The sequence below is a fragment of the Corallococcus carmarthensis genome, from assembly GCF_003611695.1.
GTDB lineage: Bacteria > Myxococcota > Myxococcia > Myxococcales > Myxococcaceae > Corallococcus > Corallococcus carmarthensis.
Map to the genome: position 1 here is coordinate 1 of NZ_RAWE01000045.1, position 56,747 is coordinate 56,747.

A 56,747-nucleotide genomic window follows, 5' to 3' on the forward strand; every position below is an offset into this window, starting at 1 on the left:
GGCGGGGCTTGATGCGTCACGTAATAGAGGCGCCCGAACGCCAGCAGCGCTACTAGCATCAAGAGAAGCGTGTGGAGCGGGAAGCGACGCACGAGCAAACTCCTTGATTCCAACCGGGACCGGGGGTTATCAGCGCCCGCGAGTTCCATCCGCAAAAATGACCGGAGGCGTGTGTGGCTGAGACTTTCGACGTGGTGATCATCGGCTCGGGTCCTGGCGGCTATGTGGGCGCCATCCGCGCGGCCCAGCTAGGGCTGAAGACGGCCATCATCGAGAAGGACAAGCGCCTGGGTGGCACGTGTCTGCACCGCGGCTGCATCCCCACCAAGTCGCTGCTGTGGACGGCGTCGCTCTTCCACCACATCAAGGAGTCGTCCGACTTCGGCATCGACGTGGCGAACCCCACCGTGAACTGGGCCAACGCCCAGAAGCACAAGGACAAGGTCGTCACCAAGGGTGCCAACGGCATCGACTTCCTGATGAAGAAGAACAAGATCACCGTGGTGAAGGGCCACGGGCGGATCACGGGCAAGGGCAAGGTGGAGGTGACGGCGGAGGACGGCTCCAAGCAGACCCTGGACACGAAGAACATCATCATCGCCACGGGCTCCGTGCCCAAGTCCCTGCCGAACGTGGCGGTGGACCACAAGCGGGTGATGAACAGTGACTCCATCCTGACCATCGACCGCATCCCCAAGAGCATCATCGTCCTGGGCGCGGGCGCGGTGGGCTGCGAGTTCGCCTCCGTGTTCAACCACGTGGGCAGCAAGACGGCCATCGTGGAGTACATGCCCGCGCTGCTCCCCATCGAGGACGCGGACGTCTCCAAGGAGCTGGACAAGATCTTCCGCCGCCGCGGCATCGACGTGCACACGGGCGCCAAGGTGGAGAAGGTGGAGCACACGGCGGACGGCGTGCGCGTCACCATGACGGTGGGCACGGAGACCAAGACGCTGGAGGCCGAAATCCTCCTGTCGGCGGTGGGCCGCGCGCCCGTCACCGAGGACGTGGGCCTCAACAAGACGTCCGTCCAGGTGGACCGCGGCTTCATCAAGGTCGACACGCTGTGCCGCACCAGCGAGCCCAACGTCTACGCCATTGGCGACGTCATCCCCACGCCGATGCTGGCGCACATGGCCAGCGCCGAGTGCGTGATGGTGGTGGAGCACATCGCCGGGAAGAACCCCGCGCCCATCAACTACGACCTGACCCCGTCGGCCACGTACTGCTACCCCGAGGTGGCGTCCGTGGGCCTCACGGAGAAGAAGGCCAAGGAGCGCGGCTACGACGTGAAGGTGGGCATCGCCCCCTTCGGCGCCGTCACCAAGTCGGCCATCTCCAACGAGTCGATCGGCATGATCAAGATCGTCTCCGACCGGAAGTACGACGAGGTGCTGGGCATCCACATCATCGGGCCGCACGCCACGGAGCTGCTCGCCGAGGCCTGCGTCGCGATGAAGCTGGAGATCACCACCGAGGAGCTGGCCCACACCATCCACGCGCACCCGACGCTCTCCGAGATCATGCACGAGGGCGCCGAGGCCACGCTGGGTCACCCGCTGCACTTCTAGCGGGTACGGCGGCCCGGCCTCTTCTGGCCGGGCCCTCCGTAGAGCGCCTGCAGTGAGGCCGCCAGCGCGGCCAACCGTTGGCGCAGGGGTTCCGGGGCGAGCACCTCCACGCCCGCCCCCACTTCGCACAGCTGGGAGACCGCGATGGACTCCCGCTCGAAGTCCAGCGTCACCTTCCGCTTCCCACCGCGTGCCGCGGGTGCCTTGTCCAGGCGCTCACCGTCGGCCGGGGGACGCATCCTCCGCAGCGCCGCTTCCCCTTCCTGCGTGCAGGCGAGCGTGACGTCGTAGTGGGCGCGCTCCACCGCGAACTTCACGCACCAGTCCTTCCAGAACGCGGGCAGGTCGAAGCCGTGGGGGCGGGTGAAGCCCTGGGGGCGCAGCCGCACGTCGCCAATGCGTCCGCCCCGGAAGACGCGGGGGCCCTTGTCCGTGCCGGCGACGAGGTACCAGCGGTCCGCCTTGATGACGAGCCCGTAGGGGTCCACCGTCCGGCGGGAGCGGGCGCCGTCGAAGTCCTGGTAGCTCAACGACACGCGGCGGTCCTGCCAGGCGGCGTCGCGCAGCTTGCCCAGGTGCGGCAGGGGCTCGCGGCCGGTGAACCAGCCGGAGGCGTCCACGTGGAGCCGCTGGCGGGCGTGCTCCAGCGCGGGTTGCTGGAGCGCGGGGAGGGCCGCGGCCAGCTTCACCAGGCCCGTGCGCAGCGGCGTGGACAGGCCCAGGTCGTCCAGGGCTCCGGGGGCTCCCACCGTGGCCAGCGCCTGGAGCTCCGGGCGGGTGAGGCCGGTGAGCTGCGTGCGCCAGCCCTCCATCAGCGCCACACCGCCCGTGGCTCCGCGCGTGGCGTACACGGGGACGCCCGCGGTGGAGAGCGCGTCCAGGTCCCGGTGCACGGTCCGGCTGGAGACCTGGAGCTCGCGCGCCAGCTCGCCCACGGTGCTGCGGGGCCGGGACTGGAGGCGCATCAACAGGTGGACGAGGCGATCCGCGCGCATGGGCACTCCGGCCGTGGGGAGACGTGCAGCCTGGACCGGGAATCATGACAGGGGTTGTCAGGATTGGGCGTGCAGGGTGGCACGTGAAAGGGGAGCACGGACATGAAGCCACTCGAAGGACAGGTGGCCCTGGTCGCGGGAGCGACGCGGGGCGCGGGCCGGGGAATCGCGACGATGCTGGGAGCCGCGGGGGCCACGGTGTACTGCACCGGCCGCAGCGTGCGGGGGCGGCTGGCGAGCGGGGACTCGCGGCCGGAGACGATTGAAGAGACGGCGGAGCAGGTGACCGCGCTGGGCGGGAAGGGCATCGCGGTGCGGGTGGACCACACCGTGGAGGAGGAGGTGGAGGCGCTCTGCCAGCGCATCCGCGCGGAGGCCGGGAAGCTGGATGTGCTGGTCAATGACATCTGGGGCGGGGAGTCGCTGCACGAGCTGGGGCTGCCGTTCTGGAAGCAGTCGCCCGCGAAGGCGCGGCTGATGTTCGACCGCGCCGTGGGCACGCACATCGTCACGAGCCGCTACGCGGTGCCGTTGATGCTGGAACGCGACCGGGGGCTCATCGTGGAGGTGACGGATGGGGATTCGTTCGGCTACCGGGGCGGCGTCGCGTACGACGTGACGAAGATGGCGGTCATCCGGCTGGCCTTCGCGATGTCGAGGGACCTGCGCCGCACGAACATCACGGCGCTGGCGGTGACGCCGGGGTTCCTGCGCTCGGAGGAGATGCTGGATGGCTTCGGGGTGAAGGAGGCGAACTGGCGCGACGCGGTGAAGAACGTTCCGGACTTCGTCGCGTCGGAGACGCCGTCTTACGTGGGCCGCGCGGTGGCGGCGCTGGCGGCGGATCCGGACGTCCACCGCAAGGCGGGGCGCGTGGTCGCGTCGTGGACGCTGGCGCGCGAGTACGGCTTCACGGACCTGGATGGCTCGCGGCCGCACTGGGCCGAGCACTTCGAGCGGGCCTATGGGAAGGCGTACACCGTCGCGGACGACGCGGCCTATGCGTCGTGGCTCGGGGGCTCCATCGAAATCGTGTGTCCGGACTGGCCGCGCTACTGAGGCACACGGCCCATCCCCCGACGCCGGGTGACGCGGTATGGTCTGACGCGAGAGGTCGCGCACATGGCCAAGGGGCACCGCAGGAACGACGAGCCGGAGCGGGTCGACGAGACCCGGGTCGCACCGCTCGACAACGACCTGGACGAGACGGAAGAGGTCCGCACCGAGCAGACCCAGGTGCCCACCCCCGCGCAACGGGACGCCGCGGAGGCGGCCCGTTCGTCCGCGGGCGGCTCCGGCCGGAAGTCCTGGGGCAACCAGACGCGGGTCGCGCCCACCACGGGCGCGGCCCTGCGCGCCGCCGAACTCACCGGGCCCGAGACTCGGATGACGCCGCCCCCGGTTCCCGACGAGGACCTCGTCGAGGAGACCCGCGTGGATGGCTTCAAGCCTCCTCCCCCGCCGCCACCCCGCGCGCGCGACGGCCGGGGCGTTGCTGGCGAGGACGACGACGAGGGGTTCGCCGCTCCGGAGACCGCCTTTCGCCCCTCGCGTGGCGGCGCCCGCGAGGAAGGGCAGGGCCTTCCGGAGATCGCTCGTCCGGGACGCGGCGGCGCACGCGAGGAAGGGCAGGGCCTCCCGGAGATCGCCCGTCCGGGGCGCGCGGTGACTCGCGAAGAGGGGCAGGACCTTCCAGAAATCGTCCGCCCGAGTCGAGGCGGCACTCGGGACGAGGCCCGTCTGGAGGGCGCCCGGCCGGGACGCGCGGCGGCGCGCGAAGAGGGGCAGGGCCTTCCGGAGATCATCCGTCCAGGTCGCGGTGGTGCTCGCGAGGAAGGTCAGGACCTCCCGGAGATCATCCGTCCTTCCCGGAGCGGTGTTTCCCCGCGCGGTGGCGCGAAGGACGAGGACTTCGCGCTGCCAGAGATCATCCGCGCGGGCCGTGGCGCGGAGCTGGACGGAAGCTCCTCCGAACCTCCTCGCACGGCACGCAGCGACAGTCCCGGAAAGGCCAGCCGGCCGGAGCCGATGATCTTCGCGCCGCTGCCCTCCGCGCAGGCAGCAAGCCAGGCGGAAGCGCCGTCCGAACTGCGCACGATGTTCGCCACCCACTCCGCGCTGCTCGCGGAGCGCCTCAAGGCCGAGCTCCAGCACAAGATCTACGGCCGCTCCCCGCACCGCATCCTGCGCGTGGACGAACCCGAAGGCCCCAGCACCGCGGGCGGCAAGCAGGCCCGTCAGGCCATCTCGCTCGTGGACCGCAAGGGGAGCGCCCCCGCGCTCATCGCGGGCTGGGTGGACGTGGCCAAGGGACAGGCCTCGCTGCGCAACCACGAGGCCGTGGCCAAGCGCTACGAGTTCCAGCACGGCACTCCGCTGGAGCTCGCCCCGGAGGAGTACGAGAAGTTCCTCACCGACGTGGACGAGGTGCTGCGCACCGCCGCCATCCAGGTCCGCATCCTCGTGCCGGACGAATCCACGCCCACTCGCGCCACCGTGGGACAGCAGGCACCTCGCGCCACCGGGGTCGCCGTGCGGTGGGTGATGCTGCTCGTCGTCGTCGCCTTCCTGCTGGGACTCGCCGCCGGGAGCCTGCTGCTTCCTCACGAGTAGCGCGCGACCCGCGTCTCCTCCTCGCGGAAGACGCGACCAGGAATAATTCGTCAGGTCGTATTCCGCGCAAGTCTCCGGACACGCCACGTCGTTGAGGGGATCTCGCGCCGCCTCCGCGGACGGCGAGGTCGCGCCGCGCGTCCGGATGACCCGTCACCACGCCCCGCCATGGACGTGTTCGCGCAGTGCCGCGAACGCGAGGGCCGGGGTCTGTCGCGAGAGGGGAATGTCGATGAAGCAATACGGACGAAGAGCATGGTGGGCCCTGGTGGCCACCGTGGGCCTGATGGCCTGCGGCCCCGAGCCCGAACCTGAAACAACGGCGGTGGAGGCCATGGCCGCGCAGGAACAGGCCCTGGATGGCACCTCCTGCCGGCCCACCTCCGAGCCGGTCGTGGGCAGTGGCCTGTCCCAGAAGTGTACGGGACCGTGGGAGTACCGCGACCTGTGTTTCAAGTCCGGCAGCTCGTCCGCGTGCGGCGGCATCATCGGTTATCAGCCGGCCACCTGCACCTCCACGTGCAACCACCCCACCGGCTACGAGCGACAGACGTTCGGCGGGACCGCGAGCGGCGTGTACCGGACGACGCGCTCGTGCGACTACTCGGAGAAGCCGCCGTGCACGACGACCAACAAGTCGACTTACTCCAAGACGTGCAGCCAGGTGGCCAGTGACGTCGTCGCCACGCTGCGCGCCCAGGGCAAGGAGTTCACGGGCCATCCGCTGACCGTCGTCAGCGCGACGCCGGGCTCCCGCACGTACAGCAACTTCCGCGTCCTCTCCAACACGGCCGAGCTCTACATCACCGAGGAGAACTTCGCCGAGGCGTGCACCATCGTCATCGACAACGTGGGCGTGAACTGGGTGAACAGCCAGGACCCGGTCTGCGGCACGTACGCCTGCAACGGCGCGCCCATCTACCCGACCTGTCGTGACGCGTCCTTCGGCACGGAGCCCAACCCGGCCACGTGCGACGGGCTGGCGGGCGGCGGCGTGAAGTACTCGCAGCCTGGAAAGATGCTGTCGGAGCTCGGCGGCGCGGCGGACACCCGGCAGGAGCCGGCGCTGCCCAACCGGCCCCTCTGCCTCACGGCGGATGACGTGCCGTTCTCCAGCGCCCAGACGAAGTATGGCCGGCTGCAGGCCACGTGGGACCGCGTGGCGTCCCTGCCGTCCTCGTCGGTGGACCAGCCGCTGCTCCAGCGCAACCTGGTGGACGCCTTCAAGACGCTCTTCGAGCTCCAGGGGCAGCTGCTCACCCCCGCGCAGCAGGACTTCATCCTCCAGCGCTACGCGGACTTCCCGGACTTCAACCGCGTGACGCGCGTCGACCCCACCGTCGACTTCAGCTGGGGCCGGGGCTCGCCGTCGGGCGCCATCGCTCCGGAGACGTTCTCCGCCCGCTGGACGGGCGAGGTGCAGGCGCCCGTCACCGGCACCTATACCTTCGAGATCACCACCGACGACGGCATGCGGCTGTGGGTGGACAACACGCTGCGCATCGACGCGTGGTTCTCCCAGGCGCCGACGGCGTACACCACCACCGTCAACCTCCAGGCCGGCCAGCGTTACGCGCTGCGCGTGGAGTACTTCGACAACGGTGACAGCGCCACGGCCCGCCTGCGCTGGACGCCCCCGGGCTCCAGCGGCCTGGTGGTCATCCCCCCGGAGCAGCTCTACCTGACCGCGTCCTCCACGCACGGCCTGCGCGCGGAGTACTTCGACGAGATGGACCTCACGTCCAACAACTGCAACGCCTGGACGCCCCCGGCCGCCGCCGAGGCGTGCGCGTCCACCGGCGCCGTGGACGCCACCCTGGCCATGTGCCACCGGATGGCCCAGTCCCACGTCCCCGCGGACCGCGTCGCCACCGTCTGGCAGCGCTGCATGGACGCGGCCGCCAGCGCCGCCGCGGTGTCCTGCTCCGGCCCGTCGCCCTACAAGCAGGCCTGGTACGACATCAGCCAGGCGCTGCTGCGCAAGGACGTCCTCGCGCTGAAGCGCGACAGCCAGGGGCAGCTCATCCAGGCGGACCTCCAGGCGCGCATGGCGCGGCTGGACCAGTGGTACGGCCTGGCGCGCACCCAGGTGTACGGCGGCGCCGCGTTGCCGGAGGCCCTGTGGAAGGACCTGGACCTGACCTTCAGCGACTTCTGGAAGCAGGCCTACGCGGGCGGACTGCTCAGCCAGGACGGCACGCAGCTCATCGCCGGGGACCCGTTCAACACCGGCCTCTCCACGGACCGCGCGATGCTGACGGCGGCCCTCACGCCGGTGGGCGGCTCCACGTCGCTGCCCCTGAGCAACGCGCCCCTCCTGCTGCTCCTGGGCGACGGCCTGCACGGCCTGCATGACCGCCTGGCGGACGTCAGCCAGATGCACGACCTGGGCTGCCGCTTCATGGTGTGCGCGGGCCCGCCGCCCGTGCAGACCGAGGTGTCCGAGCTGTGGCGGCTGTACGGCGCCATGGCGGACGAGACGACCCTGAACGCCGCGGTGCAGGGAGCCTCCAACCTGGCCCTGGCCCCCGCGGAGCGCAACGCCTGGCGCAACCTCTTCGACCTGCTGCGCCAGCGCCACGCGGCCCTGCGGACCGCCGTGACGGAGGTCTACGGCGCGACGGACTACTCGCCGTCGCTGCTGATGGGCACGTCCCCCACCACCACGCCGGCCGCCGCGCTGATGCTGTCGCGCGCCATCCAGGACGGCAGCACGCGCACCGCCAGCTACCTGCGCACGGGCACCTTCCTGCCCAGCGCGCGCAACTCGCTGCGCGCCGGCATCCAGGAGGCCAAGCGCGCCCAGCTGGACAACCTCATCACCCAGCGCACCCAGAAGCTGACGACGGACAAGGCGGACTTCGTCCAGCACCGCACGGACTACGTGAACGCGCGGCTGGCGGAGATGGGCAACGTCCAGCAGCGCACCAGCGTGAAGGACCAGCTCAAGCTGCGGCTCACCCAGTTCGACCAGCTGGCCGTGGACCTGACGGGGCTGCGCGCCAACGCGGCCCTGGAGGACGCCGCCTTCGGTGACTTCGCCGCCGCGTTCAACGTGGCGAGCGAGGCGGAGTCCGCGGACCTGGCCCGCCTGGCCATCACCCGCGGCACTCCGGACACGCTGGTCATCTCCGCCCAGGAGGCTCGCTTCGAGCCGGGCATGAGTCAGGGCAACTTCACCAGCTACGCCGTGCGCAAGAACGGCGCGGTTTGGACGCAGGCCGCGAGCGCGGGCGACATCTTCAACATCTCCGCGCGCAACCAGTGGGCCCCCGCGTGCGTGCTGTCCAAGGCGCAGCTGCAGAAGCCGATGCAGACCCAGGGCACCCTGGGTGGGGTGAACGTGTCCAACGCGCTCACCGGCACCGAGGGCTACCTGGTGTCCTTCAGCGACAGCGCCTTCAGCGCGCAGTCCAACGCCACGTCCAACTACTCAGGCGCGTCCAGCTCCGTCCGGGGTTGCGCGGGGACCCGGGTGGAGGCCGGCACCAGCTGGGACCTCTTCGTCACGGTCGAGGCCTCCGTCTACGCCTACGCGGAGGCGTGCCTGGCCAGCGAGAAGGGCCACCGCACCACCAACGACAGCACCAACGGCGGTGACCAGCGCGTCAGCGCCACGTACAACACCGGCATCCGCCTGCCGGGCACGCCGTTCCCGGACCTGCCCGTGGGCTCGCTCCTGCTGGTGCAGGTGGAGAAGAACACCCAGGTCGTGCGCGACGTGCAGGTGGTGCAGCCGGCCATGTCCGTCATCATCGGACGCAAGCCGGGGCTCGCGGACACGCAGACGGATCCGGGCGTGGACCTGTACCTGGTGGCCAACGACGCCGCGAAGGTGGCGCTGCCCGGCTCCACGTTCACGTGCTCGCCGGACACGACGCACTCGCTGACGGTGGACTTGCAGAAGCTGGTGCCCGCGGGCTCCGCCGTGCGCCAGATGGCGCCGGCCATGGCCCGGGTGCTGACGGACATGCGCACCGCCACCGAGGCCCTGGTCAACCAGGGCCGGGTGCTCTCCCAGGACATGGCGGCCCGCCGCCAGGGGGCCACGAGCGCGCTCAACACGGCCTGCCGCGAGGAGACCCAGTGCAACGTCACCGGCACCTGCAACACGGTGTGCGACGTGAGCCAGTTCCCCGCGTCGCTCATGTCCCTCTACGACACCTTCGTGTCCAAGGAGCTGGCGCGGCTGGAGCGCAAGGTGGAGATCCGCGCCGTCGAGCGGCAGATGGAGCTTCTGTCGCTGGAGATGAAGGCGCTGTCGCGCGACGAGGACGCCCTGGAGGAGCAGAGCCGCCTGCTGCGGCTGGTGCCCGCCTGGAGCCTTCGCAACCTGGACGGTGAGAAGCTGCGCCAGAGCACCCAGGCCCTGTCCGTGCTGGTGACGGACCACCTGTTCCCGGTGCTGGACCTGCGCTACCCGTCGGTGCTCGCCGGCCTGAAGACGAGGACGGCCTTCACCAACCTGGTGCGCGCCGACTGGTCGCAGGCGTACGTGAACCTGGCCGACCTGGAGCTCACCGCCGTGAACGAGGTGACGAGCGCCCTGGCCGACGGCCGCTTCGCGGACAAGGACCCCAACTACACGCTCGTGGCCCTGAGCTTCCCGAAGCCGGGCGTCCCCGCGACCACGTCGCCGTGGCTGAAGGCCAGCCCGGAGCGCTCCAAGGCGGTGTGGGACTCGCTGCTGAACACCGCGAGCCCCAAGGCGGCCTTCTCCGTGCAGCTGGTGCCTTCGGACTTCTACGCCGCCGACGGCGCGGTGTCCGGGGCGCTGCAGTGCACGGAGGCCACGCCCATCCTCCACCGCATGGGGCTGTACCTCGTGCGCGCCGGCGGTTCGACGTCCGCGGAGAACACCACGCTCAACGGGCAGTTCCTGCGCTCGGCGACCACGTTCGAGCAGGAGCTGACCTTCACCGGATCGCAGGGCCTGAAGAAGTACTTCATCGAGGACGACCTGCTGGAGGGCGCCCGGTGGCGGCTGGGCCAGAACCGCGTGCTGTTCGGTCTGACCGCGGACGCCATCAGCACCTTCCAGACGAAGGAGCTGGCGATGCCGGAGAACGAGCAGTTCACCGGCGGCGATGGCCTGTCGCCCTTCAGCACCGTGCGCTTCGACGTGACGGGCCTGCGCACCAACCCCATCCACCCGCTGGATGCGGCCACGGAGCTGGTGCTCGTGTACCAGGTGGACCGCCGCACCGTGGGCTCCATGCCGGAGCCGCTGGTGTGCCAGTAGGCCGGCGGCCCGTCACGGGCCGCGCGTGAGCCGTTCCCAGGGGAGCGCCGGCAACGGCGCTCCCCGCTTTTCTTCCCATCCCACTTCCCGCAGGAGTCACCATGTCACCGCTACGGAAGCTGTCCGTGGCCTTGTTGTGCCTTGTCGCGCCCGGGGCCCAGGCCCAGGGCACGCCGTTCGCGGATTCACGCGTCCAGGCGCCGGAGCTCGCCGCTCCGCAGCGAGGCTCGCTCGTGGGGCAGTACGCCCACACCACCTTCGGTCCCGCCGACGTGAGCCGGGGCGGCTTCAGCCTGCCGTCCCCATTCCAGGTGCCGCAGGACCGGGGGCCGCTGCTCGTACAGCCCTTCCCGACGTACTCGCCCGACGGCGGCCTGAATGAATGGGGCATGGGCTGGGGCACCAGCCTCACCGTCCAGCGCATCCGCGCGCGCGGCGAGGTGGACTACGCCACCGACGACCTGAGCGGGCCCTGGGGCCGCATGGTGAAGGGCACGGATGGAGCGTGGTACCCGGTGGACTTCACCGCGGGCGTGCGCGTGGTGGAGACGGGCGCGTCGCTGGTGGCGTTCCTGCCGGACGGCAGCCGGTGGACCTTCGGCGCGCAGGTGCGGGTGGACACGCCGCGCGGCACGCACACGTGGTTCCTGGAGGAGGCGCGGGACGCCACCGGCCAGGGCACGAGGCTGGACTGGACGGTGAACCCCTCCGGCCGGCCCTTCCTGGACCGCGTGCGCTACGGCGGACGGGGCGAGGACTTCCACTACGAGGTGGCCTTCGCCTACGCGCCCCGGGCGCTCGCCACGGTGGACTACCGCAGCGGCGCGCCCCTGACGCTGGACCGCCGCGTCCAGGAGGTGGCGCTGCGCGTGCGCACGGCGGCCACTGGCACGCCCGTGGAGCGCTTCCACTACGCGCTGACGTACCAGGACGAAGCCCTGGGCCCCGCCTTCCGCCTCACCGGGGTGCGGCAGGTGTTCGCCTCCGGCGCGACGCCGCCCGCCACGCAGTACACCTACTCGGAGTCGGACGAGGCGCTGCAGGCGGCCCGGTTCCAGGCCGCGCCCGGACTGGACGGCCTGCTGTCCGCGTTCGGCGGCGACGCGTTCCAGCCGGAGCACGCGGCCCTGGTGGACGTGGATCAGGACGGACGGCTGGACGTGGAGCATCACCAGCGCCAGACGCTCTTCGTGCAGGAGGGCACCGGCTTCCGCGTGGAGGAGCTGCCGGCGCCCGGCTCGGGCACCGTGCCCGAGTGCCGCCCGCCGGAGTCCGTCTACAACGAGCCCCGGCACCTGGTGCAGCTGGGCCCGGACACGGACGCGCACCAGGTGGTGGACCTGCGCGCGGATGGCGCCTGGCAGGCGACGGAGCTGACGGTGTGCTCGCGCGACGGCCAGCTCGTGAACCGCCAGTCGCTCCAGGGCAACTGGGAGCTGGGCCCGCAGACGCGCCTGGTGGACCTGAACCGCGACCGGCGTCCGGACCTGCTGCGCGTGTACGAGGGCGGCTATGACGTCCTGCCCAACGTGGGCACGGATCCGGTGGCGCCCGCGTTCGGCCCCAGGGTGAGCGGCGGCCTGATGCCGTACTTCACCCCGCACACCAGCTGGGTGCAGGACCTCAACGGCGACGGGCAGTCGGACCTCGTCGCGCGCCACGAGGGCGGGCTCGTCGTGTGGTACGGGCAGGGCCAGTACCGCTTCGACGGCGCGGGCCAGGGCATGCCGGTGCGCCTGTGGTACGGCGGCGAGCTGAGCGGGTTCCTGGACTACCAGCTCGCGTTCGTGGACCTGAACAAGGACGGCCTGTCGGACCTGGTGCTGTGGCAGCAGGGCTACGCGCTCTTCTTCGTGAACACCGGCGAGGAGTTCGCGGAGGTGCGCGCCCCCCTGGGTGACTTCTTCGACGGGCTGCCCGGCCCGGTGGTGGTGGGCGACCTCACGGGCACCGGCGGCACGCAGCTCAACACGGTCCGGCTGGGGCAGGCGTACGCCGTCACCCTGGATGCACCGGGCTCGGGGCTCATGCGCTCCGCGGACGACGGCAAGGGCACGCGCCTGGCGTTCCAGTACGCGTGGAGCCCCGCGGTCCCCGGCATCCACCAGCGCGAGGCGGTCCTCTCCGCGCTGGACGTGACGTCCTCCGGCCGTGCCCCCGAGCACATCACCTACGACTACGCGAAGCCCGTCATGCACCCGGTCAGCCGCTCGCTGCTGGGCTACCAGGACGTGTCACGCGTCACGCCGGTGGTCACGGACACGTCCACCTTCGCGCACGACGAGCGGCAGACCGGCCTGCTCGTCTCCAGCACGTCCACGGACACGCGCACCCCGGGCGTGGAGCGTTTCGAGTGGCGCGTGTACGAGGCGACGAGCTCCTTCGGCCTGCCGTGGAAGCGGCTGCACGAGCAGCACACCGGGTGGCGCTCCGGCTTGCGCCAGGTGGAGGAGTGGACGGAGGTGCAGGCCTACACCGCGGAGCTGTGCCCGGCCCGCAGCGTGCTGCACACCGCGAACGGCACGCTCACCACCGAGCGCACCCGCGCGACCCTGTCCGGGCTCGCGGGACACCTTCACTGCCTGGACGCGAACGTGGTGCTGACGGGCCAGCACGCGGACGCGACGCTGGACTTCCGCCACGAGTCGCGCACGACGCGCAACGCGGTGGGCATGGTCCAGAAGCTGGAGAGCCTGGCGCCCACCGGCGCGCTGACGCTCCAGGACGTCTTCTACCGGCCGGACTTTTCCGTGGAGCACGTCGCCGTGCCGGGGCAGGGCTCGACCTGGTTCGACTTCGAGCCGGGCGGCACCCTCCTGCGCAAGGTGACGTCCCCGGACGGCACCACCGTGGAGGTGGCCGGCCGCGACCCGCTGACAGACGCCGCCCGCGCCCTGCGCTACGGCCGGGGCACGGCGAGCTACACGGAGTCCTTCCGCTACGACGGCCTGGAGCGGCTGTCGCGGCAGTGGGATGACCAGGGGCTCGCGACGGAGACGAACCCCGCCACGAAGCTGTCCTACCAGTACGCCACCGCGCTCACGCCCGCGCTGGTGCAGGTGGAGTCGCTGGTGGACACGCAAGGCGGCGCGCGGCGCCAGGCGGCCGAGTGGAGCACCGCGGCCGGTGAGCCCGTGGCGACGGCGCAGCGCATCCCCGGAGGCTGGTCCTTCCAGCCCGTCACCACCTACGACCCGGCCCAGCTGGAGACGCGGCGGTACGCGCGCCCCCACGCGCCGGGCACGCTCCAGCCGGAGCAGGTGACCTATGGCGACCTGCTGACGGGGGCCGCGTCGCTGGGCTTCAGCCGGGGCGCCGGCTTCGGCCACGTGGCGGAGTCCTCCGCCTTCCTCCAGACGGGCGTCCAGCGCCAGGAGCGCGCGACGCTGACGGTGGAGGCGGCGGGGCTGCGGCGGGACGTGGTGGAGAACGGCACCTTCACCACTTCGCGCTGGACCGACGGCAGCGACCGCGTGCGCGCCTTCCAGGACGCGGACGGCACGCGCTACGAGTACACCTACGACGTGCTGGGCCGCGTGCGCGACGTGAAGCTGCCGGACGGCAAGCACCACCAACTGGCCCTGGACGCGCACGGGCGCGTGACGCGCGTGGCGCGCGAGGCCGTCGCCACGGTGGAGTACGCCTACGACCCCGTCTCCAGCCTGCCCACGCAGCGCCGGCTGCTGAGCCCGGCGGGCGCGGCCCGCGGCACGGAGGCCTGGACGTATGACGGCCTGGGCCGCAAGACGGAAGCCCTGCACACCGACCTTGGCACCGGCTCCACGCAGCGCTACCGCTTCTACTACGACGGCGCCACGCCCCAGTCCCCGCTCACGCGCACGCACCTGGGCGAGCTCACCGGCGTGGAGGGGCAGGGCTTCCAGAAGACCTTCCAGTACCGCGCGGACGGCAAGGTGTCGCGCCGGGTGGTGACCCTCACGGGCTGGCGCACGGTGGACACGCAGTTCGTCTACTCCGACGGCGGCGACGTCGCGCGCGAGACGACGCTCGTGAGCGACGCGACCGGCGCGCTCCTGTCCTCGCACACGCAGGAGGACCGCTGGGACGCGCACGGCCGCCTGGCGGAGACGCGGCTGGACGGCGCGCTCCTGGCCCTCTACGGCTACGACGCGGAAGGGCAGCCGGTGACGGCGGACTTCGCCAACGGCACGCGGGTGACGCTGGGCCGCGACCCGCTCACCCGCCGGCAGCTCACCAAGGCGCAGCAGGGCCCGGGGTGGACCGCCACCGTGGCGCAGCGGCTGGACAGCCGTGGCAACGTGGCCGCGGAGTCCTACGGCTCCAACGGCGGATCGCTGGAGCGCGACTACGCGTACTCGCCACGCGGCTTCCTCACCACGTCGCAGGACAGCGGACATGCGTATGCCTATGAGTACGACGGCCAGGGCCTGCCCTCCGCCATCGAACAGGACGGCGTGCGCCAGACGCTGACGCGGCAGGGCAACACCCTGACCGTGGGCGGCGTGACGTACACCTTCGACGACCTGGGCCGCACCGTGTCGCGCGGGGACCTGGTGTTCGAGTACGGCCCCAACGGCCAGGTGGCTCGCGCCCATCGCCCCGGCCAGGAGGAGTGGCGCTTCCTCTACGACGAGGCCGGACAGCGGCTGCTCAAGCTCGCCGGCACGGTGCCGCAAGCGGCCTACCTGGACGGCGGCGCGCTGCTGACGAAGGGGGGCCTGACGAAGCCGCTCCGGTTCGCCCGCCAGGTGATGGGGCTGGTGAACGACGGCGTCTTCCAGCTCGTGGGCACCGACAACCGGGGCACGGTGATGGCGGACGCGCTGGGGCAGCTGCTGGTCGCCTCGCCGTTCGGCGCGCGGAGCTTCCGCCCGGTGAGCGCGGAGGTGCTCGACTACGTGGAGAAGGGCTTCGACGTGGACCTGGGGCTCGCGCGCATGGGCGCCCGTGACTACGACCCGGCCATCAACCGCTTCCTCACGCCGGACCCGCTCTTCCTGGAGCAGCCGTCGCTCTGCGTGGACAGCCCCGTGGAGTGCAACCTCTACGCGTACGCGCGCAACGCGCCCACGCGCTTCGTGGACCCGAGCGGCTTCAAGGCCAAGGCGGCCGCCGCTCCGGCCGTGAAGGAGGACCCGGAGGTCCTGGTCACGCCCTATGTCGTGGAGATGAACCGCTTCAAGACGCTGGAGGGCGGGAACCTCAAGAATGTGAACGCCATCGTGTTGCACCGCACGAGCGCGTCCACCGCGGCCAGCACGCTGCATGCCTACAAGGACGGCCAGAAGACCGGCGCCCACTTCCTGGTGACCGAGGACGGACGCATCATCCAGACGATGAAGCTGGACCAGGTGGCCTCGCACGTGGGGCAGATCCGCGCGCGCTGCGAGGAGGAGAACACCTGCTCGGCCGCGGAGAAGGCGGTGCTCAAGAACCTGTGGGACGCGAAGCGCGTCGCCAGTTATTCCGACCGCAAGAAGGACGTCTACAAGCACGAGCTGACCAAGAGCTACCCGGACCGCTATCCCCTCAACGAGGATTCCATTGGCATCGAGGTGGTGGGCGTCAAGGATGCCAAGGGCGCGTTCAATGAGCCCACGGCGGCCCAGGTCTCCGCGGTCCAGCAGTTGGTGGGCGTGCTGCAGGACCGTTACAAACTCAAGGACACGGACGTCTTCGTGCACGGGGTCATCGCCTACAAGGACACCCCGCGCGGCGAAGGAAAGGGCTTCGGGTACTGACCATGCGACGCAACCCTCAAGGAATGAAGCTCCGGCGCTGGACCGGGATGGCGGTGCTCGCCGGCCTCGCGGCCACGCTCGCGCAGGCCGAGCCACCCCGGTGGACCGTCCCGGCGAACGCTCGCATCGAGCACCTGACCGCCGGCATTGAGGACGGCTCGCACAGCACCGACAAGGAGCATTGCGGCTACTTCAAGCTCTCCGCGGAGGAGGCGCTCACGTACCTGCGCTCGGCGACGCCCATCCCGGAGGAGGAGGTGCATGACCGGGTGGAGTGGGCGGGCTGCGTCGTGCAGGGCACGCTGGTGTCCGGCAAGGGCAAGCAGCGCAAGGAGGTCACCTTCGTGATCTCCGCGACGCTCGCGGCCCGCCTCCACGACCCCGTCAGCGGCCTGCGCTACCTCGTCTGCGAGGGCGCCTGCGCGGCGAAGATGAACGCCATCATCGAGAAGTACATCCGGCAGGAGCCGAAGTAGGCGCTGTCCGCTGGAGGATGGGGGGCGGCTCACCGGTGCGATGGCCGGTGCGCGGCCCCCCTTCCACCTTGGTGTCTCCCCCATCCGGGCCGGAGGCATCCATGGCGTCCCCCCCTCGCCGTCCGAAGTCCCACCTGCGCAAGCTGGTGGGCGGCTGCGTCGTGTCCGTCGCCCGGGCCTTCGCGCCCACGTCCGTCCTCGCGGATGGCCCACCGGTGATGGATGGCCGTCCGCGTTACGGTCGTGTTCCGGGCCCGCCCCGGGACTCTCAATCACTCGGAATCCGAGGCGCGGATCCACGCGTCATCGGATGACGGCGGGATGACTCGGGAGTGAAAGCGGGGCGGGGGGCCCCGTGGTACGGTGCTCGCGTCATTTTTCAGGGGGGACATCCACGAGTGCCCGCCCTGGAACTTCGTGAGCCCCACCATGCGCAGACTTTCTCTGCTGGCCCTCTGCCTCGTTGTCGCCACCGCGTGTTCTCGCGGCGACAAGGACGCGAAGGGCGGCCCCTCGGAGACCGGCACCGCGCCGGCTTCGTCCTCGAAGTCCCCTGGCCTCGCCGTTGAACCGCTGCCCGAGCCTCCCGCGCTGAAGATCGACGCCGAGGACGCCGCGGCGCAGGGCCCGCTCTCCATCGCGGCCGTGCGGCCCGAGGGCCAGGTCTACGGCAACGCCCGGCCGACCATCACCTTCACCAAGCCGATGATCGCCCTGGGCTCCGTCGCCGCGGAGCGCGGCCTGGCGGCGCCCGCGAAGATCGACCCCGCGCTGGATGGCGAGTGGCGCTGGCTGGGCTCCGCGAGCGTGGAGTTCGTGCCGAGCTCGCCCGCGAAGCTGGGGACGAAGTACACGGTGACGGTGCCCGCGGGCCTCAAGGCCATGGACGGCACCGCGCTGGCGGCGCCGTACACCTTCACGTTCGAGACGCCGCGCCCGTCCATCCAATCCGCGCAGCCGGAGGCGGACTTCCGCTGGCTGCAGCCGGAGCAGGCCTTCACGCTGACCTTCAACCAGGCGGTGAAGGACCTGGCGCAGCACGCGCGCCTGGAGCCCGCGACCGGCGCCCCCGTGCCGCTCACGCTGGTGAAGGCGACGGCGTACGCGGACATGAAGGAGACGCAGGTGGGCAGCGGCCCGGAGCGCAAGTCCCAGGACCGCCGCGTGAAGTACGAGCTGAAGGCCGCGCAGAAGCTGCCCGCGGGAACGCAGTTCACCCTGGTGGTGGACGGCGAGCTGACCGGCACGGACGGCCCGCTGCCCATGGGCGAGGCGGTGCGCTACGCGTACGCCACCTACGGCGCGCTCAAGGTGGAGTCCGCGGGCGCGTGCGTGTTCACCTGGGGCGAGGAGAAGTGCTCCTACGGCCCGCTCATCCTCTTCACGTCCAACGAGCTGGATGTCGCATCGCTCAAGGGCAAGGTGACGCTGGAGCCGAAGGCGGAGATCGACTGGGAGCGCGTGCAGACGCAGATGCCCTGGTCGGGCGGCGAGCTGAAGAACCCGTATGTGTCGCTGCCCGGCCGCTACCGTCCCGGCACCACGTACAAGATCAAGGTCGCCGCGGGCTACAAGGACCTCTTCGGCCAGACGGGCCCCGCCTTCCAGGGCGAGGTGAAGCTGTCGGACGTGGAGCCCTCCTTCGACTCCGGCTCGCGCGAGGCGCTGGTGGAGGCGTCCGGTGACGGCTCCATCCCGCTGGTGACGACCAACATCCCGGAGGTGCAGGCGGAGGTGTGGTCGCTGTCCCCCGCGCAGCTCGCGCAGCTCATCGACACCAACGAGTGGCCGTCCACGGAGCCCTACCGGACGACGGTGGACACGAAGGCCCCGCGCAACGTGGAGCGCACGTCGCCGCTCAACCTGCGCCCGGCGTTCAACGAGGCGAAGACGGGCCTGTTCCTCACGCGGCTCGTGGCGCCGTCGCTGAAGGACCGCAACCCGCGCCGCGTCATCGGGCAGGTGACGGACCTGGCGGTGCACGCGAAGCTGGGTGCCGCCTCTGGCGTGGTGTGGGTGACGTCGCTGGCGACGGGCGCCCCGGTGCCGGAAGCGCAGCTGACGCTCTGGGACAAGGCGGGCACGGAGCACTGGACGGGCACGACGGACGCCAACGGCCTGGCGAAGGTGCCCGGCCTGTCGGAGCTGCTCAAGCCCAAGAACGAGTCCTCCTGGGACACGCCGTGGGCCATGGTGTCCGCGGTGAAGGACACGGACATCGGCGTGACGCTGTCCACGTGGGAGGGCGGCATGTCGCCCGGCGCGTTCTCGCTGCAGAGCGCGTGGGAGGGCCGCGTTCCGGACAGCCTGGGCTTCGTGTTCGCCGACCGCGGCATCTACCGCCCCGGTGACGACGTGATGCTCAAGGGCGTGGCGCGCTACCGCCGCCTGGGCGTGCTCAAGTCGCCGCCCGCGAACGCGAAGGCGCAGGTCACGGTGACCAGCTCGCGCGGCGAGAAGGTCTTCCAGACGGAGGCCACCGTCACGAAGTACGGCACCTTCCGCGCGGACCTCAAGCTGGGCAAGGACATGCCCCTGGGCTACTACGACGTGGCCGCGAAGCTGAAGGTCGGCGGCGAGTCGCTGAGCTACGGCGGCACCTTCCGCGTGGAGGAGTACCGCGCGCCGCAGTTCCGCGTGGACGTGGCGGTGCCGAAGAAGGACGCCGCCGCGGGTGATCCGCTCACCGCCCGCGTGGACGCGCGCTACCTGTTCGGCGGCGCCATGGGCGACGCACAGGTGCGCTGGAACGTGCAGCGTGCCAGCTCCTTCTTCACGCCCCCGGGCAACGAGGCCTTCACCTTCGGAGTGAATACCTGGTGGTGGGACGACGAGGCGCCGGAGCACAGCAGCGACTCGTTCGCCACGGGGGATGGCCGCACGGACGCGCAGGGACAGCTGGCGTTGGCGCTGGGCACCGCGGACGCGCCCGGTGGCAAGACGTGGGAGTACACGCTGGAGGCGGAGGTGGAGGACGTCAACCGCCAGCGCGTCGCCAACCGCAACCTCATCACCGTGCACCCCGCGGACGTCTACGCGGGCCTGCGCATGCTCTCCACCGGCTTCGCGGAAGCGGGCAAGGAGGTGGGCCTGGAAGTGGTCGCCGTGTCGCCGGAGGGCAAGCGCCAGGACGGCGTCGCGGTGGACGTGAACATCAAGCGCCGCGAGTGGAAGTCGATCCGCAAGAAGGGCGACGGCGGCCAGTGGTTCACCGTCACGGAGCCCGTGGAGACGGAAGCGGCGAAGTGCTCGGTGAAGAGCGCGGCGACGCCGCAGGCCTGCAAGTTCACCCCCGCGGAGCCCGGCCTGTACGTGATGGAGGCGGTGGCCACGGACGCGAAGGGCCGCAAGGCGACGACGCGCGACTCGCTCTACGTCACCGGCAGCGGCTGGGTGTCCTGGCAGCGCAACGACACGGACCGCATCGACCTGGTGGCGGACAAGCAGCTGTACGACGTGGGTGACACCGCGAAGGTGCTGGTGAAGAGCCCGTACCCGCAGGCGGACGCGCTCGTCACGGTGGAGCGCGAGGGCGTGCTCAGCGTGCGCCGCGTGAAGCTCAAGGGCAGCGCCACCGCGCTGGACATCCCGCTGGGCGAAGGCGCCATCCCCAACGTCTACGTGGGCGTGGTGCTGGTGCGTGGCCGCGTGGAGGCGGCCAAGGGCATCGAGTCCGGCGACGACCCGGGCCGCCCCGCGGTGCGCGTGGGCTACACGCAGCTCCGGGTGGAGAAGAAGTCCAAGCGCCTGTCGGTAGCGCTGACGCCGGACGCGCCGGAGAAGCGCCCGCGCGACAAGGTGACGGTGAACGTCGCGGTGAAGGACTCGGCGGGCCAGGGCACGAAGGCGGAGGTGACGCTCTGGGCCGTGGATGAAGGCGTGCTGCGGCTGACGGGCTACAAGACGCCGGATCCGGTGGACGCGATGTTCCAGGAGCGCGGCCTGTCGGTGCGCATCGGCGAGCCGCTCATCCACCTGGTGCTGCGCAAGCTGTACGGCGAGAAGGGCTCGCGTCCGGGCGGCTCCGGCGGCTCCGACACGACGGGCTCCGGCATCCGGTCCAACTTCAAGACGACGGCGGTCTTCCAGTCGGTGGAGACGGACGACCAGGGCCAGGCGAAGGTGGAGTTCACGCTGCCCGACAACCTGACCACCTTCCGCATCATGGCGGTGGCCGTGACGGACGCGGACCGCTTCGGAGTGGGTGAGAGCAAGGTGCAGGTGGCCAAGCCGCTCCTGGCGCTGCCGGCGCTGCCCCGGTTGGTGCGCGTGGGCGACAAGGCGGAAGCGGGCGTGGTCATCCACACCACGAACCCGGCCATCAAGGAGGCCAAGGTCACCGCGCAGCTCACGGGCGTGCGCGTGGAGGGGCCGGCGGAGAAGACGGTGCAGCTGGATGGCAAGGCCCGCGAGGTGCGCTTCACCTTCGTGGCCGAGCAGCCGGGCACCGCGGTGCTGCGCTTCGCCGTCGCGGGCGGCGGGGAGACGGACGCGGTGGAGCAGCAGATCCCCGTGCAGCTGCCCGTGGGCATGGAGGCGGTGGCGGTCTACGGCGACACGACGAACGAGCGCGTGGAAGGGCTCAAGCCGCCGGGCGGCGTGCGTCCGGGCATGGGCGGCCTCACCCTGACGATGTCGTCCACGGTGATGGGCGGGTTCGACGAGTCGATGAACCAGCTCGTGGACTACCCCTACGGCTGCCTGGAGCAGATGTCGTCGCGGCTGGTGCCGTTCGTCGCGCTGCGCGAGCTGTCCGGCAAGTTCGGCGTCGCGTGGACCGGCGGTTCGGACGAGCAGAAGCAGGCGTTCATCCGCGGCTTCCTCAGCGATGACGCGATGAAGACGCAGGGCACGCTGGATCCGGACGCGGTGGTGACGGCGACGGTGCGCAAGATCGAAGCGCTCCAGAACCACGACGGCGGCTTCCGCTTCTGGGCCTCCAGTGACTGCTCGTCGCCGTATGCGTCCGCGTACGCGACGCTGGCGTTGGGGCGCGCGAAGGAGGTGGGCTACCCGGTGACCGCGAGCGTGCTCGACAAGGCGAAGAAGTACCTGGCGGACAAGGTGGCGGCGGGCGTGTGCACGCAGTGCGCCTTCGGCTGCACCGCGCCAGGTCTGGAGACGCGGGTCTTCGCGCTCTACACGCTGTCGCGCATGGGGGCGCCGCGGCCGTCGTACTACAACGAGCTGTTCGAGCAGCGGCAGAAGCTGCCGCTCTTCGCGCAGGCGATGCTGACGGACGCCATCTTCGTGGGGAAGGGCAACCGCGCGCAGGGCCAGAAGCTGCTCCAGGAGCTGCTCAACAAGGCCCAGGAGTCCGCGGCGGGCGTGCACTTCCAGGAGACGGACGCGAAGACGTACGCGCCGCTCTGGTCGTCCGACACGCGCACCACGGCGCTGGTGCTCCAGACGCTGGTGGACGTGCAGCCGGAGCACCCCTACGTGTCGAAGATGGGGCGCTACCTGGCGTCCGCGCGCGAGGGTGACGGGCGCTTCCGCAACACGCAGGAGGCGGCCTTCACGCTGATGGCCCTGTCGGAGGTGGTGCGCCGCAAGGAGACGGCCGTGCCGTCGTTCGAGGCGGTGGTGAAGCTGGGCGGGCAGGTGATTGCCTCCGCCGACTTCAAGGGCCGCGACATGGGCGTGAAGACGGTGCAGGTGCCGGTGGAGAAGGTGGGCCCGGCGGACAAGGCGCAGCCCTTCACCTTCGGCGTGAACGGCACGGGCAACCTCTACTACGGGGCGCTCCTGCGCTACGCGCCGGCGCAGCTGCCGGTGGACCCGATGGACCGGGGCATCATCGTCCAGCGCTGGTTCGAACCGTACACGGGCGGCGGCCAGGCGAAGGCGGCGCGCGCGGGCGAGCTGGTGCGCGTGCGCGTGCGCGTGGCCACGCCGATGCGGCGCAACTTCGTGGCGGTGGACGTGCCGCTGCCCGCGGGCCTGGAGCCGGTGGACACGTCGCTGGCCAGCACGGCGCGGCTGCCGGGCCCCGCGGGCTCCGGCGAGGAGGAGGGCCCCGGAGAGGGCTACGAGTACGAGAGCGAGGAGGACCTGTCGGAGACGGACGAAGGCAACAACGTCTGGGCGACGCGCTTCTGGTCGCCGTTCAACCACACGGAGATGCGGGATGACCGCGTGGTGTTCTTCGCCGACGAGCTGCCCCCGGGCGTGCACGTGACGAGCTTCGTTGCCCGGGCCACGACGCCGGGTGACTTCCTGCTCAAGCCCGCGCACGCGGAGGAGATGTATTCGCCGGAGGTGTTCGGCCGCTCCGAGGGTGGACGCTTCCCGGTGCTGATGCCGGACGAGGTTGCTTCGAAGTGATGAAGCGCCTCACGCTTCGCGGGGCGGTGCGCGCCGTGGCGATTGCCGCGGTGCTCGTGGTGGTGGGCTGCGCGGGCTTCATCGCGTGGCCCCTGCCGGGGACGTTGCTGTCCCGCGAGGCGCTGTCCTCGCTGGTGCTCACCGACCGCACGGGCCACGCCCTGCGCGAGGTGCTCTCCCGCGAGGACGGACGCAGTGTGGGCCTTCCGGGGGGACGCATTCCCCCGAGGGTGCGGCAGGCCTTCATCGCCGCGGAGGATCAACGCTTCACGTGGCATCCGGGCGTGGACGTGGTGGCGGTGGCCCGGGCGGCGCGCGACAACGTGTCCGCGGGGCGCATCGTGTCCGGTGCGTCCACGATTCCGCAGCAGCTGGCGCGCAGGCTGGTGCCTCGCGAGCGTTCGTGGTGGGGCAAGGCCGGTGAGGCGCTGTGGGCGCTGCGGCTGACGGCGCACCTGTCCAAGGAACAGGTGCTGTTGGAGTACCTGGACCGCGTGCCGCTGGGGAACTCCACGTTCGGTGTGGAGGCGGCGGCGCAGCGGTACTTCGGGCGGCCCGCGGAACGGCTGTCGGAGGGACAGGCGGCACTGCTCGCGGGCATGGCGCGGTCTCCCGCGCGGAGGGATCCGTACCGGCGGCCAGAGATGGCGATGGCCGGGATGCGCGACGTGCTCTCGCGCATGGTGGAGGAGGGCTTCCTGACGAAGGAGGAGGCGCGGCTGGCTGAGGAGACGCCGCTGGACCTGGTGCCTCCGGAGCGCGTGTTCGAGGTGCCGCACCTGACGACGGCGCTGCTCCAGCGGCTGCCGGAGATGGGGTTGGACCGGGCGTCGCGCATCGAGACGACCATCGACCCCGCGCTCCAGGCGGCGGTGGAGAAGGCCATCACGGAGGAGCTGCGGGGACTGGCGCACCGGCGCGTGGGCGAGGCGGCGGCCATCGTCCTGGACAACGCGACGGGCGAGGTGCTCGCGTACGTGGGGTCTTCAGACTTCCTGGACGAGGAGAAGGGCGGGCAGAACGACGGCGTGCGTTCCCTGCGGCAGCCGGGGTCGGCGCTGAAGCCGTTCGCGTATGGACTGGCGCTGAGCAAGGGCTTCACTCCGTCGAGCGTGCTCGCGGACGTGGAGGTGCACCTGGCGACGCCGGGCGGCGCGTACGTGCCGAAGAACTACGACCGGCGCGTGCACGGCCCGGTGCGGCTGCGGGCGGCGCTGGCGTCCAGCTACAACATCCCGGCCGTGCGGGTGGCGGACGCGCTGGGGCCGGAGCAGGTGCTGCGCGTGTTGCGCGAGGCGGGCTTCCAGAGCCTCAAGGAGAGCGCGTCGCACTACGGCGTGGGCATCGTGCTTGGCAACGGTGACGTGACGCTGCGCGAGCTGGCGCGGGCGTACCGGGGGCTGGCGCGGGGTGGGGTGGTGGGACCGGTGAGGGAGGTGCGCGCGGCGTTCGGACCGGATGGCTCGCCGCTGAGGATTCCGCAGGAGCTGGAGGAGCACCGCTTCCTGGCGGCGCGGCCGGTGGAGTTGCTCACGGACGTGCTGGCGGACGAGGCCGCGCGGGCACCGGCCTTCGGCCTGGACAATGCGTTGCGGCTGCCGTTCCGCGTGGCGGCGAAGACGGGGACGAGCCGGGCTCACGTGGACAACTGGGCGGCGGGCTTCACCCGCGAGCGCACGGTGGCGGTCTGGGTGGGCAACTTCGACGGCACGCCGATGCGCGGAGTGTCCGGCATCACGGGCGCGGGTCCCGTGTTCGCGCGGGTGATGTCGCTGGCGATGCGAGGCCTCCGCGCCGCGCCGCTGGTGGACCGGAGCCACTTCGAGTCCGCGGAGATCTGCCCGCTGTCCGGTGAGCGAGCGGGCCCGAACTGCCCCGGAGCGATGAAGGAGGTCTACCTGCCGGGAACGGCGCCGCGCCACGAGTGCAAGATGCACCGGAGCGACGGTGCGCTGGACGTGGGCCCGGCGTACCTCGCATGGGCGCAGGCGGAAGGGCTGACCTCCACATCGGTGAGCGCGGAGGAGGGGCCGGGGATGCAGCCGGGCTTCATCCTGCCGGCGAACGGGGATGAGTTCTTGGTAGAGCCGGAGCTGCCTGAAAGCGCACAGGCGGTGCCGGTGCGCGTGATGGCGCCGCGGGGAGCGAAGCTGCTGGAGCTGCGCACGGACGATGGCCGCCGCATCGAACTGCGCCCGCCCTTCGTGACGCGGCTGCCCGCGGTGGAAGGGGAGCGCCGGCTGGAGCTCTGGGCGCCCGGTGGCTCAGAGCCGCTGGCGGTGACGCGGTACCGCGTCCGATGAACGCCGCGGGCGTCGCCATGCTCATCGCCGCGCTGGTGGTGGGCACGGCGTCCGCTGCTGAGAGCACCGACGCTTGGGATGGCGCCGCGACTGGGAGGAGCGCGCTGTTGCCGGCGGCTGGCACCTCGACCGTTCGAGCCTCTCCACGCCACGCGCGTTCGTCGCCCGCGGCCCGCGCACCGTCCTCTACGAGCGCAACCCCCGCACCTGCTTCCCGTGCGCCCAAGCCCGCGGCCGATACGCAGGTCGACGTCCGGATCCTTTCGAAGCACCGGCCCGCTCGGCTGCGGCTGGATGGCCCGCGCTCACTGGAGGTCGTGGCGTCGGGGAACACGCTCATCGTGGACGGCCGCCCCCAGCCGCATGCCTTGCGGCTCGATGCGGGCCGCTGGCATGTCCGGGGCCGGGGCCTGGACCGGCGCTACGAAGCAGCGCTTTCGCTGGAGGCCCGGGACGGGGAGTTGCTCGTCGTCGCCACCTTCGAGCTGGAGACCTACGTCGCCGCCGTCACCGCGAGCGAGACCGAGGTCGACACGCCCTTCGAAGCGCTCCGCGCCCAGGCCATCACCGCCCGCAGCTACGTGCTCGCTTCCGGCAAGCGGCACGATGAGGCCCGGGCCTGCGACCTCACCCACTGCCAGGTCCTTCGCGGTGAGGGCTTCGCCCGCCACCTGCGCCGCGCTCGCGATGCCGCCCGCTCCACGGAAGGCATCGTGCTTCGCCTGCCCGGGGGGGACATCGCCCTCTCTCCCTTCCACGCAAGCTGCGGCGGTCACACGGCCGAGCCCGTGGCCGTCTTCGGTGCACCTGACCGCACAGGCGCCGCCGCCGTGCCGGACCGTTGCCCCGCTTCTCCGTGGCGCGCCGTCGTGCCGCGCGCGCTGGTGACGGCCGCCGCGACGGATGCGCTCGGGGGTCCCGCGCAGGCGGCGGATCTGCTGCTGGATCGGGACTCCAGTGGCGCGGTGGTGCGCGTCGTGGACCGCGCTTCGGGACGCGATGCCCGCGGCGACGCGTTCTTCCGCGCGCTCGGATCCCGCGCCGGATGGGATCGGATCCGCAGCGCGAAGTTCTCCATGACGCTGGGGGGTGACCAGGCACTCCTCGAAGGGCAGGGCCACGGTCACGGCGTCGGTCTCTGTCAGGCCGGCGCGGCCCTGCTCGCACGGCAGGGATGGACCGCGGAGCAGTTGCTCGCGCACTACTTCCCGCACGCCCTTCCCGGGAAGCTCCAGGACAAGTGAACGCGGGGGCCGGAATGGCCTTCAGTTCGCAGTCGTCCGCGAAGGTGACGGCCCTCCGGGGGCTCTCCTCCGGCCTCACCGCAAGGGCTTACCAGCAGCCGGTGTGCTCCGTATCGATTGCTCCAGAGCCCTCAGCCCCGCGCGGTCCGGTGGGGAGGTGGCTTCGCGCACCGGCCATCCCGGTGCGGGACCCAACCGGGAGGCATCACATGGCGTTCAATCTGATCGAAGCAGTCGGCTCACAGTTCATGCAGAAGGGATTGCTCCAGAAGATCAGCGGCTCGCTCGGCGAGGACCCGCAGGCGACCACCAAGGCGCTGCCGGGCGCCATCGCCGCCGTGGCCGCGGGCGTCGCGGACCAGGGCGGAAACGAAGCCGGCGCCCACCGTCTGCTGTCGAAGCTCAATGAGGGCGGTTACACCGGACCCGACGCGCCCGCGCGCCAGGGTGGCGTCGGCGAGGGGCTGCTCGACGAGGAGGAGAGCGGGAAGGGGATGCTGAGCGGCATCTTCGGCAACAAGCTGGGCGGCATCACCGAGGGGCTCACGCGCTTCGGTGGGATGCGCAACGCCGGCTCGGCGACGCGGCTGTTGTCCCTGGCCGCGCCCATGCTGATGGGCGTCCTGGGCAAGCAGGTGCGTGACCAGCGCATGGGGTCGTCCGGGCTGATGCAGATGCTCAACGGCCAGCGCAACAACATCGCCGCCGCGCTGCCGGCGGGGCTGGGCGGCATCCTGGGCTTCGGCGGTGCGCGCCACGCGGTCGCGGAGGTCATCGAACCCCACCGCGAGACCGTGACGCAGGTCCGTGAGACGGCCCCCGTGCGGGAGGCCCACACCGTGCGCGAGACGACGTCCCGGCAGACCATCAACCGTCCGCCGGAGCGCAAGAAGAGCATCGCCGGCTGGGCCATTCCGCTGGCCCTGCTCGCGCTGGTCGTCCTCGCGTGGGGCGCCCTGCGCGGACGCAGGGAGGAGCGCCGGGCCCCGCAGGTGACCCGCACGACACCTCGGCCCGAGCAGAACCGCGTCGCGCAGGCCCCGCAGCCCGCTCAGCCCGCGCCGGCGACGCCTCCCGCGGCGCCGCCGCAGGCCACGCAGCCGACCCCGCCCGCGACGGGCGGCGCTGGCACGGTGGAGAACGAGGGCACGGGCGGCGCCGGTACCGAACCGAGCGAGAGCGCCAACATGGCGCAGGACGCGGGCACCGGCGGCTCCGGTACCCAGGAGCAGGAGCCCGCGGGCGCCACCAGCGCCACGAAGCCGGAGGAGGAAGGCACTGGCGGTTCGGGCCAGGAGAAGATGCGCGCGAGCGACCCCAACAGCCTGCGTGAGGCCTTCGCAGGCCCGGGCGCGGAGCAGGGCTTCGTGCTGGAGGGCGTGGAGTTCAAGACGGGCTCGGCGCAGCTCACCTCGAAGAGCAAGCGCATGGTGGGCGAACTGGGCAACGTGCTGAAGGAGAAGACCGACACGCGCGTGCGCATCAAGGGCTTCACGGACTCCACCGGCAACCCGGACACCAACCGCCAGCTGTCGGAGACCCGCGCGGAGAGCGTGCGCAGCGCGCTGGTGCGCGACGGCGTGCCGGAGAACCGCATCGAGGTCAGCGGCGAGGGTGACGCGGATCCCATCGCCTCCAACGACAATCCCCAGGGCCGCGTGCAGAACCGCCGCATCGAGGTGCAGGTGCTCGGTCAGTAATCCCCCGGGCACGCGGTCCCGGCGGCGTCCGGTCCTCACGCGAGGGCCGGGCGCCGCTGTCTACGTCACGGCGGACGGCTCTGGCTGGTGCAGCGGTTCACCCAGGAGCTCCGCCAGGTCGAACGCGTCCAGGAGCGCATGGCCCTTCAGGTCGTTGTTGAAGAACACCCAGGCCGTCCGGCCCGCGTCGCGCCACGCCGTCAAATCGTTCGCCACCCGTTGGAGCGCACGCCGTCCATAGCGGCCCTCGTAGCGCGAGCGCGCGCCGTGGAAGCGCAGGTAGCGGAAGCCTCCGGTGGGGTGGGGCACCGGCGCGTCCACGAGGTCGTGCTCGCACACCGCCGCGCCATACGCCTCCAGCACCGCGAGCACCTCCGGGTGGTACCAGGCCGCGTGCCGGAACTCGAAGACGTGCCGCACGCCGCCGGGCAGGTGGGCAAGGAAGCGCTCCAGCCGCTCGGGGTCTGGCTGCTTCATCGTCGGTGGCAGCTGCCAGAGGATGGGCCCCAGCCGGCTGCCCAGCCGCAGCACCCGCGAGTGGAAGCGCTCCACGCCCTCGCCCACCTCCGTGAGCCGCTTCAGGTGCGTGAGGAAGCGGCTGCCCTTGCATGCGAAGCGGAACCCGCGCGGCACCTGATCGCGCCAGCCATCCACGGCGGCTTCCGTGGGCAGGCGGTAGAACGTGGCGTTGATCTCCACGGTGGAGAACACGCGCGCGTAGTAGGGGAGCCAGCGGCGGGCCGGCAGCCCGTCCGGATAGAAGAGCCCCTTCCAGTGCTTGTAGACGTACCCGCTGGTTCCCAGGTGGATGGGCGCCATGTGCTGGAGGATGGGCATGGTCCGCCCCGCGTGGCCGCGCCCTGTCCACCGCGTTACACCTCCCGGAAGTTGTCCTCGGGGTAGGCCCGCGCTAACGCGAGGCGTTAGGGCTTCACGCTTGACCCTGCTTTCACCCACCCTCTAGAAGGCCCGCGACCCATGGCGACTCCCGACCGGTTCCCCCTCCCACAGGTCTCAGACAGCACCCGGAAGCCCGAGTGGTTGAAGGTGCGCCTGCCGCATGGCGAAGGCTATGAGCGGGTGAAGGCCATCGTGAAGCGGGTGGGGCTGTCCACGGTGTGCGAAGAGGCCCGCTGCCCGAACATCGCCGAGTGCTGGGGCGGAGGCACCGCCACGGTGATGCTGATGGGCGAGGTCTGCACGCGCGCCTGCCGCTTCTGCCACGTGAAGGTGGGGGCGCCCCCGCCGCTGGATCCGATGGAGCCCATCCATCTGGCGCAGGCGGTGAAGGAGATGGACCTCGAGTACATCGTCGTCACGTCGGTGAACCGCGACGACCGTCCGGACGGAGGCGCCGGCCACTTCGCGTCCGCCATCCGGGAGCTGCGCAAGGAGAGCCCGCGCACGATCGTGGAGGTCCTCATCCCCGACTTCAAGGGGAAGGAAGAGGACCTGGCCACGGTGGCGCAGGCGAAGCCGCACGTGGTGGCGCACAACGTGGAGACGGTGGAGCGGCTGACGCCGACGGTGCGAGACCGCCGCGCCACGTACCGCCAGTCCCTGCGCGTGCTGGAGTACCTGAAGAACCGCCCGGAGAAGGTCTACACCAAGACGTCCGTCATGGTGGGCCTGGGCGAGACGGACGCGGAGCTGGAGCGCACGTTCAAGGACCTGCGCGACGTGGGCGTGGACGTGCTCACGCTGGGCCAGTACCTGCAGCCGTCGCAGTACCACCTGCGCGTGGAGCGCTTCGTGACGCCCGCGCAGTTCGAAGCCTACAAGGCGCTGGCGGAGTCCTTCGGATTCCTCTACGTGGCATCGGGGCCGCTGGTGCGCTCCAGCTACCGCGCCGCCGAGTTCTTCATGAAGGGCCTGATGGAGCGCGAGCGCGTCGAGCGACTCGGCTGACCGGACGCACCCCTTCCCCAACCCCAGAGAGACATTCCCCCTCATGGCGACTTTCGAATTCAAGCTCCCGGATCTCGGCGAAGGCGTGGCGGAGGGTGAGCTCGTGAAGTGGCACGTCAAGGAGGGCGACCTGGTGAAGGAAGACCAGGTGCTCGCCGAGGTGATGACGGACAAGGCCACGGTCACCGTGCCCACCCCCCACGCCGGCCGCGTCGTGAAGACGCACGGCCGCGAGGGCGACATGGCGAAGGTGCACCAGCTGCTGGTGACGCTGGAGCTGGAGGGGAGCGCTCCCGCGGCGGCGGCCTCCGCGTCGCATGGTGCCCCGGCGGCGGCCGCGGCTCCCTCGGCTCCGGCTTCGAGCCCCGCGCAGTCCGCGGCTCCGGCTTCGGCCACGAAGGTGCTGGCCACGCCCGTCACGCGCCGCATGGCGCGCGAGCACGGCCTGGACCTGGCGGAGATCTCCGGCTCGGGGCCTCAGGGCCGCGTGACGAAGGCGGACGTGGTGGCGGCGCTGGAGGGTGGCAACGGCGCGGCGAAGAAGAACGAGGTCGCTGCTCCCGCGCCCCAGGCCGCGCGTCCGGCGGCGCCGCTGTCGGCGGGGAAGGGCGACGAGCGCATCGCGCTGCGCGGCCTGCGCAAGAAGATCGCCGAGAAGATGGTGCGCTCGAAGTTCACGATGCCGCACTTCGCGTTCGTGGAGGAGGTGGACGCCACGGACCTGGTCGCGCTGCGCACGCGGCTCAACAGCCAGCTGGCGGCGGCGGGTGACGGCACGAAGCTCACCTACCTGCCGTTCATCGTGAAGGCGACCATCGCGGCGATGAAGAAGTTCCCGCACCTCAACGCGAACTTCGACGAGGCGTCGCAGGAGCTGGTGGTGCGTGGCGACTACAACATCGGCATCGCGGTGGCCACGCCGGACGGCCTCACGGTGGCGGTGGTGCGCAACGCGGATCAGCTCACGCTGGGCGAGCTGGCGAAGGAGATCACCCGCCTGAGCGTCGCGGCGCGCGACCGCAAGCTGAAGATGGAGGAGCTGACGGGCGGCACCTTCACCATCACCTCGCTGGGGCAGAGCGGCGGCCTGTTCGCCACGCCCATCCTGAACCACCCCGAGGTGGGCATCCTGGGCGTTCACAAGCTGAAGAAGCGCCCGGCGGTGAAGAACGACCAGGTGGTGGTCCGGGACATGATGAACCTGTCGCTGTCCTGCGACCACCGCGTCATCGACGGCGACGTCGCGGCGAGCTTCGTGTACGAGATCATCAAGTACCTGGAAGCGCCGGACCTGTTGTTCCTCGCGATGGCGTGAGGACACACGCGTCGCGGGGCTCACCCGACCGCTCCTGCTCCGGGGGGCGGCCGGGATGCGGGGGACTTCCGGAACAGAAACGCTGAAGGCGGGCATCCGCGATGGCCGACAATCCCCGTGAGTTGATCCGCGCCGCGCAGACCGCCGAGCTCCAGGGAGACCGTGCGCGCGCGGCGGAGTGCCTGGAGCAGGCCGCCGCCCTCTATCAGCGCTCCGGTCACACCTCGCGCGCCTCGCAGCTCTTGCGGCAGGCGCGCCAGTTGAAGGCCCGCGCTCCGGACGTCAGCCCGGCCTTCACCGCGGCGATGACCGGAGGCAAGGACGTGGCGGCCTTCCGCGCGGTGAGCTGGAGCGACGCGGTCAACGACAAGGCCGACGTCGTGGCCCACACGCTGGACGCCCATGGGGACCCCACCGTGACCGGCGGCACGCCGCTCGCGGCGGAGCCCGGCCTGCCCCGGCTCGCCGGAAGGATCGCCACCGTTGGTGCCCCGTCAGCCTCCGAGGCCATCACGCTGCACGACGGGCCGCCTTCCACGACCGCCACGGACACCGCTCCCGACAGTGCCGATGAAGGCGCTCCGCGGCACTCTGGAGACGACGTCGTCGTTCCAGGCGGCATGCTGCTTCCTCCCGAAGAGGACGCGTTCATCCCCGCCACCGGGCTGCTGCGGGCTTCGGGCGCCGAGGACGTCGTCGTTCCCGGCGGGCTCCTGCGTCCACCGGAGGAGGACACCGCGTCCGCGCCCGCTGAACCCGCGCGGGGCCGGCGCCGCGAGAAGCGCATCATCGAGCGGGGCCCCACCCGCGCGGATCCGGCTTTGGATGCGTGGTGCTCGTTCTGCTGCCGCCCCCGGGGCGAGGTGGGCGACCTGGTGGCGGGCCCGGCTGGCGCGTTCATCTGCAAGGGTTGCCTGGGCGAATCCCAGGGCCTCCTGGGCGACGTCGTCGCTCCGCCCCCCGTGCGCAAGCCCGTGGTGGAGGAGCCGCGCGCCGGTGCCGTGGAGATGGTGGGCCACGACGAATTGAAGACCCTGCTGGAGCGCACGCATCAAGCAGGCGCGCGCTGCCTGCTGCTCGTGGGCCCGGAGGGCTGCGGCAAGAGCCTCTTCTTCCAGTCGCTCCAGCGGCGCGGCCAGGGCGTACTCGCGTCCGTGGAGACATTGGAGTCCACGCCGGGCACGGAGCCGCTCCTCGTGGAGGACGTGGACCGCCTGGAGTCCGGCGTCCAGGCCGCGCTGGCAACGTTCCTCGCAAGCCACCCACAGCGCGCGGTGGTGATGAGCGCTCGCGGCTCCGTGTCGTCGCTGGGCCTGTGGGTGCGAGGGGAGGGTGGCAGCCTGCCCGTCCCCACCACCGCGGGCATGCTCGAAGCGGTGCAGGGCGCCGTGCCGGTGTCCCTGCTGGAGCGCGTGCAGGTGCTGCTGCCGGTGCGCCGTCCCACGGTGCCGGAGCTGGTCGAAGTGGCCCGCCGCTCCCTGGCCCTGCGCCAGCCGGCGGTGACGCTGTCGGAAGAAGTCCTGGGCGCGTTCGCCGCCGAAGCGGTCCGCTCCCCGCGCGCGGGGCATGAGCTCCAGGCGCTCCTGTCGCGCGTCTACGCGGGCAGCTGGAGCCTGGAAGCGGCGCAGACGCCCGCCGCGCCATCCCAAAACCCACGAGGGGGGCGAAAGGGATCACCATGAACACGCTCACCGTCTTCCGCCTGGGCCGGGTGGAGTACGAGGACGGACTGAAGCTGATGCACCTGTTCGGCGAGGCCCGCCTGCAGGAGCTCATCGGGGACGCGCTGCTGCTGCTGGAGCACCCGCCCGTCCTCACGCTGGGCCGCGCCGCGAAGCGCGAGAACATCACCGCCACGGACGCGCGCCTCGCGGAAGAGGGCGTGGAGGTGTTCGACACCAACCGCGGCGGCGACGTCACCTACCACGGCCCCGGACAGGTGGTGGGCTACCCCATCCTCCTGCTGCCTGAGGACCGCCGCGACGTGCGCCGCTACGTGCGCGACGTGGAGCGAGGCCTCATCCAGACGCTCGCGGGCTTCGGCCTCACCGCGGGCGCCATCCCCAAGTGGCCGGGCGTGTGGCTGGGGCACGAGGGCTCGCCGGACGCGCGGAAGATTGGCGCCATTGGCGTGCACCTGTCGCGCTGGCTCACCACGCACGGCTTCGCGCTCAACGTGAACACGAACCTGGAGCACTTCCAGCTCATCGTCCCGTGTGGCATCCGCGAAGCGGGCGTCACGTCCATGCAGCGCGAGCTGGGCCACGCCGTGTCCGTCCCGGACGTGGAGGAGGCGCTCGCGCGCGAGTTCACCCAGGTCTTCGACGCACGGCGCGTGGACGGCACGGTGGACCTGCGCACGGTGAGCGTCGCCGTGGTGCACGGCCGGGGCCCGGAAGCGCGCGTGTTGCTGCTGCGCCGGACGCCGGAGCGCGGCGGCTTCTGGCAGACGGTGACCGGGCGCCTGGAGCCGGGCGAGTCCCCCACGGAGGCCGCGCGCCGCGAGGTGGCGGAGGAGACGGGCCTCACGCTTCCCGTCGTGGACCTGGCCTACCGCCACGCGTTCGCGCTGGGAGAAGCGCTGCCGCCCAGGCTGGTGGAGGAGCACGGCTTCGCGGTGCACGCCGCGCCGGACACGCAGGTGCGCCTGGGCCCGGAGCACGACGCCTTCGAGTGGGTGGACGTGCCCACCGCCCTCGCGCGGCTGCCCTTCCGGGGCCTGCGCGAGACGGTGACCCGGGCGCTGCTGGCGCCCGGGCAGTGACGCCCGCTACAGCTGGATGACCATCGCTTCCTTCGCGGCGATGGAGTCCTTGCGCTGCTTGCGCACCTCGCGCAGCAGCTTGTCCATGGCCGCGTCGTCGCGGCCCGGATCGTGGTGGAAGAGCACCAGCTGCTTCACCTCGCTGGCGTCCGCCGCGCGCACCGCCGCCTCCCAGGTGGAGTGGCCCCAGCCCGTGCGGCCGCGGTACTCGTCCTCCGTGTACATGGAGTCGTAGATGAGCGCGTCCGCGCCGCGCGCGAAGTCGAACAGCTTCGCGTCCAGCGCGGTGCCGTGCTCCACGTCCGTCGCGTACACCAGCGAGCGCCCGCCGAAGTCCACCCGGTAGCCCACGTTGCCGCCCGGATGGTTCAGCTCCAGCGTGCGCACCGTGGCCTTGCCCACCGGGATGTCCTCGCCCACCACCACGTCCCGGTACGCCAGGCGCGTGCGGAACACCTCCTCCGCCGTCACCGGGAAGTAGGGGTGCACCATCTGCCCGGCCAATATCTGCTTGAGCGACTTGCCGTCCCGAGGTGAGCCGTACAGCGTCACGTCGTTCGCCGGAGAGAACATCGGCGAGAAGAACGGCAGGCCCTGCAGGTGGTCGTAGTGGTAGTGCGAGATGAAGATGGACGCCTTGACGGGCTTTCGCGTCGCCACCAGCGCATCCCCCAGCCCGCGCGCTCCAGAGCCCAGGTCGAAGATGAGCAGCTCATCCCCACAGCGGACCTCCACGCACGGCGTGTTGCCGCCGTAGCGCTTCGTCGCCGGGCCTGGCGCGGGGATGGACCCGCGCACCCCCCAGAAGCGCACCTCGAAGCGCGCGGTGCTCCGCCGTGCCGGGCGCTCAGCCGGCTTTGGCTTCCGTGTCGTCGTCCTCCGCGAAGAGCTCAATCAGGTGCCCCGTACGCTCACGCTTCGTCTTCAAATAGTCGACGTTATGCGGATTGTGCTCGGTCCGGGAAGGGATTCGGCGCCGGACCGCCACACCTTCCTCCACCAGCCCGGCGATCTTCAGCGGATTGTTGGTGATCAGGTCCACCGACCGCACATCCAACGACCGCAGCATTTCCGCAGCGATGTCGTACGAGCGCAAGTCATCCGCGAAGCCCAGCTGGCGATTGGCCTCGTAGGTGTCCAGCCCCTTGGCCTGCAGGGCGTAGGCCTTGATCTTGTTGCCCAGGCCGATGCCCCGGCCCTCCTGGCGCAGGTAGAGCACCACGCCCAGGCCGTTCTGCGACACGAAGTCCAGCGCCCGGTCCAGCTGCTCGCGGCAGTCGCACTTGAGGCTGCCGAAGACCTCGCTCGTGAGGCACTCGGAGTGGATGCGCACCGGCACCCCCTCCAGGCCCTTGGGCTCGCCCACCACCAGCGCCACGTGCTCACGCCCATTGCGCTTGTCGCGGAAGACGATGGTCCTCAGCACTCCGCGGGCCGTGGGCACGTCCGCCTCCGAGTACCGCTCCAGGTGCTGGGTCGGCTTACGGGTTGGCAGGACCTGGGGTGAGCGCGTGTCGGACATGGTAGGTCGTCTCCCAGTGGAGGGCCGTTTCTTCTCGCCCCCCTGGATGCAAGTCAAGGTGACACCCGGATGGGTGCGTTGAAACCCGCCTGTTTGGATGCGGCGGGCGTGGACTGCGTTGCTCAGGCGACCCAGGAGAGGGGGAGCAGCTCGACATGGGAGCCATCAGTCAAGCTGCTGTCAGCCCGGGGGAAGTGAAGCAAATGTGTGGCTGCCGCAGCTGAACGCAGGGCCCCCGACGTCTGAGTCCCCAGGGGTTTCGCCCACAGCTCGCCCGCCCGCCAGGTGGCCGTGACGCGCACGAAGTGGGCAAGTCCCGGGGCCTTCGAAAGGCGTCCTTCCAGGCGGCCGGCGACGCGGGGCGGCTCCACGTCCTCCAGGCCCAGGAGCCGGCGCAGGGCGGGGCGCACGAAGAGCTCGAAGGTCACCAGCGACGACGTGGGGTTGCCGGGCAGTCCCAGGAAGAGGGTGGCGCCCCGCTGGCCCACGACCAGGGGCTTGCCGGGCTTGATGGCCACGCGCCAGAAGCGCTGCTCCACGCCCAGGGCCTCCAGGGCGTCCTTCACGAAGTCGTGGTCCCCCACGGAGACGCCGGCGCTGGTGAGGACCACGTCGAAGCCGTCCACGCGCGACAGGGCCTCCTGGACGGCCTCACGCGTGTCCCGGGCGATGCCCAGGAGCGTGGGCACGCCGCCCGCGCGCCGCACCGCCAGGGCCAGGGCGGGGGCGTTGATGTCCACGATGCCGTCGCCGGGGGGCTCGTCCACGCGGCACAGCTCGTCGCCCGTGGACAGCACCGCCACGCGCGGCCGGCGGGGCACCGGCACCGTGCCCTGGCCCTGCGCCCACAGGAGCCCCAGCTCCGGGATGCCCAGGGGCGTGCCGCGCCGCAGCAGCAGGGCGCCTTCCTTCGCGTCCTCGCCCCGGGGGCGGATGAAGTTCCCCGGCCCCACGGCCTCCAATATCTCCACGGCGTCCGGCGCGTCCGGGACGGCGCGGGTGCGCTCGCGCATCACCACCGCGTCCGCGCCCGGGGGCAGGGGGGCTCCGGTCATGATCCGCGCGCAGGTCCCGGGGACGACCTCCCGGGTGGGACGCTTCCCGGCGAACACCGTCTCGCCCACCGTGAGGCGCACGGGCAGGGGGGCCGCCAGGTCCTGGGCGCGCACCGCGAAGCCGTCCATGGCGGAGTTGTCCCAGGGGGGCAGGGTGCGGCGGGCGGGGACGTCCTCGGCCAGCGCGCGGCCCAGGGCGTCATCCCCGGGCACCCATTCGGTGGGCAGCGGCGTGCACAGCCCGAGGATCCTCGCGCGGGCCTCCTCCACCGGCAGCAATTCGGGGGCGTCACTCATGCTGTTTTCCCACCCAAAGTCCGTGGGAAAATCAAGTGTTAGTTTGACAGCCCAGCTGATCATCGTTACAAGCAACCGTGCTCGCGAGGCTCGCGTCCAACAGCAGGGGCGTCCCGCCAACCCGTTGATAGCACACGGGAAATTTCCAAGGAGACAGCGTCGATGGCCAAGCCCAAGTCCGGGGCGAAGAAGCCGACTCCCGCTGCAAAAGCCGGTGCGAAGCCTGCCGCGAAGAAGGACAACGCGGCCCGCCTGGATCTGATCAGGAACGCCTCGAAGAAGGTGGCGACGGCCGCGACGAAGGTCGTCAAGGCGGTGGCTGAAGGGGCGAAGGGGAAGGTCGCGGCGGCGAAGAAGGCGGTGGCGGAGAAGGTGGAGAAGGCCCCCGTGGCCGCCAAGAAGGCGGCGGCGAAGGCGGCTCCTCCCGCTCCCCCGACGCCCCCCGCGAAGCCTGGCAAGGCCGCGCCCGCCGCGAAGGGTGCGCCCGCCGCGCCCGCCGCCACCGGGAAGAAGGGGGCTGGCAAGGCGGGGGGCAAGACCCCGTCGGTCGTCCCCGCCGGTCCCGCCGTGGAGAAGCCGCGCCCCCGCGCGACGAAGCTTCCTCCCGTGGGCGAGCCGCTCACGAAGCGTGAGATGGAGCAGCTGCTCACCGCCGGCGAAGGCCGCGGCGTGATGGGGGAGGGCAGCCTCAAGGGCCGGCTCATCCTCAGCGGCGAGATGCCCCACCTGGTCGTCATTGGCCGCGACAAGCGCGAGCTGACGTTCCTCTTGCAGGGACCGGATCAGGAAGTCCTGCCGGCCTACGTGGACCACAAGGTCTCCGTGAGCGGGCTCATCAAGAAGACGACCAACCACAGCGGCGTGGTGGAGGTGCGCAAGTACTCCGCCAAGAAGCCGGAAGTGGAAGAGGTCGCGCCGCCTCCCGCGGACACGGAGCCGAAGCTGCGCTACCTGTCGCCCGGCGAGGTCTCCATGGCCATCGCCGCGGGCATGGGCGCCGGCATCAAGGGCTTCGCCAGCATCCGGGGCAACCTGGAGATGATGGGCGAGGACTTCGTGCTCGTCGTCTCCAACGGCGGCACGCGCCAGCAGGTGTCCTTCGCCATCGAAGGCAAGGCGGCGGTGAAGAGCCTGCGCAAGCACGTGGGGCAGACGCTCCAGGTGACGGGCGTGGTGGACAAGACGTCCGGCTGGGGTGGCCGCATCACCGCGGAGACCGTGGAGCCGCGTCCGTCCGAGGCCCGCTCGGTGTCGCGCGATGAGATGGAGCTGGTCCACATCGAGGGCGAGGTGCCCACGTCCGTGGACGTGAAGCTCAACCACGGCCTCACCGTGCGCCTGCAGGAGCAGCCCGGCGCCACCTGGGCCATCGAGCCCACGCTGGCCAAGCGCGTGGGTCTGCGCGAGGCCAACTTCGAGCCGGGTCCCAACGGCAGCCCGGCCACGCGCGAGTTCTTCTTCACGCCGCGCAACCCCGGCAGCTTCGAAATGGAGTTCTTCCTCGCCAAGGCGTTCACGCCGGGCGTGGTGGAGCGCTCCTTCAAGATCAACGTCACGGTCAAGCCCTGACGGCTTGGGCGCACGGGCCCTCCCTGGACCGCAAGGTCCGCCAGGGAGGGCGAATGGGGGCCGGGGGGTTCCCGCCCGCACCCTTCGGGCTTACCCGTTCCCTCAGCGGCCTTGCCGCATCCCCACCGTGAGCCTCTCCCAAGACCACATCCGACAGCTGCTCGCCGAAGCCGATCACCCCCTGGGCGTGAAGGAGCTCCTTCGCGTCGCGGGGCTGAACCCCGGCCAGCAGACCGAACTCAAGCGCGCCCTGCGGGAACTGGTGCGCGCGGGCATCATCGTCAAGGACGGCAAGCGGTTCCGGCTGGAAGGCCCGCGCACGCCACGGGCGCCCGAGGCTGGCGTCGAGGCTCGCCGCGAACCCTCCGCGCCTCCCTTCAAGAAGCGGGGCCCCACGCCGGGCAGCGGGCGCGAGGAGCGCGGGGGCGGCTTCCGGGACGACCGTCAGGGCTTCCGCGGCGGCGACTTCCGGCGCTCGTTGCAGCGCGGCTCGCGGGACGACCGCTTCGAGGACTCCGGCCAGCCCGCGGTGGAGGGCATCCTCCACATGCACCGGGACGGCTTCGGCTTCGTGCACCCGGTGACGGGCGAGGGGGAGAACATCTTCCTGCCGCCCGGCGAGGCGCAGCGGGCGCTCGACAACGACCGCGTCGTCGTGGAGGTGGCGGGACGGCCGGGCCGCTTCGAAGGCCGCCTGGTGCGCGTGCTCAGCCGGCGGCGTGAGCTGGCGGTGGGCACGTACGTGGCGCAGGGCCGGCACTCGCTGGTGATGACCACGGACGCGAACCTGCCGGGCCCCATCCGCGTGCCGCCGACGCAGATGGCGCGCGACGGCGACCTGGTGAAGGTGCGGCTGGGCGTGGGCGCGGACCTCCTGGAGCCCGGGCAGGGGCTGTTCGGTGAAGTGGCCGGCTCCCTGGGGCGGCCGGGTGATCCGAGCGCGGAGGTGCTGGGTTCGGCCTTCGCGCATGGTTTCTCCGACGAGTTCCCGCCGGAGGTGATGGACGAGGCGGACGCGTTCGCGGTGAAGGTCACGGAGGCGGAGGCCACGGAGGGCAACCGCCGCGACCTGCGCTCGATGCCGCTCATCACCATCGACGGCGAGGACGCGCGCGACTTCGACGACGCGGTCTACGCGGAGCCGCGGGCCGGGGGCTGGCGGCTGGTGGTGGCCATCGCGGACGTGTCGCACTACGTGAAGGAGCGCAGCGCGCTGGACGCGGAGGCGCTCAACCGCGCCACGTCCGTGTACCTGCCGGACCGCGTGCTGCCCATGCTGCCGGAGCGGCTGTCCAACGGCATCTGTTCGCTGCGCCCGGACGAGGACCGCCTGTGCATGGTCGCGGACATGACGTTCGACCGTCAGGGCCAGCGGCGCTCGCATGAGCTGTACCCGGCGGTGATGCGCAGCGTGGCGCGCTGCACGTACAACGAGGTGCAGGACGTCCTGGACGGCACGGACGTGCCGCACCGGAACTTCCTCAAGCCCCAGTTCGAGCAATTGATGGCGCTGGCGCGCTCGCTGATGGCCATGCGCAAGGCGCGAGGCGCCATCGACTTCGACGTGCCCGAGCACAAGGTGTTGCTGGGCGAGGATGGCCTGCCGCAGCGCATGGAGAAGCGCGAGCGCAAGGACAGCCACCGGCTCATCGAGGAGTGCATGCTGGCCGCGAACGAGGCGGTGGCCACGTACTTCCAGGACGAGGGCCTGCCCACGGTGTACCGGTTCCACGGCGAGCCGGATCCGCAGAAGCTGGCGGCGTTCGCGGTGCTGGCGGAGGCGTACGGCTTCCAGCTCGACGTGGAAGACGGCGTGTCGTCCAAGGAACTGGACGCGTTCATCACGCAGCTGGAGGGGCACCCGGAGCAGCGGGCCCTGAACCAGCTGCTGCTGCGCTCCATGATGCAGGCCGTCTACACGTCGACGCGCGTGGGCCACTACGGGCTCGCGGCGGAGAACTACCTGCACTTCACTTCGCCCATCCGGCGGTATCCGGACCTGCTGGTGCACCGCATCCTGAAGGCGGTGTGGGCGCGCAAGGGCAAGCGGCCCTCGGAAGCGCATCTGGAGCGCGAGGAGGAGCGGCTGGAGGGCATGGCGCAGCAGTGCTCGGAGCGCGAGCGCGCGGCCATGACGGTGGAGCGCGAGGTGGTGGCGTTCTACGCGGCCCTGATGATGAAGGACCGCGTGGGCGAGGAGTTCGACGCGACGGTGGCGGGCATCGCCGAGTTCGGCTTCTTCGTGGAGCTGGACGAGGTCCACGTCGAGGGCCTGGTGAAGGCGGAGACGCTGGGGCCGGGCTCCAAGCTGGACAAGCGCACGCACTCGCTCGTGTATGCGAATGGCCGGCGCGTGCGCGTGGGGCAGAAGCTGCGCGTGCGGCTGCTGTCCGCGAACACGACGTCGCGGAAGATCGACTTCGAGGCGCTCCAGTTCGCGGATGAGGCCCCGCTCCAGCGCACCACCGGAGCGCGGCCGCCGATGCGCCGCCGCGAGGCCGTCACCGAGGCGCCGGGCCGTCACACGGGTGGCAGGCCCGGAGGCCGCGAGCGCGAAGCCGTGAAGACGGGCCGCACGCCGTGGCGGAAGCCCGCGGCGGAGGAGACGCCGGACGCGGAGCAGTGGAAGTCGCTCGCGGAGGCGGAGGAGACGCCGTTCGGTGTGAAGGCGTGGGAGCCGCCCGCGGCCGAGGAGATCGCGACGGAGGATGCCGCGGCGCTCTCCGGATACGGCAGCGAAGCTTCGGAGGAAGAGGCGGCCCGCCCGCGTCCGCGTGGACGGTTCAGCCGGGAAGGGCGCCGCGAGGAGGCCGCTCCCGCCCGCTCCACCTCCCGCTTCCTGCGCGCCCGGCCCGAGGAAGCCCCCGCGCCGAAGGCGGAGCCGGCCACCCCGGCCAAGGGCAAGCGCAAGGTCATCCGCCCCACGCTCCCCGCATCCGATGAGGGCGCCGAAGCCGGCCCTCCGGAAGAAGCCCGAGCGCCGCGTGAGGACTTCAACGCCGGGCGTTCCGGCGAGGAACCTGCTTCGCGGGCGAAGGCGCCTCGCGAGGACTTCACGCCGCCGTCCTTTGACGCCGACGACAGCGCGCCGGCGGCTTCACCGCACCCGGGCTTCGACCGGATCCGCGCGCTGGCGGCGCAGCGGGGTCAGCTCTCCACGGGGGCGGCTCCGGGCGGCGCGTCCAAGAAGGTCCGCAAGGCGGCCTCGGGCGCGAGCTCCCGTGCGAAGCCCTCGAAGAAGGCACCGTCGGGGAAGAAGTCCGGTGGGTCGAAGGGCGCGGGCAAGACGCCGGGGCGCGGAGCTCCGGGCAAGCGCAAGCGCTGAGGGTGGGGCCGGGCCTTCCGGCCTCGCCGCCATTCCAATCAAGGAGGCCGTGTGGGTGCTGTGCGAATCGTGGGGTTGATGCTCGCGGTGGCGGGCGGAGTGCTGCTGTTCACCGGGCTCAAGGCGCGGGACTCGCTCACCGAACGCGCCACGGAGCTCATCACCGGCCGCAACACCGAACAGACCACGCTCTACGTCGCGGGCGGCGGCGCCGCGCTCGTGGGCGGCATCCTGCTGGCCCTCTTCGGGGGAGGACGAGGCCGGCGTTAGGCCCCGTCCCCCGCGCCGGGACTACTTGTTGGAGGCCTGCGCGGCCTTGGCGCGCTTGGTCGCCTCGCCGAACTGCTTGGTCGACTCGTTGGCCTGGGCCGTCAGCTCCTCGATGCGCTTGGCGTGCGCGGCGGAGCTGGCCTTGGCGGCGGCGACGCGCTCCGCGGCCTGCGGATCCACGACGGGCTTCTTGCCCTTCTCCGGCTTGGGCGGCGTGGCGGCCTCGACGGCCTCCTGATCGGCGGCCTGCTGCAGCGCCTTCTCGTGCTCGATGTACTTGAACATCACGATGCGCTTGTTGAGGTACGTGTTGGGCAGGTCCGGGTTGATGGCGATGACCTGGTCATACGTCTTCAGCGCGAGATCCAGCTCCGTGGGGACCGCGGGAGCGGACATGGAGCGGGCGCCACCGCGCTGCGCGTGCACCTCCGCGATCCAGCTGAGCGCGTCGGTGTCCTTCGGGTTGATCTTGAGGCACTCCTGGAAGTACTGCTCCGCCTTCTCCAGCGGGCCGTTCTTCGCGTACATCGCCGCGACGTTGCGGTAGGCCTCGGCCTTGTCGTTGGGCGTCTTCGCGAACTCCACCAGCTTCAGCGCGGACTCCGCGGCCTGGTCCGTCTGGCCCGCCTGCAGGTGCGCATAGGCCTTCCGCTCCCAGACCTTCTCCTGGGTCGGGTCGATCTTCAGCGACTCCTCGTACTCCTTCACCGACTCCGCGTACTTCTTGTCGGCGAGGAAGTTGGTGCCCTTGACCCGGTGCTCCTTGGCCTTCTCCGCCTTCTCGTCGCCACAGCCGAAGGACCCGCCGAGGGTCAGCACACCCAGCATCAAACCCACGCTACCCAGCCGCTTCATGCCCAAAGCCTTTCGTGAAGTTCCAGGGGCACGTCCCAGCGGGGGCCCCACGCGGCGCGGAATATACCCGAACTCGTCTCGTGAACCCCCCGTCCTGAAGGCTCGGCCGCCCCCGTCCGGCGGGGCGCTTCAGGAGCGAGCGCGCGCGACCAGGGAGACGAGCAGGGGCGCGCCCAGGGCGGCTGTCACCACTCCCACGGGCAATTCACGCCCGGGGAGGATCACCCGCGCCGACGCATCGCACAACGCGAGGAAGGCGGCCCCCACCACCACGGAGCCAGGCAGCAGCACGCGGCGGCTCACGCCCAGCGTCCGGCGCACCAGGTGCGGGACGATGAGCTCCACGAAGGCGATGGGGCCACACCACGCGACGCAGGCGGCCACGCCCAGCGCCCCCAGGCCGATGGCCACCGTGCGCACGCGGCGGACGGGGACGCCCTGGGACTCCGCGTGCTCCTCGCCGGCGATGAACACCTCCAGTGCGCGGGTGAGGGCCAGCAGCCCCACGACGGTGACGGCCGCGAACGGCGTGAGGAGCAGCACGCCCGAGTAGCCCACCTGCGGCAGGTGGCCCAGGGACCAGCGCATGGCGGCCATGAGCTCCGCGGAGTCCGCGGTGAACTGCAACCCGGTGGAGATGGCGCCCGCCGCCATGGAGCAGGCGATGCCGGCCAGCACCACGTCGTTCATCCGTACGCGGCGGCCCGCGGCGATGGCGGCCACCACCAGGCTGACGCCGAGCGCCCCCACGAAGGCCGCGGCGGTGATGAGCGGCAGTCCGCCTGGAGCAAGCCGGGCCCCCAGGATGATGGCCACCAGCGCGCCCAGGGTCGCCCCGGCCGTGGTGCCCACGGTGCTGGGCGCGGCCAGCGGGTTCGCGAAGAGGGACTGGTACACCGCGCCCACCAGCGACAGCGTGCCGCCCACCAGCATCGCCATCAGCGTGCGGGGCACGCGCAGCTGCCAGAAGACGAAGTCCGCCGTGCCGGGGGCGAACCCCGGGCCGATGAACGGCGCCACCGCGCACGCGGCCAGGCACACCGCCAGCAGGAGCCAGACCTTCACGCGGCGCCTCCGCTCCGGGGCAGGCTCACGAAGACGCGGTGTCCGTCCACGGCCGTCGCGTGCATGCGCACGCCGAACAGCTCGCCCAGGTGTTCGCCCAGTTCGGGGGCGTCGTGGGCCCGCTCGAACGCCACGCGGCCCTGGAACAGGCCCACGACGCGGGGGGCCCGCGTGCCCGGAGCATGGGCGTGCGTGAGCACGTTGACGTCGTGGGTGACGCAGAGGATGCCGCGCCCTGCTCGCCAGAGGTGGCCCATGCGCATGTAGAGCTCCAGTTGTTGCGCGGGGTCCAGGAAGTTGGCGGGCTCGTCCAGCAGCACCAGCGGTGTCTCCTGCGCGAGCAGTCCCGCGACCGCCACGCGCTGCCGCTCGCCGCCGGACAGCTCCGTGATGGGGCGCAGGGCGAAGGACCCGGCGCCTGCTTCCGCCAGGGCCTTGTGCGCCGCCGTCTCTGAGGCGCGGCGGGATTCGGGGAAGCGGTAGCGCGCGGAGACGACCTGCTCCAGCGCGGTGATGGGCTCCGCCGCTTCCAACCGCTGGGGCAGCCACGCGAGCCGCGCCGCGCGCTCCCGGGGGACAAGGCTCGACACGTCCTGCCCGTCCACGAACGCATGTCCCGAGTCCGGACGCAGCAGCCCCAGCGCCACGCGCAGGAGCGTGGACTTGCCCGCGCCGTTGGGCCCGACGATGGCGACGAACTCTCCCGGGGCCACGTGCAGGGAGACGCTGTCCAGCAGCGTCCGTCCCCGCGCCCGCACCGTCACCGCGTCCAGCGTCAGGCCGGCCGTCATCGCGGGGAGGGCAGGGTGCCCAGCGCGGCGCGAAGCCGCTCGACGACGTCAAGGATGGCGGGCCCGGTGGACTGCACGTCGGAACCGATGACCAGCCGCACCCGGTCCTCCCGCGCCGCGCGCAGGCCGGTGAGCTGCTTCCACGGGGCCAGGGCCTGCGCCTGCCGAGCGGCGTCCAGGGCCGGCACGTTGATGAGCACCAGCACCGCGTCCGGATCCAGCGCGATGACGCCCTCCAGCGACAGGTTGGGAGGACCGGAGCGCTCGTCAGCGACGGCGTTGCGAGCCCCCGCCGCCTCCAGCGCGGCGCCGTGCAGCGACGCGCGCTTCATGTACCAGACCTCCGACAGCGTGCCCGCGACGTCGCCCAGCACCAGCAGCACGCGGTGGGCGTCCTTCGGCGCGGGGCGCGACAGCGTGCGGTTCATCTTCTCCGCCAGCGCGGTGGCCTGGGGTTCACGTCCGCTCAGGCGGCCCAGCTCCTTCACGCTGTCCACCACCTCCTGGAGTGACGTCCAGGGCAGCACCTTCAGCGGCGCGAGCGCGGAGAGCGCCTCCGCCGGGGCCTGCTTCACCTGCTGATCCACGAGCAGCGTCGGCTTGAGCTTCGCGATGGCTTCGAAGTTGGGCGCGAACGTGGTGCCTACCTTGGGCAGGGCGGGTGTGCCTTCGGGCAGGGCGGTGTAGTCGGACACGCCCACGATCTCCGCGCCCGCGCCCAGGGCGAACAGCGTCTCCGTGACGGAGGGAGACAGCGAGACGATCCGCCGCGCCTGGGTCTCCGGGGGAGGCGCCGAACGCTGACAGCCCGCGGCGAGCGCGAGCACCACGCAGAGCAGAGAGGGGAGGCGGAAGAGACTCATGGGCGGGCCGACTTCTAGCACGCGAGTCATGGGCGGGCGTCCGGGAAGCGGCGTCATGGGTTTCGCTTATCCTGGGAACTCCTCACAGGGGGAATACCCGGTCATGACCTGGATGAATTGGAGTTCCCGCGCGCTCGGCGCCGCGGCGTTGCTTTGCACTTCCTCGGCCCTTGCCGCGTCGCCGTTCGCGGAAGGGATGGTCTCCATCACGTTGGATGACGGCTGGAGCACGCAGTACACGCTGGCGCGGCCGGCGCTCAAGTCGCGGAGCATCCCCGCCACGTACTACCTGGTGACCGATGCCATCGCCCAGAGTTGGGGCGGCTACATGAGCCTCGCGCAGGTGCAGACGCTCAAGGCGGAGGGCAACGAGATCGCCAGCCACACGCGCACGCACTCGGACCTGACCACGCTGACGCCCACGCAGCTGACGTCGGAGCTGCACGACTCGCGCACGTGGCTGCAGACGAACGTGGGGGCGGCGTGCGGCAAGGACTTCGCGTCACCCTACGGCGCGTACAACGCGACGGTGATGACGGCGTTGAAGCCGGAGTACGCCAGCCACCGCACCATCAACGCGGGGCGCAACTTCAAGGACACGGTCATCTACGAGCTGCGCGCCAACGACGTGTCGAGCGCGGTGACGGTGGCGCAGGTGAAGGGGTGGATCAACCAGGCCATCGCGGAGAAGAGCTGGCTCATCATCCTCTTCCACGAGTTCACCAGCGGCACGCCCACGCGGGAGACGCAGTACAAGACGACCAACTTCACGAACATCCTCAACTACGTGCAGTCGACGGGCATCCGCACCGTGACGGTGGAGCAGGGGCTTGCGTTGACGGATGGCCTCACGGAGCCGCCGCCTTCCGTGGGCACGGTCGTCTACGACGACGCGATGGGCAGTGGCTTCCAGGACTGGAGCTGGGCGACGCACGACCTGGACCAGGCCGTCACGGTGCACTCCGGGTCCACGGCGGTCAGCTTCGAGCCGGATTACTGGGAGGCGCTGATGTTCCACCACACGGGCCTGGACCTGTCGCTGTATCAGTCCGTCGACCTCTGGGTGCACGGAGGCACGACGGGTGGGCAGCAGGTGCGACTGGCGCTCTACAACGGCGGCACGCCGCTGGGCAGCATCAACCTGGCGACGGCGCTGGGACACCCCATCACGGCGGGGACCTGGCAGAAGGTCTCCATTCCGCTGAGCACCCTGGGCGCGACGTCCGGCACGGTGGATGACTTCTACGTGATGGACGACTCCGGTTCGGATCAGGGCACGCTGTACGTGGACGACTTCGTGCTCGTGCCGTAGCGGACTGCCTCGGGAGCCGTGACACTGGCCAGCCACCTCGCAAGAGAGGTGGCTGGCTTGTTCATTTGCGCGTCAGCCGCCAGCGATGATCGCCGTACCACACGAGTACGGAGTGCCGCCGGAGCCGTTCTGCCGACAGGCCACGATCTTGAGCTGCGCGCTCTCACGGGTGACGTCCACGTTGTTGCCCTTGTGCGTGTTGTACCCGGTCCCGACGTAGACGCGCGCGTAGGCCTTCCACGACCCGTCCGCCTGCTTGACCTCGATCCAGCCGACGACGCCCTCGTTGTCGGAGTCCAGGTCGTACACAGTGTAGATGTCGCCACCGTCGTCGAAGCAGGTCTTGCCCGCGGTGGTGCCCGCGTCCGTCGTGTACGCACAGCCGCTCGCTGCGAAGGCAGGAGCGCCGGTCAAGCCAACCAGAGCAGCAGCGACCGCGCCCAAAGCCGTACGGATGTACATGCCCTTCATCGTGAGCCTCCTGGTCTTGCGTTGAGTAGGCGCTGACAGCGGCTGGAGCCCCCCGCGCCCGCAATGACCCTAGAGGAAGATTTAATCGTCTTCCACGAAAATCTGCTTATTCTTGTTTGTGGTTGGCTATTCATCAATGCGAGGCATTTCGGAGGCGGGTGGGTTGCAATGGCGCGCGCCGGTGCCTGCTCCGGCGCGCGCAGGCTGACTCCTACCGGGTGGTGGCGGCGTCGGGAAGCGCGTCCGGAGTGCTGCCGCGCATCGAGCGCGCCGCGACCACGGCCAAAGCCAGGAAGATGAGGATGAGCGCGCGCGGCAAAGCCTGGGTGCCGAACGCATCCTGTAGCACGCCAATGGCCGACGAACCGGCGACCCCACCGGCGCCGCCCGCCATCGTCATCGCGGCGCTGCAGCTCAGGAGCTGTGCGCCGGTGAAGCGGTCACCGATGGACGCCAGCGCCACCGTCGTCGTGCCATAGGCACAAGCGCCCCAGACGAACAGGAACAAATACAGCAGCGGCGTCGACGCGCCGATGACCCACGGCAGAACGCCGCCGCCGACAACGGTGAGCAACGCGCAGCCCATCATCACCGGGCGCCGGCCCCAGCGGTCGGACGCCCAGCCAATGGGCGGCTGCAACAGCACGTTGCCGACGTTCAGCACGCTGAGGCCGATGCCCATGACCGCGGTGCTCGTGCCATGGACCGCCCCGAACTTGGGCAGGAACGCCAGGGACGCGTGGTCGAACGCGCCGAACGACGCGGCCGCGAGCAACGCCGCGGGAATCAACGGAACCGCTCCGAGCACCGGTGCGCGCCCCGTGCCGTGGAAGTCCGGCAGTTGCTTGCTGACGAGCAGCACCCCCAGCGCACACGCGACGAACGCCGCGCCGAGCATCGCGAAGCAATGCGGCGAGCGGAAGTCCGCCAGCGACACCAGCAGCGGGCCGCACGCGAAGCCCGCCGACAGGAACGACGTGTAGATGCCGAACACCCGGCCGCGGCGCCCCGACGGCGTGAGCTGCGCGAGCCACGCCTTGTTGACGATGTAGAAGCCGCCCACCGCCAGCCCCCACAGCAGGCGCGCGGCAATCCACAGGAGGGGCTCGGGCACGAGCGCCATCGACGCCATCGCTGTCAGGCCGAGCATGCAGCTCGCGACGCCGATGCGCACGGCGCCGAACCGCTCGGCCGCCCATGGAATCACGAACGACGAGGCAATCAGCCCCAGCGGGCTGCACGCCGCGGAGATGCCAATCACGCTGTCGGCGACGCCCTGGCGGGACAGCAACACGCCGAGCAGCACGGGCGTGCCGCCCACCGCGACGGCGAACATGCCGACCAGGAACGAAATCGTGAAGATGCTCCGCCACGCGGCGGCGTCCGAGGAGGATGGACTCATGGCACTAATGGCGCGCGACCATGACCGGCAGCATCGCGCCGCCCTTGTAGAGGCTCATGATGGGGCTCTGGTTGGCGCGCGACAAGAAGCCCACCGCCTTGCCGCCGAAGATGAAGGTGTTGAGGTCGGCGATCCGCGGCGTGATTTCGCCCGTGGCCGGGTCCGGACAGTGGACGACGTGGCCCTGGATGTACTCCTGGGCGACGAACGCGGAGTTGGACGCCGCGGCATCCACGGCGCGCTGCCAGTCCGCGTCCTGGACCTTGTTGCCAATCACGATGCCGTCGCCCCACGTGGCGTTGGTCGGCTTGAGCAGGAAGCGGGTCCGGTGGCGCTTGAGGTAGTCGCACAGGTCCACCTGCTCGCCTTCCATGGAGATGGAGCGCCCGGGTGCCACGACGCGCGTCCACGGCACGTGGCGCTGGAACATCCGCCGGTCCGCCGGCGAGAAGTGGTCGCCGAACCGCGGGTCGCTCAAGAGCGCGAGAATCGACTTGTCGGCGTAGATCCACTGGCAGGCCAGCGGGTTCACGCTGACCACGTCGCCAGCGGCCACCGCGCGGAGGTAGTGCTCTGCGTCGGGACACTGGACGAGGTCGCGCAGGTCCCACTTGTTGTAGACGAGGTCGATGCGCGTCCCCCGGTGGGTCACGCAGCCCGCGCCGCGCTCAAGCTCGCGCAGGTCGATGAACTCGCAGTGGATGCCGCGCTCGCCGAAACCCTGGATGATGAGGTCGGTCTCGCTGGTGAAGCGGCCGTTGTAGTTGACGATGCGGACCTCGCTCGGGTCCCGGCCCTTGTCCGCGCGATACGTGTCCAGCATCTCCGAGATGAACAGGTTGCGCGTCTCGACGATGGGCTGGGGGACCAGTTCGACGTCGCGGCCCCACGCGGCCAGGATGGGATTGGGCAGCGAGCGCCACAGCCGCGTCGCCATCCCGGAGGCGAACAGGTTCGCGGGACAGTCGGTGTTGGTCTCCAGAATCAGATAGCGGCCATCCGGCGCGACCAGGCCGTCGAAGCGGCAGATGCGCGTGAGCGGCCGGAACGCGGGCGCCGCCAGCAGGAGGTCCCGCACCGGCTCATAGCCGCGATAGAGCTTCCGGACCTCGGCGTCATGGCGGTACAGCTCGAGCACGTTGTCGAACACGCGGATGAAGCGCTCGCCCGCGGACTTCAGCTGCTCAGCCCAGTCGGCGTCGATGATGGTCGGGCGCAGGCACACCGGATACGCGTGATTGGCGTCGAACTGGAGCCCTTTGGCGAGCGCCACGCCGCGCAGCTCGCGTTGCGCCGCCGCGATGTTCTCACGCTCGGCGGCCGAGGCCTGGGCCAGCAGCACGTCGAGCTCCGCGTCGTACGGACACAGCGCCAGGCCGCCACGGTCTTGCTGAAAGGGACCATTTGCTTTGGACATCGCGGACTCCATTGTTCAAGTCAGGATACGGATCCCGGACGGCGTGCGGATCGTCGCGGTATAGCGGAATGCCTCGCCGTGCGTGACGGCGGGCGCGCCCGAGACTCCGAGCGCCTCGTAAAGCCGGGCGATGCGCGCGGTGTCCGGGTGCTCGAGCGTGAACGCCACCAACTCGCAGCCCCGCTGCGTCTCGGGCGCGAGCGTCGGGCGTTTTCCCTTCCGGTCGATGAGCGACGGCACGACGCCCTGCATGGGCAGTGAGCCGTCCACGGGCACGGAGAAGAAGTAGCTCGACGTCCCGGCGTGGAACTCGCGCGGCTCCCCGAACACGCCCGGGTGTTGGGCCATCCGCTGGGCGAAGTGATCGGTGCTCGCCACCCAGCCCCGCAGGCGCTTGCCGTCGTCCCACGCCTTGCGCACCGCCGCGCGGTCGTCGAGCCCGAACCACCTGGGGCCCGGGACGGCCGGCGCCTCCTCGTCGATGGCAATCACTTCGAGATAGGCGGCCTCACCCAGCTGGAGCAGGTGATTGTGCGTGCCCATGTGGGGGTGCTTGCGGCCGAAGGGGATGTCGATGCCCAGGCACTCTTGGAGGTGAGCGATGCCTTCGACGAGCGAGGGTGCGATGACGGAGAGATGATCGAGTCGGGGCATGGCGTCGCCGGGGTCAGGCCTTGACCAACATCGGGTCGGTCGACTGGACGATGGCGGTGGAGAAGCGGTTGTAGCCGAACAGTCGCACGAGGATCCGCCGGTTGTCCTTGATGATGTCGCGGCAGTGCAGGGCCTTGGTGTTGTTGATGAGGATGGCCTTGCTGGAGTCCAGGGTCACCTGGAGCCGCTCCGCGTTCGTGATGCCAGCCTGTAGCGCGTCAATGGCACGCCGTGAGTTCTCCGGCACCCCGTCGCACGCGGAGAAGCGATAGGCGCTGAACCGGAACGCGAAGTCACCGTGGTTGTTGTAGTCCACGATGGAGACATGACGGCCATCCTCGTCGCCGGGCACGTAGGAGTTGGGCCGGGTGAACTGATAGTGCTTCCGGGTCAGCGCGTCGACCACCGGCTCGCCGAGTGCCTTCAGCACGGGCGTGATCGGGATGACCTGGGTCGGCTCCTGGAGCGGATTCCACCGCGCCGTCAGGATCAACGTCGAGGGCGCCGGTGAATGCCGCTCCGTCGCTTGGAACGAGCAGTAGTGCGGCGGCTCGGTGTGCGCGCCGAGCGCAAGACCGGAGTGTGATGAAACCTCCACGTCCTCGGGCGCGGGCTCCTCGGGAATCTTGTGCTGCCCGCCGCCCTTGAAGTTGCCGACGAGGCGCACCATTTCGTTGTAGTCCAGATCGTATGCGAAGGCGCGATTGCCAGCGAGGTTCAACAAAAGCTGGCTGCGCGACGCGAGCACCAGGCAGTCGAGATCCATCTTCAACGCCTCGAGTGAAGGCCGCGCCTCGGGGACGCCATCGCCCACTTCGAGCATGCCCTCGACGACCAGCAGGGTGATGCGATTGCTGGCATAGCCATCGACCACGGCGCGCTGCTCGGAGTCCAGCATGTCGCGCAGCACGTGGGCGTGGGCTTCGGCGCGTTCACGAATCCCCGCGCACTGCGGCCCGCCGGCACGTGCCAGTTGCACGGCGTGGTGATGCAGGGATTCCGCCTGGGAAGGACTCAGCTTCAGGACCGCGACTTCGGTGTGCATGCTTGCGAATTCCCCCTCGGACCTCGCAACCCGAGCCATGGCCGCCCCCGGCCCGGCCTCGAGTTGTGGCGCGCAGATACTACCGCGAAGTCCAGTAGTCCAGACTAATCTTGTATTTCTGGCATGGAGAGGGAAGAGAGTTCAGGAAGTCTGGCCGCCATCCGGAGGACTGACGCCGCGCGCGCCGGTGCCTGCCCCGGCGCGCGCGTTGAAGACAGCCGGGGCCTACAGCTTGATCAGCTCCACGTCATCCATGTGGATGAAGTTGGAGCCGTTGTGGGCGGGCGACTTGCTGTGCAGGCCGAACTCCAGATAGCCGTTGGTGACGTTGACGGCTGGCGTCTCCAGCAGCGTGTAGTTGCCGTAGGTGCCCAGGTTGGTGATGGCCGCGGCGCAATCACCGCAGGTCTTCACCTGGAAGCGCGCGAAGTCGAACGTGCCGCCCTTGCGGAACCAGGCGCGCAGCTTGTAGTTGCCCGACGCCAGGCCCGTCTTCGTCTGGTACGTCCACGCCTCGTACGCCGCCGCCGACGTCCAGTGCGTCAGGTGGAAGCTGCCCGAGTGCCCGCCGTTGTACGTCTCCGAGAACGCCGCCGCCGCCGTGCCGTTCGGGCTCCAGGTGTTCCAGCCCGTCATGCCGCTCTCGAAGCCCGCGTTGGTGAGCCCCAGCGACTGCGAGCCGCCCGGCTGGTACCAGCGCACCCACTCCACCTCCATCGTCTTCCTGGCGCCAAAGGGCAGGTCGATGGAGGCAGGTGCTGGATTGCCGTACCAGACGCCGCCCAGCGCCAGGTTCAGGATGAGGTAGTGGTTCTGCTGGAACTCCGTCTCGTTGTGGTTGAACGTCGCCGTGGACACGAAGTCCTTGTCCAGGCGGAACACCATGCTGTTCGCCGTCCACTCCACTTCATACGTGTGGAAGTCCTGCGACAGGTCCACGCCGCGGCTCGCGCCCGTGCCCCAGTCCGCGTTGCCGCCGTTGTACCAATGCAGCGCGGACTTCATCCACGTGGGCTCCGTGGACTTCCACTCCAGGATGTCGATCTCTCCCGCGCCCGGCCAGCCCGCGCTCTGCACGTTCGCGCCCAGCGTCCAGAACGCCGGCCACATGCCGTAGCCCGGCGGAATCTTGATGCTCGCCACAATCTTTCCGTAGCGCCCCTCCACCTTGCCCTTGGTGTGGATGCGGCCGGAATAGAACGAGCGGTAGTTGCCAGGGCAGTGCGAGTCCGTGGGGTTGTCCCCCGTGCGCTCCGCCGTGATGACCAGCTTGCCGTTGCCCACCGTCACGTTCTGCGCGCGCGGGAACTCCAGCTCACCCGTGCCGAAGTTGCAGTTGTTGAGCAGCGGATCCCAGTTGCTCGTCAGCACGTTCCACGCGCCCGTGTTCAGCGACGTGCCCGTGAAGTCGTCCTGCCACGACAGGGACCACCCCGCGCCCGGGTCGTACGCGCGCTCGCCCTGCTGCGTCTGGCCGTAGCCTTCCGCCTCCACCGGGGCGGCGGCTTCCGGCTCCGGTGAACAGCCGGAGAGGGTGGTCAGGAGTCCTGCGGCGACAAGGCCAGCTCGAAAGGGGCGATGCATGAATGCTCCGGGGAAGGGGGAGCATTCATATTTGCCGGTTTTGACGCGGCTTGCCAGGAAGTCACGAAGCGGCTCAGCCGAGCCACTGGGGATTCTGGACGGTCCCGTCGAAGTGGTGGCTCGTCTTGTACTTCTCGAAGGCGCCGTCCCTGGCCGCGTCCTTCGTCCTGGCGAGCAGGGCCTGCACTTCCTTCTCGCTCAGGGGCTTGAAGGTGCGCGCGGCGGTGAGGGCCTGCTGCAGGCGCTCCTGCGAGTCGATGCCGGTGATGACGACGCTGACGGGCAGGGACAGGTTGTAGCGGAGGCATTCCGGCGCGGTGACGGTCTTGCTGTCGAGGATGAACGGGTCGCCCATGCACTTCATGGCGAGCACGCCGATGCCCTCCTTCACGAGCACGGGCAGCACGCGCTTCTCGAAGCTGTTGAAGTGGGCGTCCATCACGTTGAGGGGCAGCTGCACGGTGTCGAAGCGGAAGCCGTGCTTCTTCGCCGTCTCCAGCATCTTCAGGTGGATGTCCGGGGACTTGTGGCCGGTGAAGCCCAGGAAGCGCGCCTTGCCGGCCTTCTGCGCGTCCTTCATGGCTTCGATGGCGCCGCCTTCGGCGAAGGCTCGGTCCGGATCATTGTCGCGGATGACCTCGTGGAGCTGGAGCAGGTCCAGGTGGTCCGTCTGGAGGCGCTGGAGGGATTCGTCGATCTGCTTCGCGGCGGTCTTCTTGTCGCGGCCGTCGATCTTCGTCATCAGGAAGGCCTTGGCGCGGTAGCCGTCGCGCAGCGCCTTGCCCATGCGCTCCTCGCTCTTGCCGTCGTTGTAGTCCCAGCAGTTGTCCAGGAAGTTGATGCCCTGGTCCAACGCGCCCCGGATGAGCGCGAGGCTCTCCGACTCGTCCTTCTGCTTCCCGATGTGGAAGCCCCCGAGTCCCACGCACGACACCTCCTGGCCGGTGCGGCCCAGCTTGCGGCGGGGCACGGTGGGGGCGTTCTTCGCCTTCGCGGGCGGAGCACCGAACACGGTCGGGGCGGCCATCAACGACAGCGTCGCGGCGAGGAATTCCTTCCGGGTCATGTCAGGGCGTCCTTCCAGAGGGACAGGTGGCGTCTGGGAGGCCGACGTTGGGACCGGGTAGGGCCGGGGACAACGGGCGCGCGGGCCGAATGTGCAGGAGCCATCGCTGCGGAGTGGGTGTGCAGGGCGGGCGTGTGCCGCATAATCGACACCCGCATGCGCATCCCCCTCCTTGTGCGGCGCGTGGCTCCGCTCCTCGCGCTGATCCTCCTGGCCGCGTGCCGCATCGAATCCGCCGCGCCGTCGGGAGGCGCCGCCGTGGCGCAGGCCACGACCCCGTCCGGCGAGGTGTGGGTCTACACGTCGATGTACCGGCACGTGCTGGATGCGCTGGAGCCGCTGTTGAAGGAGCGTCTGCCCGGCGTGCAGGTGCACTGGTACCAGGCGGGCAGCGAGAAGGTGGCCAGCCGGCTGGAGGCGGAGCGCGCCGCGGGTGCGGTGCGCGCGGACGTGCTGATGACGTCGGATCCGTTCCTGTACGAGCGGCTGGCGCGGGACGGTGCGTTCCTGCGCTACGCGTCCGTGAACTCACTGCGCATCCCACGCACGTTGATGGACCTGGACGCGAGGTACGCGGCGGTGCGGCTGTCCACGATGGTGCTGGTGCACCGCGTGGGTGCTGGCGAGGCGCCGAAGTCGTTCGCGGCGCTGGTGGATGGCAGCTGGAAGGGAAGGGCGGCCATCGGTGATCCGCTCACGTCGGGCACCGCGTTCACGTGGGCGGTGTTCCTGCACGCGCGGCGCGGGGAGGCGTACTTCGCGGGGTTGAGGGAAAAGGGCGCGGTGGTGTCGGGCGGCAACGCGGCGGTGCTCCAGAAGGTGGAGAGCGGCGAGGTGGACGCGGGCGTGCTGCTCCTGGAGAACGCGCTGGCGGCGAAGGCGAAGGGCAGTCCCATCGAGGTCGTCTGGCCGGAGGATGGCGCGGTGGTCATCCCGGGCCCGGTGGGGCTGTTCGCATCGACTCGGAACCCGGTGGCGGCGAAGGCCCTGGTGGACGTGCTGCTGTCACCGGAGGGCCAGCGCATCATCGTGGAGAAGGGGGACATGCACGCGGTGGACCCGCGCTTGAGCGGCCCGCGTGGCGAGCCTGGCGTGGAAGGGCTGCTGGGTCGCGCGCAGGCATGGACTCCGGAGTTGCTGGAGCAGGGCCTGCTGCACGGTGGCGAAATCAAGGAAGCCTTCAGCCGGGCCTTCGCGCGATGAGCCAGGAACGTCGCATGCGGGAGTGGGCATGTATCCACGGCTTCGGTACCACCGAGCCCTTCCACGGAAATGGGCCCCCGCAGTGGACGCGAGGTCGCGCCCCAAACCTCCGGATGTCCTCGCTGGCCCCCTCCCACCCGACGCGGTCCAAACCTGTCCGACTGGAGGGTTGCGCGAAATAAGGAGTCCTGGGGGGAGGGTAGAGAGGAGATGAAGCCGGAAGAAGGACGCCCCTGCCCGCCAGCGAAGCCGCCGAGGCGGCGCATTCCGAAGGACCCAACGCCTCGCTTCAAGGCGCCGGACAGGGAAGCGCTAGCGCTGGCGGAGCGGCTGGTGCCCCGGGAGCATCTGGCCAGACGGGTGCAGCGAGTGGTGGAGCGCTTCGAGTTGACGCAGGTGGAGGCCCACTTCTCGGCGCTGGGCCAGAATGGGTTCGCTCCGCGCCAACTGCTGGGGCTGTGGCTATACGCCAGCCTCATCGGGCTGCACCAGGGGACGCGGCTGGCGCGTGCACTGCAAACGGACTGCGCCTTGCGGTGGCTCAGTGGAGGCCATTGCATCAGCGTGGCGGTCCTCAACCGCTTTCGCGCCCAGAATGCCGCCCTCTTCCTAGCGGCCCTGGAGCAGACGGTGCGCTGGGCCGTGGAGGAGGGCCTGGTGCGCACGCAGGAGTTGGGCATCGACAGCGTGCGTTTGCGCGCCCATGCCAGTCGCAGCCAGGTGCGCGTGCACGCGCAGTCCCTGCGGCGCTTGAAGCACCTGCGCGCGTTGGACGTCGACGCCCTGGACGCTTCCGCGCG

General features: G+C 70.7%; 37 protein-coding genes. 21 read left to right on the forward strand and 16 right to left on the reverse strand.

The window, feature by feature from the left end; translation table 11 throughout:
* The first annotated feature begins 173 nt into the window (after positions 1–173).
* Complete coding sequence (gene lpdA, locus D7X32_RS14865; protein ID WP_120603204.1) at positions 174–1,571, forward strand: dihydrolipoyl dehydrogenase; 1,398 nt, start codon at positions 174–176, stop codon at positions 1,569–1,571.
* Here lpdA and D7X32_RS14870 read toward each other — a convergent pair.
* On the reverse strand, positions 1,568–2,566 hold the full coding sequence (locus D7X32_RS14870) for a helix-turn-helix transcriptional regulator (protein WP_120603205.1): 999 nt from the start codon (positions 2,564–2,566) through the stop codon (positions 1,568–1,570). The two genes, lpdA and D7X32_RS14870, sit on opposite strands and share 4 nt — an antisense overlap.
* 102 nt (positions 2,567–2,668) lie before the next feature.
* Between D7X32_RS14870 and D7X32_RS14875 the strand changes: the two genes are divergently transcribed.
* The 10 genes from D7X32_RS14875 (at position 2,669) to D7X32_RS14915 (ending at position 28,194) form a co-directional block, all read left to right on the forward strand.
* On the forward strand, positions 2,669–3,625 hold the full coding sequence (locus D7X32_RS14875; protein WP_120603206.1) for an SDR family oxidoreductase: 957 nt from the start codon (positions 2,669–2,671) through the stop codon (positions 3,623–3,625).
* A 63-nt stretch (positions 3,626–3,688) separates the two neighbouring features.
* Positions 3,689–5,179, forward strand: a complete 1,491-nt coding sequence (locus tag D7X32_RS14880) for a hypothetical protein (RefSeq protein ID WP_244239017.1) — start codon at positions 3,689–3,691, stop codon at positions 5,177–5,179.
* A 226-nt stretch (positions 5,180–5,405) separates the two neighbouring features.
* Positions 5,406–10,421 carry a PA14 domain-containing protein gene (locus tag D7X32_RS14885; protein WP_147450151.1) on the forward strand — a complete coding sequence of 1,672 codons (5,016 nt, stop codon included), beginning with the start codon at positions 5,406–5,408 and terminating at the stop codon, positions 10,419–10,421.
* 101 nt (positions 10,422–10,522) lie between these two features.
* Complete coding sequence (locus D7X32_RS14890; RefSeq protein ID WP_120603208.1) at positions 10,523–16,144, forward strand: N-acetylmuramoyl-L-alanine amidase; 5,622 nt, start codon at positions 10,523–10,525, stop codon at positions 16,142–16,144.
* 2 nt (positions 16,145–16,146) lie between these two features.
* The gene (locus D7X32_RS14895) at positions 16,147–16,620 is read left to right on the forward strand and encodes a hypothetical protein (RefSeq protein WP_147450152.1); all 474 of its coding nucleotides are present in this window, start codon (positions 16,147–16,149) and stop codon (positions 16,618–16,620) included.
* Positions 16,621–16,721: 101 nt separating this feature from the next.
* Positions 16,722–16,934 (forward strand): hypothetical protein, encoded by a 213-nt coding sequence (locus tag D7X32_RS44975; protein WP_147450153.1) that lies wholly within the window; start codon positions 16,722–16,724, stop codon positions 16,932–16,934.
* 115 nt (positions 16,935–17,049) lie between these two features.
* Positions 17,050–22,947, forward strand: a complete 5,898-nt coding sequence (locus D7X32_RS14900; RefSeq protein WP_120603210.1) for an Ig-like domain-containing alpha-2-macroglobulin family protein — start codon at positions 17,050–17,052, stop codon at positions 22,945–22,947.
* On the forward strand, positions 22,947–25,250 hold the full coding sequence (gene pbpC / locus D7X32_RS14905; protein ID WP_120603211.1) for a penicillin-binding protein 1C: 2,304 nt from the start codon (positions 22,947–22,949) through the stop codon (positions 25,248–25,250). The genes D7X32_RS14900 and pbpC overlap by 1 nt, the downstream gene beginning before the upstream one ends.
* A gap of 317 nt (positions 25,251–25,567) precedes the next feature.
* Positions 25,568–26,494 (forward strand): SpoIID/LytB domain-containing protein, encoded by a 927-nt coding sequence (locus tag D7X32_RS14910; RefSeq protein WP_158625684.1) that lies wholly within the window; start codon positions 25,568–25,570, stop codon positions 26,492–26,494.
* Positions 26,495–26,703: 209 nt separating this feature from the next.
* A complete protein-coding gene (locus D7X32_RS14915; protein WP_158625685.1) occupies positions 26,704–28,194 on the forward strand; it encodes an OmpA family protein in 1,491 nt (496 codons plus the stop codon).
* A gap of 60 nt (positions 28,195–28,254) precedes the next feature.
* Here D7X32_RS14915 and D7X32_RS14920 read toward each other — a convergent pair whose 3' ends face one another.
* Positions 28,255–29,031, reverse strand: coding sequence for a DUF72 domain-containing protein (locus D7X32_RS14920; protein WP_244239018.1), 777 nt, complete (start codon positions 29,029–29,031; stop codon positions 28,255–28,257).
* Positions 29,032–29,172: 141 nt separating this feature from the next.
* Here D7X32_RS14920 and lipA point away from each other — a divergent pair, with 141 nt between their 5' ends.
* From lipA to lipB, 4 genes are all read left to right on the forward strand, one after another.
* Complete coding sequence (lipA, locus tag D7X32_RS14925) at positions 29,173–30,102, forward strand: lipoyl synthase (protein ID WP_120603214.1); 930 nt, start codon at positions 29,173–29,175, stop codon at positions 30,100–30,102.
* A gap of 43 nt (positions 30,103–30,145) precedes the next feature.
* Positions 30,146–31,417, forward strand: coding sequence for a dihydrolipoamide acetyltransferase family protein (locus D7X32_RS14930; protein WP_120603215.1), 1,272 nt, complete (start codon positions 30,146–30,148; stop codon positions 31,415–31,417).
* 101 nt (positions 31,418–31,518) lie between these two features.
* Positions 31,519–33,099, forward strand: a complete 1,581-nt coding sequence (locus tag D7X32_RS14935) for a ClpX C4-type zinc finger protein (RefSeq protein WP_120603216.1) — start codon at positions 31,519–31,521, stop codon at positions 33,097–33,099.
* Positions 33,096–34,181, forward strand: a complete 1,086-nt coding sequence (gene lipB / locus D7X32_RS14940; RefSeq protein ID WP_120603217.1) for a lipoyl(octanoyl) transferase LipB — start codon at positions 33,096–33,098, stop codon at positions 34,179–34,181. The genes D7X32_RS14935 and lipB overlap by 4 nt, the downstream gene beginning before the upstream one ends.
* Positions 34,182–34,187: 6 nt before the next feature.
* On the opposite strand, the gene D7X32_RS14945 is transcribed toward lipB, so the two are convergent.
* From D7X32_RS14945 to D7X32_RS14955, 3 genes are all read right to left on the reverse strand, one after another.
* Complete coding sequence (locus D7X32_RS14945) at positions 34,188–34,994, reverse strand: MBL fold metallo-hydrolase (RefSeq protein WP_120603218.1); 807 nt, start codon at positions 34,992–34,994, stop codon at positions 34,188–34,190.
* 34 nt (positions 34,995–35,028) lie between these two features.
* Entirely contained in the window at positions 35,029–35,703 is a 675-nt protein-coding gene (ribA, locus tag D7X32_RS14950) for a GTP cyclohydrolase II (protein ID WP_120603219.1), read from the reverse strand.
* A 122-nt stretch (positions 35,704–35,825) separates the two neighbouring features.
* On the reverse strand, positions 35,826–37,055 hold the full coding sequence (locus D7X32_RS14955) for a molybdopterin molybdotransferase MoeA (protein ID WP_120603220.1): 1,230 nt from the start codon (positions 37,053–37,055) through the stop codon (positions 35,826–35,828).
* Positions 37,056–37,217: 162 nt separating this feature from the next.
* Between D7X32_RS14955 and D7X32_RS14960 the strand changes: the two genes are divergently transcribed.
* From D7X32_RS14960 to D7X32_RS14970, 3 genes are all read left to right on the forward strand, one after another.
* Positions 37,218–38,624: a protease inhibitor I42 family protein gene (locus tag D7X32_RS14960; RefSeq protein ID WP_120603221.1), complete on the forward strand. Its 1,407-nt coding sequence runs from the start codon at positions 37,218–37,220 to the stop codon at positions 38,622–38,624.
* A 127-nt stretch (positions 38,625–38,751) separates the two neighbouring features.
* On the forward strand, positions 38,752–41,949 hold the full coding sequence (gene rnr / locus D7X32_RS14965; RefSeq protein ID WP_120603222.1) for a ribonuclease R: 3,198 nt from the start codon (positions 38,752–38,754) through the stop codon (positions 41,947–41,949).
* Between the two features lie 51 nt (positions 41,950–42,000).
* The gene (locus D7X32_RS14970; RefSeq protein ID WP_171415907.1) at positions 42,001–42,219 is read left to right on the forward strand and encodes a DUF3185 family protein; all 219 of its coding nucleotides are present in this window, start codon (positions 42,001–42,003) and stop codon (positions 42,217–42,219) included.
* Between the two features lie 21 nt (positions 42,220–42,240).
* Here D7X32_RS14970 and D7X32_RS14975 read toward each other — a convergent pair whose 3' ends face one another.
* From D7X32_RS14975 to D7X32_RS14990, 4 genes are all read right to left on the reverse strand, one after another.
* The gene (locus D7X32_RS14975) at positions 42,241–43,074 is read right to left on the reverse strand and encodes a tetratricopeptide repeat protein (RefSeq protein ID WP_120603223.1); all 834 of its coding nucleotides are present in this window, start codon (positions 43,072–43,074) and stop codon (positions 42,241–42,243) included.
* Positions 43,075–43,203: 129 nt separating this feature from the next.
* Complete coding sequence (locus D7X32_RS14980) at positions 43,204–44,139, reverse strand: FecCD family ABC transporter permease (RefSeq protein WP_120603224.1); 936 nt, start codon at positions 44,137–44,139, stop codon at positions 43,204–43,206.
* Positions 44,136–44,930, reverse strand: coding sequence for an ABC transporter ATP-binding protein (locus D7X32_RS14985; protein ID WP_120603225.1), 795 nt, complete (start codon positions 44,928–44,930; stop codon positions 44,136–44,138). Before D7X32_RS14985 ends, D7X32_RS14980 begins: the two co-directional genes overlap by 4 nt.
* On the reverse strand, positions 44,927–45,793 hold the full coding sequence (locus D7X32_RS14990; protein WP_244239019.1) for an ABC transporter substrate-binding protein: 867 nt from the start codon (positions 45,791–45,793) through the stop codon (positions 44,927–44,929). The genes D7X32_RS14985 and D7X32_RS14990 overlap by 4 nt, the downstream gene beginning before the upstream one ends.
* Positions 45,794–45,989: 196 nt before the next feature.
* Here D7X32_RS14990 and D7X32_RS14995 point away from each other — a divergent pair, with 196 nt between their 5' ends.
* Positions 45,990–47,105, forward strand: a complete 1,116-nt coding sequence (locus tag D7X32_RS14995) for a polysaccharide deacetylase family protein (protein ID WP_244239020.1) — start codon at positions 45,990–45,992, stop codon at positions 47,103–47,105.
* 72 nt (positions 47,106–47,177) lie between these two features.
* Here D7X32_RS14995 and D7X32_RS15000 read toward each other — a convergent pair whose 3' ends face one another.
* The 7 genes from D7X32_RS15000 to D7X32_RS15030 all read right to left on the reverse strand — a co-directional run bounded on the left by D7X32_RS15000 (position 47,178) and on the right by D7X32_RS15030 (position 54,744).
* A complete protein-coding gene (locus D7X32_RS15000) occupies positions 47,178–47,519 on the reverse strand; it encodes a hypothetical protein (RefSeq protein ID WP_147450154.1) in 342 nt (113 codons plus the stop codon).
* Positions 47,520–47,787: 268 nt separating this feature from the next.
* Entirely contained in the window at positions 47,788–48,978 is a 1,191-nt protein-coding gene (locus D7X32_RS15005) for an MFS transporter (RefSeq protein ID WP_120603228.1), read from the reverse strand.
* A 4-nt stretch (positions 48,979–48,982) separates the two neighbouring features.
* Positions 48,983–50,395: an ATP-grasp domain-containing protein gene (locus D7X32_RS15010; RefSeq protein WP_147450155.1), complete on the reverse strand. Its 1,413-nt coding sequence runs from the start codon at positions 50,393–50,395 to the stop codon at positions 48,983–48,985.
* 15 nt (positions 50,396–50,410) lie between these two features.
* Positions 50,411–51,049: a VOC family protein gene (locus tag D7X32_RS15015; RefSeq protein WP_120603230.1), complete on the reverse strand. Its 639-nt coding sequence runs from the start codon at positions 51,047–51,049 to the stop codon at positions 50,411–50,413.
* Between the two features lie 13 nt (positions 51,050–51,062).
* A complete protein-coding gene (locus D7X32_RS15020) occupies positions 51,063–52,094 on the reverse strand; it encodes a hypothetical protein (protein WP_120603231.1) in 1,032 nt (343 codons plus the stop codon).
* A 225-nt stretch (positions 52,095–52,319) separates the two neighbouring features.
* Complete coding sequence (locus tag D7X32_RS15025) at positions 52,320–53,678, reverse strand: glycoside hydrolase family 16 protein (RefSeq protein WP_120603232.1); 1,359 nt, start codon at positions 53,676–53,678, stop codon at positions 52,320–52,322.
* Positions 53,679–53,751: 73 nt separating this feature from the next.
* Complete coding sequence (locus D7X32_RS15030) at positions 53,752–54,744, reverse strand: aldo/keto reductase (RefSeq protein WP_120603233.1); 993 nt, start codon at positions 54,742–54,744, stop codon at positions 53,752–53,754.
* A 156-nt stretch (positions 54,745–54,900) separates the two neighbouring features.
* Here D7X32_RS15030 and D7X32_RS15035 point away from each other — a divergent pair, with 156 nt between their 5' ends.
* Both D7X32_RS15035 and D7X32_RS44980 read left to right on the forward strand, forming a co-directional pair.
* Entirely contained in the window at positions 54,901–55,947 is a 1,047-nt protein-coding gene (locus D7X32_RS15035) for an ABC transporter substrate-binding protein (RefSeq protein ID WP_120603237.1), read from the forward strand.
* A gap of 210 nt (positions 55,948–56,157) precedes the next feature.
* Positions 56,158–56,747, forward strand: a 590-nt coding sequence (locus tag D7X32_RS44980) for a transposase (RefSeq protein ID WP_208752421.1), incomplete at its 3' end; no start/stop codon positions are given.

Bases quoted from the DNA above. Each gene is read 5' to 3' on its own strand.
- D7X32_RS14880 (WP_244239017.1), top strand. From the start codon at position 3,689: ATGGCCAAGGGGCACCGCAGGAACGACGAGCCGGAGCGGGTCGACGAG.
- D7X32_RS14995 (WP_244239020.1), top strand. From the start codon at position 45,990: ATGGTCTCCATCACGTTGGATGACGGCTGGAGCACGCAGTACACGCTG.
- D7X32_RS14960 (WP_120603221.1), top strand. From the start codon at position 37,218: ATGGCCAAGCCCAAGTCCGGGGCGAAGAAGCCGACTCCCGCTGCAAAA.
- lipB (WP_120603217.1), top strand. From the start codon at position 33,096: ATGAACACGCTCACCGTCTTCCGCCTGGGCCGGGTGGAGTACGAGGAC.
- D7X32_RS14990 (WP_244239019.1), bottom strand. From the start codon at position 45,793: ATGAGTCTCTTCCGCCTCCCCTCTCTGCTCTGCGTGGTGCTCGCGCTC.
- D7X32_RS14895 (WP_147450152.1), top strand. From the start codon at position 16,147: ATGCGACGCAACCCTCAAGGAATGAAGCTCCGGCGCTGGACCGGGATG.
- D7X32_RS14920 (WP_244239018.1), bottom strand. From the start codon at position 29,031: ATGCCCATCCTCCAGCACATGGCGCCCATCCACCTGGGAACCAGCGGG.
- D7X32_RS44975 (WP_147450153.1), top strand. From the start codon at position 16,722: ATGGCGTCCCCCCCTCGCCGTCCGAAGTCCCACCTGCGCAAGCTGGTG.
- D7X32_RS14875 (WP_120603206.1), top strand. From the start codon at position 2,669: ATGAAGCCACTCGAAGGACAGGTGGCCCTGGTCGCGGGAGCGACGCGG.
- D7X32_RS14975 (WP_120603223.1), bottom strand. From the start codon at position 43,074: ATGAAGCGGCTGGGTAGCGTGGGTTTGATGCTGGGTGTGCTGACCCTC.
- D7X32_RS15020 (WP_120603231.1), bottom strand. From the start codon at position 52,094: ATGCACACCGAAGTCGCGGTCCTGAAGCTGAGTCCTTCCCAGGCGGAA.
- D7X32_RS15015 (WP_120603230.1), bottom strand. From the start codon at position 51,049: ATGCCCCGACTCGATCATCTCTCCGTCATCGCACCCTCGCTCGTCGAA.
- D7X32_RS14985 (WP_120603225.1), bottom strand. From the start codon at position 44,930: ATGACGGCCGGCCTGACGCTGGACGCGGTGACGGTGCGGGCGCGGGGA.
- D7X32_RS14885 (WP_147450151.1), top strand. From the start codon at position 5,406: ATGTCGATGAAGCAATACGGACGAAGAGCATGGTGGGCCCTGGTGGCC.
- D7X32_RS14955 (WP_120603220.1), bottom strand. From the start codon at position 37,055: ATGAGTGACGCCCCCGAATTGCTGCCGGTGGAGGAGGCCCGCGCGAGG.
- D7X32_RS14870 (WP_120603205.1), bottom strand. From the start codon at position 2,566: ATGCGCGCGGATCGCCTCGTCCACCTGTTGATGCGCCTCCAGTCCCGG.
- D7X32_RS15030 (WP_120603233.1), bottom strand. From the start codon at position 54,744: ATGACCCGGAAGGAATTCCTCGCCGCGACGCTGTCGTTGATGGCCGCC.
- D7X32_RS15005 (WP_120603228.1), bottom strand. From the start codon at position 48,978: ATGAGTCCATCCTCCTCGGACGCCGCCGCGTGGCGGAGCATCTTCACG.
- D7X32_RS15025 (WP_120603232.1), bottom strand. From the start codon at position 53,678: ATGCATCGCCCCTTTCGAGCTGGCCTTGTCGCCGCAGGACTCCTGACC.
- pbpC (WP_120603211.1), top strand. From the start codon at position 22,947: ATGAAGCGCCTCACGCTTCGCGGGGCGGTGCGCGCCGTGGCGATTGCC.
- D7X32_RS14930 (WP_120603215.1), top strand. From the start codon at position 30,146: ATGGCGACTTTCGAATTCAAGCTCCCGGATCTCGGCGAAGGCGTGGCG.
- D7X32_RS14900 (WP_120603210.1), top strand. From the start codon at position 17,050: ATGCGCAGACTTTCTCTGCTGGCCCTCTGCCTCGTTGTCGCCACCGCG.
- D7X32_RS14935 (WP_120603216.1), top strand. From the start codon at position 31,519: ATGGCCGACAATCCCCGTGAGTTGATCCGCGCCGCGCAGACCGCCGAG.
- ribA (WP_120603219.1), bottom strand. From the start codon at position 35,703: ATGTCCGACACGCGCTCACCCCAGGTCCTGCCAACCCGTAAGCCGACC.
- D7X32_RS15035 (WP_120603237.1), top strand. From the start codon at position 54,901: ATGCGCATCCCCCTCCTTGTGCGGCGCGTGGCTCCGCTCCTCGCGCTG.
- D7X32_RS14915 (WP_158625685.1), top strand. From the start codon at position 26,704: ATGGCGTTCAATCTGATCGAAGCAGTCGGCTCACAGTTCATGCAGAAG.
- D7X32_RS14890 (WP_120603208.1), top strand. From the start codon at position 10,523: ATGTCACCGCTACGGAAGCTGTCCGTGGCCTTGTTGTGCCTTGTCGCG.
- lipA (WP_120603214.1), top strand. From the start codon at position 29,173: ATGGCGACTCCCGACCGGTTCCCCCTCCCACAGGTCTCAGACAGCACC.
- D7X32_RS15010 (WP_147450155.1), bottom strand. From the start codon at position 50,395: ATGTCCAAAGCAAATGGTCCCTTTCAGCAAGACCGTGGCGGCCTGGCG.